Genomic DNA, 55,380 nt, shown 5'->3' with positions numbered 1-55,380 from the left:
GCGCGCCGAGGCGCCCGCTGGTCACCACCGTGACGCGGCAGCCCAGCGCCGCATGCGCCTGTGCCATCTCCAGCCCGATGGCGCCGCCGCCGAGGATCAGCAGATGCGCGGGCTTTTCCTTCATGCCGAACAGCGTGGCGTTGGTCAGGAACGGCACGTCCTCCAGCCCGGGGATGGCGGGCACCGCCGCGCGGCTGCCGGCGGCGACCACGAAGCGCCGCGCCGTGATGCGCCGGCCCGCCACCTCCACCGCATCGGGCGAAACGAAGCGCGCCTCGGCGCGGATCACCTCGGCGCCCAGCGCGCGGTAGCGGTCCTCGGAATCCTGCGGCGCGATGGCGGCGATGGCGCCCTGCACATGCGCGCGCACCGCCGCCCAGTCCACCTCCGGCTCCGGCAGGCGGATGCCGAGGCGCCCGGCGCGGCGGGCCTCCGTTGCCGCATGGGCGGCGGCCAGCAGCGCCTTGCTGGGCACGCAGCCGGTGTTCAGGCAGTCGCCGCCCATCCGCTCGCGCTCCACCAGCGCGACGCGCAGGCCCATGCGGGCCGCGACATGGGTGATGGACAGCCCCGCCGAGCCGGCGCCGATCACCACGAGGTCGTGCTCAGCCATGCTTGCGGTCCTTCCAGCGCCGCCAGGCGACCGGCAGCAGCGACAAGAGCGCCAGCCCGAGCAGCGGCAACAGCACGGCGGGGCGCAGGATGACGGACAGGTCCGGCTGCCGCCCTTCCGCCAGCACGGCACCGACGCCCGCGCCGACCGAGGCGAAGACAAAGGTGCCGGGGATGATGCCGAGCAGCGTGGCGCCGGCGAAGGTCGGCAGCGGCATGCGCACCAGGGCGGGCGCCAGGTTGACCAGCCAGAAGGGAAACAGCGGGATCAGCCGCAGCGCCAGCAGGTAGGAGAAGCCATCCCGCTCCAACCCCGGCCGGATGCGGCCGAGCAGCGGCCCGGCGCGGCCAGCCAGCCAGTCGCCCAGCGAATGACGCGCCGCCAGGAACAGCAGGATCGCCCCCGCCGTGGCCCCCAGCACCGCGGAGGCGCCGCCGAGCCAGGTGCCGAACAGCAGCCCGCCCGCCAGCGTGATGACCACCGCCCCGGGCAGGGACAGTGCCGCCGCCGCCGCATAGGCCGCCACATAGGCCAGTGGCGCCAGCAGCGGGTGGGCCGCGACCAGAGCGCGAAGCTGTTCCTGCCGCGCGCCCAGCGCCTCGAAGGACAGAACACGGTGCAGCCCGGCGGCATAGGCGGCGCCGAGCCCGAGCAGGACCAGCAGCAGCGGCCAGACCCGGCCCCAGTGTCGCGCCGTGCCCCCAGGGGGCGCCCGCACCGTCATTCCCGCCCCGCCCCGCTGCCCGATACCGATATTACGCCCGGCGGGGCCGATCGGATGCCACGGCCCGCGGTTCAGCCACGCAGCCCGGCCAGAAAGCGGCGGTCCAGCCAGTCCTTGCAGCGCAGCGCCAGCCGCCCCCGCCAGCGCAGCGGCCCGTAGGACGCGAGCCCCGTGCCGTCGCCCAGGTTCATGATCCAAAGGTAGCGCCGGCGCGGCCGGAAGCGGCGCGGCGTGGTGCCCTCGGCGGCGGCCAGCAGGTTGTGCCCCAGCACGGGGGCCTGCCGCACCGCGAAGACCCCGGCGCGCGGCAGCGCGCCGCCGGCAAAGGCGATGCAGTCCCCCGCGCCATGCACGCGCGGGTCGGCGGGGGAACGCAGAAAGCCATCCACCAGCAGCCCGCCATCGGCGCCCACCGGCAGGCCCAGCCGGCTCACCAGCGGCTCCGGCCGCAACCCGGTCGCCACGGCGAGGATGTCGTAGCCCAGCGGGCCGTGGGTGGTGTCCAGCCGCGTGGCTTCCACGGCCGTCACCTGGCCGGGCCGGTGCCGGATGCCACGCCGGCCGAGCCCATCGAGCAGTCGCGCGGCGGCGGCGCCGGGCAGTTGCCGCAAGGGCCGCCCCTGCCCCGACAGCAGGGTGACCTCGGCCACGCCGCCGCGCCGGGCGGCGAGCCCGGCGATGCTGGCCGCCAGTTCGCAGCCGGTGATGCCGGCGCCGGCGACCACGACGCGCACCGGCCGCCCCGTGGCGAAGCGCCGCTCCAGCGCCTGCCGCAACGCCCACAGCCCGGCGATCGGCTTCACCGGGAACACCCGGTCCGGCCAGTCCGCCGCCCCCGGCAGCGGCGCCGTGCGGCTGCCGAGCGCCAGCGACACGGCATCGAACGGCAAAAGGCGGCCATCGGCCAGCCGCACGGCGGCGGGGTCCAGGCCCACGGCCTCGCCCCGCACAAAGCAGGCGCCGGCGCGGGCGGCGAGCGCCGCGACGTCCACCTGGTCCTCGGCCGGCGCGCGCTCGCCGTTCAACATGCCGGTCGCCAGGCCGGAATACCAGAACGGCCCGGGCGCCACGACGGTGAGCCGGTGGCCGCGCCGGCGGAACGCTTGCGCGTGGCGCAGCACCAGCAGGTGCGCGTGCCCCGCGCCGAGCAGGAGGATGTCTGCGCCGATGATCCCGCTCCCCGCCCCCGTGCCTAAGGCGCTATAGGGGCCGGACGCCGCATTCCCAAGGGAGCCGATGCCGCCCACCGCCGCGCCGCCGCCGCTCCGCCTGTCCGTCATTGTCCCGCTCGGCCCCGGCGAGGCGGAGGAAGGCCCGTTGCTGGACGCGCTGCGGGCGCTGCCGCCGGACAGCGAGGTGCTGCTGGTGCGCGCGGCTGGTGAAGCGCGGCCGCTCCCGCCCGGCTGGCCGCCGTCGCTGCCGCTGCGGCAGTTCGAGGCCCCGCGCGGCCGGGCGCGGCAGATGAACCGGGGGGCCGCGGAAGCGCGGGGCGAATGGCTGTGGTTTCTGCACGCCGACACCCGCTTCGGCCCCGGCGTGCTGCCGGCGCTGGAACACTTCCTGGCGCGGGGGGAACCGGCGCTGGGCTGGTTCGACCTCGCTTTCCGCGACGACGGACCGCGCCTCGCATGGCTCAACGCCTGGGGGGCCAACCGGCGTTCCGCCTGGCTGGGCATCCCATTCGGCGACCAGGGTTTCGTGCTGCCGGCCGAGGCGTTCCGGCGGCTGGGCCGTTATGACGAAGCCGCGCCCTATGGCGAGGACCACCTGCTGGTCTGGGCCGCGCATGGCCAGGGCCTGCCGCTGCGCCGCCTGCGCGCGGGCTTGTGGACCTCGGCCCGCAAATATGCCCGGCTGGGCTGGGGCGCCACCACCTGGCTGCACTGGCGACTGACGGCGGTCCAGGGCTGGCAAGCCTGGCGGGGCAACCGCCGGCGCCGGACCGGGACGCGCTGAGCGGAGAGGCCGCCACCAACCTTGTGCCGGCCGGAGGACGTCGCCGCATTGAGCCGGGGCCGCGACCCGGGCATGCTGGCCGGCCGACAGGCCCGGCCGCCCGGTGGCACGGGCGTTTCCGGCCACCGCCTGGCCGCACAGCCATCCGGGCACGCCACGCGCCGGCCTCGTCACCATGCTTTCGCCCTGAAGGACCAACGCATGATCCATCGACGCTCCTTGATCGCCGGCGCGGCCACCGCCGCCGGCCTCGCCGTGGCCGCGCCGTCGCGCTTCGCCATCGCGCAGCCGGCCCGGCAAAGGGTGCTGAAACTGGTGCCGCAGGCCAACCTGACCAGCCTGGACCCGGTCTGGACCACCGCCAACATCACCCGCAACCACGCCTACATGATCCATGACACGCTGTACGGCATGGATGCGGGCTTCACCCCCCGGCCGCAGCTGGCGGAAGGCGCGCTGGAAGAGGATGACGGCCGCACCGTCACCATCACCCTGCGCGACGGCCCGCGCTTCCACGACGGCGAGAAGGTGCGGGCGCAGGACGCGGTGGCCAGCCTGGACCGCTGGATGAAGCGCAGCCCGATGGGCCAGAAGCTCGCCGCCTTCGTGGACGAGCTGTCGGCGGTGGACGACCGCCGCCTGCGCTTCCGCCTGAAGCGCCGCTTTCCGCTGCTGCTGAACGCCCTGGCGCAGGTCAGCAACAGCCCGCCCTTCATCATTCCGGAGCGGCTGGCGCGCACCGACGCCTTCACCCAGATCCGCGACACCACCGGCTGCGGCCCGTTCCGCTTCAAGGAAGACGAGTTCAACTCCGGCAGCCTGGTGGTCTACGAGCGCAACGCCGCCTACAGCCCGACGCCCGCCGGCACGCCCAGCCTGACTGCGGGGCCGAAGCTGCCGAAGTTCGAGCGCGTCGAGTGGCACATCATCACCGACGCCTCCACCGCCGCCGCCGCGCTGCAAACCGGCGAGATCGACTGGTTCGAGCAGCCGCCGCCGGAGATCCAGCTGCTGCTCCGCCGCAACCGGCAGATCGCGATCGAGGCGATCGACCCGCTGCCGCTGGTGGGCGTCCTGCGCTTCAACCACCTGCACGCGCCGTTCAACGACAAGCGCATCCGCCAGGCGCTGCTGCCCGCGATCAGCCAAACGGACTTCATGAGCGCGGTGGTGGGCCCCGAGCCCGACATCTACATGGACAACGTCGGCGTCTTCACCCCCGGCACGCCGCTGGCGACCGCCGCCGGGCTGGAACCGCTGGCCGGGCCGCGCGACGTAGAGCGCGCCAAGGCCCTGCTGCGCGAGGCCGGCTACACCGACCAGCCGATGCGGCTGATCGGCCCCACCGACATCCTGGCGCCCACCGCCATGACCCAGGTGGCGGCCGACCTGGTGCGCCGGCTGGGCTTCAACGCCGACATCGCGCTGGGCGACTGGGGCACGGTGGTGCAGCGCCGCACCTCGCGCGAGCCGGTGGACAAGGGCGGCTGGAGCATGCTGCTCACCTCCTTCTCGTCCTTCGACTTCGCCGATCCTTCGGCGCATTTCCCGTTGCGCGGCAACGGCGCCGCCGCCTGGGTCGGCTGGCCGGACATGCCGCGGCTGGAGCAGCTGCGCGACGAATGGTTCGTGGCGCCCGACGCCGCCGCGCAGAAGACCATCGCGGAGCAGATGCAGCGCATCGTGATGGATGAGCTGCCCTACATCCCGGTCGGCGCCTACAAGTCCATGACGGCGATCAACCGTAACCTGAAGGGCCGCGTGCCGGGCTTCGCGATCCTGTGGAACCTGGAGCGGACCTGACCGCCCCGGGCCGGGCGCGGAGGGAGCAGCCCTCCCTCCGCGCCGCGCCTAGCCGAGCTTGGCGTCGTACAGGCGGAACACCGCGTCCGGGTACTGCGTCCAGGACAGCCGCGCGGAGGAGGCCTGGATGATCGCGTCGAAATGCAGGAACAGCATGGGGCAGTTCTCCAGCAGCACCTGCTGCGCCTGCTTGTAGAGCGTGGCGCGTTCCGCCTGCCCGGCCACGGCGCGGGCCTGCTGCAGCAGCGTGGTCAGCCCGTCATCCGCGAAGCCCGCGAAGTTGTTGGGCCCGTCCTTGGTGAAGTAGTTGAACATGTTGCCGTCCGGGTCGTAGCGGCCGGACCAGGGCGCCATGCACAGGTCGAAATCGCGCTGGCGCAGCACCGTGATCAGGCTGGTCGCGTCGATCTGCCGCACTTCCACCTTGAAGCCCGCCGCCCCCGCCTGCGCCTGCAGGATCTGCGCGATGCGCACCATGGCGGGCGAGTTGGTCACCGTGATGGCCACCGGCACGGGCGTGGCAACGCCCGCCTGCTGCAGGAGCGCCTTGGCGTCCTCCGGCTTACCGCCGCGCGGCGCCACGCTGCTGTCGAAGGCCCAGGGCACGGCGGGCGACAGCGGGCCGGCGGCGGGGCGGCCGGTGTCGAAATACACCACGCGCTGGATCACCGCCGGGTCGACCGCGGCGGCAAAGGCCTGGCGCACCCGCTTGTCGTTGAACGGCGCGCGCGTGCAGTTGAAGGCAAAGGCGTTGAAGCCCAGGCTCGGGGTCTGCGACACGCGCAGCGCCGCTTCCCGCCCCAGCGCCGCCACGGCCTGCGGCGGCACGCTGTCGATCAGCTGCAGCGTGTTGCTGCGCAGGTTGGCCAGCCGCACCGTTTCATCCGGCAGCGGGCGGTACACCAGGCGGTCGAAGCCGTGCGCGGTGCCGCGCCAGTAGCCGTCGAACTTTTCCAGCACCAGCTCGGAATTCTTGGTCCAGCTCGCCAGCTTCCACGGCCCGCAGCCCACCGCGCGGGCGGCGAAGTCGGCGCCGAGCGCGCGCACGGCGGTGGGCGAGACCATCATGCCCGCGCGGTTGGTCAGCACCAGCGGCAGCGGAGCGTAGGGGGCGGACAGGCGGATCTCAAAGGTCAGGGGCCCGGTGACGGCGACCTCGCGCAGCGGCCCGAACTCGGTGCGGCGGATGGAGCCGACGGCGGGGTCGAGATACCGGTCGATGTTGGCCTTGGCGGCTGCGGCGTCCAGCACCGTGCCGTCATGGAAGGACAGGTTCTCCCGCAGCGTGAAGGCGTAGGTCTGCGTGTCCGGCTGCGTGACGCTGGCGAGGCCGGGGGAAACGCTGCCATCGGGCGCCGCGACCAAGAGCGTCTCGTGCAGGTTGTAGAGTACCTGGTTCTCGAAGAAGGAACCGGAAAACGCCGGGTCCAGCGTCACCGGGTCCGACACCACGCCGATGGACAGCGTGCGGGCGGCGCCCTGCGCCCGGGCGGGCAGCGCCAGCGCGGCGGGCAGGGCTGCGGCCCCCGCCAGCAGGCCGCGACGGCCGAGGGTCAGGCGGTCAGGAAGTTCGGGCATGCGGAGGCTCCGTCAGGCAGGGGTTGCGGGAAGCGTCAGTCGCGCGGGTCCAGCCGGTCGCGCACCCCGTCGCCGAGCAGGTTGAAGCCCAGCACGGTGAGAAAGATGGCGAGGCCGGGAAACCATGCGAGCCACGGCGCCTGGTCCAGGAAGCCGATGGCGTCGCGCAGCATGTTGCCCCAGCTCGGCGTCGGCGGCTGCACGCCGAGGCCGAGAAAGGACAAGTAGGATTCCGTGATGATGGAAGAAGCCAGCAGCACCGAGGCCTGCACCAGGATGGGCGACAGCGCGTTGGGCAGCACAGCGCGCCACAGGATGGTCATGGAGCCGAAGCCCAGCGCCTCTTGCGCCTTGACGTAGTCGAGCCCCCGCAGCGCCAGCGCCTGCCCGCGCGCCACGCGCGCCAGCACCGGCAGGTTGACCGCCGCGATGGCGATCACCGTGTTGCCGAGCGAGGCCCCCAGCGCCGCCGTGACGCCGAGCGCCAGGAGGATGCCGGGAAAGGCCAGCAGCACGTCCATGACGCGCATCACCAGCGTGTCCACCCAGCCGCCCAGGAACCCCGCCAAGAGCCCCAGCGTGCCGCCGATGACCAGCGCGGCGGCGACGCTGGCCAGCCCCACCAGCAGCGAGACGCGGGCGCCGGCCAGGATGCGCGACAGCGTGTCCCGCCCCAGGTCGTCGGTGCCCAGCGGATGGGCGCCGCCGGGGGGTGCCAGGGTGGCCAGGAAGTCCGGCGCTTCCGGCCCCGGCAACGGCAGCAGCGGCGCCAGGAGGGCACCCAGCAGCGCGAGCCCGATCAGCACCATGCCGGCCACCGCGCGCGGGTCACGCAACAGGCGGCGCCACACGGGGGCGCGGTCGTGCAGGCCAGCGCTCATCCGCGGCTCCTGAGGCGGGGGTCGAGCACGGTGTAGAGCAGGTCGGTCAGCAGGTTGATCAAGACGAACAGCGTGGCGGTGACCAGGATGGCGCCCTGCACCACCGGCACGTCGCGGGCGAAAATGGCATCCACCGTCAGCTTGCCGATGCCGGGCCAGGAGAACACGCTTTCCGTCACCACCACGCCGCCCAGCAACTGGCCGAGCTGCAGCCCCACCAGCGTCACCACCGGCATCAGCGCGTTGCGCAGCGCGTGCCGCCACACCACGCGGCGGCCGGGCAGACCCTTGGCGCGGGCGGTGCGGATGTAGTCGGCGGACAGGACCTCGATCATCGCGGCGCGGGTCATGCGCATGGTGGCGGCCGCCATGGCGGCGCCCAGCGTCAGCGCGGGCAGTGCTAGGTGGCGCAACGCTTCCACCGGGTCCGCCAACAGCGGCACATGGCCGGAGGAGGGCAGGATGGGCAGCGCGATGGAAAAGCCCATGATCAGCAGGATACCCAGCCAGAAAGAGGGCAGCGACAGCCCGCACAGCGCCACCAGCGTCGCCGCGAAGTCCGCCACGCCATTGCGCCGGGTAGCGGCCACCACGCCGGCGGGAATGGCGATGAGGAGCGACACCAGCAGCGCCGCCAGGGCGAGCTGCAGCGTCGGCACCAGCGCATCCCCAATCATCGCCAGCACGGGGCGCCCGGTCTGGATGGAGCGGCCGAGATCGCCCTGCAGCACCTGCCAGAACCAGGCCAGGAAGCGCAGCGGCAGCGGCTGGTCCAGCGCGTACTTCGCGCGCAGCGTGGCGATGGCGGCAGGGTCCGCCTCCAGCCCCAGCATCGCCGTCACCGGGTCCCCCGGCACGCTGGCCAACAGCGCGAAGGACAGCACGCAGATGCCGAACAGCACCGGCAGCAGCGCCAGCAGGCGCCCGGCGATCATCCTCATGCGGCGTCTCCGGCGTCAGCGCGGTTGCGCGCGGCGCGATAGGCGCCGATGCGGGCGGCGAGCGGTGTGGCGGCCGGCGGCGCCGCGTCCAGCAGGATGAAGGGCGGCAGGGCTTCCGCGAAGTGGCAGGCGGCCCGGTGGGTCGCGGCAATCTCGCGCAAGGGCGGCTGCGGCTCCTCTCGGCACACCGCCTGCGCCGCCGGGCAGCGGGCGGCGAAGCGGCAGCCGGGGGGCGGGGCGGCGGGGTTGGGCGGCTCGCCCGCCAGCGCGGCATGGGCGCGGGGGCCGGTGTCGGTGCGCGGGGCGGCTTCCAGCAGAGCACGGGTGTAGGGGTGGCGCGGGTCAGCGAAGAGGGTCTCGGCCGTCCCCGCCTCCACCACCCGCCCGGCATAGATCACCGCCACATGGTGGGCCAGGTGGCGCACCACCGCGAGGTCGTGGCTGATGAAGACCAGCGCCAGCCCGTCCTCGTGCTGCAGGTCCTGCAACAGGTTCACGACCTGCGCCTGCACCGAGACATCCAGCGCCGACACCGGCTCGTCGCAGACAATCAGCTCCGGCCCGACCGACAGCGCGCGGGCGATGGCGATGCGCTGCCGCTGCCCGCCGCTGAACTGGTGCGGCAACCGGTCGAGCTGCGCGGGCGACAGGCCGACGCGCTCCATCAGCGCGCCGGCGCGGCGCTCCGCCTCGGCACGGTCGCACAGCCGGTGCAGCAGCATGGGCCGCACCAGCGCGTCGCGGATACGCTCGCGCGGGTTCAGCGAGCCGTAGGGGTCCTGGAACACCACCTGCACGCGGCGGCGCATGTCGCGCAGCGCGGCGCCGCGCAGCCCGCGCAGGTCAGTGCCGTCCAGCAGGATGCGGCCCTCATCCGCTTCCTCCAGCCGCAACAACAGGCGGCCCAGCGTGCTCTTGCCGCAGCCGCTTTCGCCGACGATCGCCAGCGTTTCGCCGCGCCTGAGCGTCAGGTCGATGCCGTCCACCGCCCGCAGGCTGCGGCCGCCGGGCAGGGGGTAGGCGCGGTGGAGGTTCTCGGCGCGCAGCAGGGTCATGCCAGCGCCTCCACCGGCGCGCGCCAGCAGGCGACGTGGTGGCCCGGGCCAAGCTCGCGCAGCGGCGGCGTTTCGGCGCATTCGGGTGCCGCAAAGGGACAGCGGGTGGCGAAGCGGCAGCCCACCGGCATCTCGCCCGGCGCCGGCATGCGGCCGGGGATCGGCTCCAGCCGGTCGGCGGTGCCGGACAGCGCCGGCATCGCCGCTAGCAGCGCCAGCGTATAAGGGTGCTGCGCGTCGGCGAACAGGGCGGCGGCCGGCGCGCGCTCGACAATGCGGCCGGCATACATCACCGCCACCTCGTCCGCGATCTCGGCCACCACGCCAAGGTTGTGGGTGATGAACAGGATGCCAGTGCCGTGCTGTTCCCGCAGCGCCGCCAGCAGCGCCAGGATCTGCGCCTGGATGGTGACGTCCAGCGCCGTGGTCGGCTCGTCAGCGATCAGCAGTGCGGGCTCGCATGCCAGCGCCATGGCGATCATCACCCGCTGCCGCATGCCGCCCGAAAGCTGGTGCGGATAGCTGTCCAGCCGCTTCTCGGGCGCCGGGATCTGCACCTGCCGCAGCACCTCCAGCGCGCGGGTCCGCGCCTGCGCGCCCGACAGGCCGCGATGCACCCGCAGCGCCTCCCCCACCTGGTCGCCGATGGTAAACACCGGGTTCAGTGAGGTCATCGGCTCCTGGAACACCATGGCCATGCGGTTGCCGCGCAGCCGCGCCATGCCGCGCTCGTCCAGCCCGGCGATGTCGTCGCCCTCGAAGCGCAGCGTGTCCGCGCGGATGGCGTATTGCCCCGGCGCCAGCAGGCGCATCAGCGCCATGGCGGTGACACTCTTGCCCGAGCCGCTTTCCCCCACCACGCAGGTGATGCGCCCGGGATAGAGCGTGAGCGACACGTCCTCCACCACCCGCACGCGCCGCGACGCCGGCCCGAGGTCGACGCTGAAGCCCGCCATCTCCAGCACGGGCGCGGTCACGCGAGGATAGCCTTCAGCTCGGCCGCCGTGGGCAGGGACGCGAAGGCGCCGGGGCGGGACACCGTCACCGCCGCGGCACGCTGCGCCGCCGCGACCGCGTCGTCCATGGCGTGGCCTCGCAGCAGCCAGGCGGCCAGCACGCCGCAGAAGGTATCCCCGGCGCCCGCCGTATCCACCGCGCGCGCGGGCTGGGCGGGGTGCCGGCGCAACCCGCCGGGGCCCGCCATGGCGCAGCCGCCGGCGCCCAGCGTCACCACCGCGCAGCCCGCGCCCATGGCATGCAGCGCGGCCGCGGCCGCCCCGTCATGCAGTTCCGTGATGGCCGCCGCCTCGCCGTCGTTGGCCACCACCACGGCGCAGAGCGGCAACAGCGGCCGCATGTCCCAGCGCATCGGCGCGGTGTTGAGCATGACAGACGCGCCGCGCCCCCGCGCCGCCTGAACGGCGGCCAGCGTGGCGGGGGCGGACAGGTTGCCCTGCAGCAGCAGCATGTCGCCCTGTTGCAGCGGCTCCAGCGCCAGCAGCGCCGCCGCGGGGGACAGCGCATCGGCGGCGGCGCCCAGGGTCAGGATGCAGTTCTCCCCGTCCGGCGCGACCATCAGCAGCGACAGGTCGGTCGCCGCGTCCTGCGGCAGCAGCGAAACGCTGGCCAAGGGCTCGGCCCGCAGCGCCGCGCTCACCTCCGCCGCCGCGGCGTCCCGCCCCACGGGGGCGGCGAACAGCACGGCGGCCCCGGCGCGGGCCGCCACCACCGCCTGATTCAGCCCCTTGCCGCCGGGTGCGCGGCTTTGCCCGTCCGCCACCAGCGTTTCCCCCGCCCCCGGCAGGTGCGGCACCGGACACACGAGGTCGATGCCGGCATTGCCGAGGACGAGGAGGCGGCTCATGCGCGCGCGCGCTCCACCGCGGCCATGAAGGTGCGCAGCCGCTCGGGGTCCACCGGGTTCCACCACACGCCGTCGCGCTTCAGGTAGCTGGCGACGATCACCGCATCGGCCACCGTCAGGATGTCGCCCACATTGTCCGGCGTGACGCCGGAGCCGACGGCGACCGGCAGCGCGGTGCCGCCCGCGATGGTGGACAGCTCCTCCATGGTCGCGGAATCGCCGGTGCGCTGGCCGGTCGCGATGCAGACATCGGCATCAAAGAACTCGGCATCGCGTGCGAGCTCGGGGATCGAGCGGTCGGCGGTGATGGCATGCGCGCCGTGCTTGACATGCACGTCCGCGAAGATCTTCACGTCGCGCGCCCCCAGCCAGGCACGGTAGCGCGTGGCGGCGGCGGCGGGGCCCTCGATGAAGCCCTCGTTCGCCACGTAGGCATTGGCCCACTGATTGACGCGCACGAAGCTGGCGCCTGCGGCTTTCGCGACCGCCAGTGCCTGGATGGCGCCATTGGCCAGCACGTTGACGCCGACGGTCAGCCCGCTGGCGCGGCGCACCGCATCCGTCATCACCGCCATGCCGGCGGCGGTTTCCGGACCCAGGTGCTCAGGCTTGCTGAAGGGGATGTCGCCGTGGTTCTCGACGATCAACCCATCGACGCCGCCGTCGCGGTAGCGCCCGGCCTCGGCCACCGCGAAGTCGATGATCTCCTGCATCGGCCGCCCGTCGTAGCCGGGCGAGCCCGGCAGGGCGAGCGAGTGGATGACGCCGATGACGGCCTTGCGGCGGCCGAACAGCCCCTCGATGGCATTGGGGCGCGGCTGGAAGACGGGCTTGGCGGGCATCAGTTCCGGCCCGCCAGCCAGCCGAGCGTGTTGCGCCACAGCGTCTTGTAGCCGGGCCAGTCCACGAAGGGCTGCGGCAGCCAGTGCGGCCCGATGTCGGAGGTCCACGCCAGCGTGCGGCCCTCCCCATGCCGGCCGGTGACCAGTAGCGGGTGCCCGCCTTCTTCCGCCGGCAGGCGGGCCAGCACCTCGGCGCCCGGCTTGACCACCACCTCGTTGGCGCCGAGCAACAGCGGCATGGGCAGGTCGAGACCAGCGAAGATCGGATGGTTCCTGTGCGCTTCTGCGATCTCGGGCACGAAGCCGTCCGGCACCTCGATGCGGTCGTCACAGGGCAGGCATTCCACCGGCAGCGCCTCCTCCACCGGCGTGCGGCGCCAGCGGGCCTTGCCGTCGATGCCCTGGAAGGAGAAGTAGCCGCCAATCATGGCAAGCCCGCCGCCCTTGGCCGTCCAGTCGCGGATCAGCTTCAGGCGGTTGGGCACCGGCTTGCCGCGCAGCCACACCTCGGGCGGCAGCAGCAGCGTGTTCGCGCCGATGTCGGACAACAGGATCACGTCGTACTGCGCAAGCCCCTCGGCCGTGAAGGGAAAGCCCTCCGCCGCCTCGTGTGCCGGCATGTAGGTGAGCGCATAGGGGCTGTCGCGCAGCGCGGCCACCAGGGGCTCGGCGCCCAGGTGGAAGGTGACGCTGCCGAACTGGTCGAAGCCCTTGTAGTGGGTGGCCGACGTCGCCCAGCTTTCGCCGACGAGCAGCACCTTGGTTTCTGTCATGGGTGGATGGCTTTCCGTGTTGGGCGCGAGGACCGGGGGCGCCGCGCGGGCGGGGGTGCGACAGAATGCCGCACCACCAGTTCCACCGGCAGGCGGACCGGCGGGCCGACCGGCTCGCCGCGCAGCCGGCCGCGCAGCAGGGCCACGCCGCGCCGGCCAAAGGCCGCGACCGGCTGGCGGATGGCGGTGATGGGCGGGTTGAACAGGTGCAGCGGCCCGACATCGTCGAAGGCCACCAGCGACACGTCGGCCGGCACCGCGACGCCGGCCTCGCGCACCGCTTCCAGAAAGCCCGACAGCAGCGTGCCGGAGCCGATGAACAGCCCGGTCGGGCGCGCGTCCAGCGCCAGCCAGGCTGCGGCGGCGGCGCGGCCCTGTTCCGGGGTGTGGGGGCCGCTGATGCTCCAGTCCAGGCTGGCGCCCGGCGCCGCGTCGGCGGCGGCCTGTAGCCCGGCGCGGCGCTCGCTGCTGCTGAACAGCCCGTCCGGCCCGCCGACCAGCCCGAGGCGCCGGTGGCCGGCGGCCAGCAGGTGGTCGCCCGCCAGCCGGCCACCCTGGGCGTTGTCGCAGAACAGCTTGGGCACCTCGGTGCCGGCCACGTCCTCGTCGATCAGCACGATGCCCGGCAGGGCGGCGATGCGCTCGGCCAGCCGGCCGTCGTCGCCGTGGTTGGTCAGGAAGATCAGCCCGTCCACCTGGTGGCTCCGCAACCGCTCCAGGTAGTCCAGCTCGCGGTCCAGGCGGTTCAGCGTGGCGCACAGCAGCAGGCCCAGCCCTTCGGCCTCCGCCGCCTCCTCCACCGCCGCGGCGAGATGCGCGAAGAAAGGGTTGGCGATCTCGGGCACCACCAGGCCGATGGTGTCCGACCGCCCGAGGCTGAGGCTGCGCGCCAGGCGGTTGGGCCGGTAGTCGAGCTGCCGCACGGCGCGGTCGATCCGCCCGGCCGTGTCGGGTGGCAGGGTCAGCCCGGCATTCAGGTAGCGCGACACGGCGGTGACCGAGACCTCGGCCAATGCCGCCACATCCTTGACCGTTGCCCGCCGCATCAGGCCGCCTCGCCCCCGATCCGTTGTGAACCGCTTTAGTGAACCGATTTACAACGTGCAGGAGGCCGGAAAAGCCGTCAAGCCCGCGTTGCGCCGGCCGGCGGCCGTCTGGCACCGCCACTGGCCATCCAGATCGCGAGCACGGCACGGGGGCTGCGTCCGGCGGCAGGCGCTGTGGCCAGGAGCGGCCCCCGCGAGCCGTGGCGAGGGACCGCCCGCCCCCCCCCTTCAATCCTGCGCCGTCGGGCGGATTACGATGCTGCCCACCTCGACTTCGGGCGGCTGCCCGATCGCGAAGGCGATGCCGCGCGCGATGGCCTCGGGCGGGATCGCCACCTCGCCAACGCGTCGCCGCATCGCGTTCCGCACCTCCGGATCGGTCATCGAGTCGCTGAAGTCGGTGGCCACCATGCCCGGCGAAACCTCCGTGACGCGCAGCGAGGGCCCGGCCTCCTGCCGCAGCGCCTCGGTGATGGTGCGCACGGCGTTCTTGGTCGCGGCATAGACGCCCATGGTGGGCACGATGCGCAGGCCGGCGGTGGAGATCACGTTGACCACGTGCCCGCCACCCTGCCGGCGGAACACCGGCAGCGCCGCGGCGATGCCGTGCAGCACGCCCCGGATGTTGACGTCGATCATCGCGTCCCAGTCGTCGACGCACAGCGCATCGAAGCGCGAGATCGGGCCAATGCCAGCGTTATTGACGATCACGTCAAGCCGCCCGAACCGCTGCACCGCCAGATCCACCAGCGCCGCCACCCCGGCCCGGTCGCGCACGTCGGTGGCCCGCCACGCGGCGCGCCCGCCCGCTTCCAGGATGGCCCCGCCCACCGCCGCCAGCGGCGCTTCCCGCCGCGCGCCCAGCACCACGGCGGCACCCTGCCCGGCCAGCTCCCGCGCCGTCGCCGCGCCGATGCCGCTGCCAGCCCCCGTGATCACCACGACCTTGCCCCGCATGCCAGCCTCCCTGTCCAGCCCGCGATTTTAGGCGTCGGGACAGGACGTGCTATGCGCCAACCACCATGATTCTGTCGCATCCGTCCACGAAGGGCACCGACCCGCTGTCCGACGTCCTGGGAGTGCTGGGCGCGCGCAGCATCCGCCGCACCCGGCTGGAAGCGGCCGGGTCCTGGGGCCTCGCCTTCGCCGCGCAGGACCGGCTGAAATTCGTGGCGGTGGTGCGGGGCCATGCCTGGGCGATGCTGCCCGGCCGCGCGCCCCTGCGGCTGGCGGACGGCGACGTCTGCCTGCTGGGGCGGACCGCCTATGCCGTCGCCAGCCACCCCGGCGCCGCCCTGGCGGAAGGCGCGCCGCTGTTCCGGGCCGAGGCCAGCGAAGTTGTGCGACTGGGCGGCGCGGACACGGTGATGCTGGGCGGCGGCATCGCCTTCACGGAACACACGGCCGGCTTTCTGTTCGACGCCCTGCCACCGTTCCTGCTGCTTCCCGCATCGTCCGGCGCCGCCGCCACCACGGCATGGCTGCTGTCCATGCTGGAGCGCGAAGCCACCACGCCGCGCCCCGGCGGCGCGCTGGTGGCGGCCCGCCTGGCCGAGATCCTGTTGGTGGAGGCGATCCGCGCCGAGGCCGCCGCCCCGGCGACGACCCGGCCCGGATGGATCGCGGCACTGGCGGACCGCCAGGTGGGCGCCGCGCTGCGCCTGATGCACGGCGATGTCGCCTTTCCCTGGACGGTACAGCTTGTGGCCCGGCGGATCGGCATGTCGCGGTCCGCCTTCGCGGCACGGTTCCTGACCCAGGTCGGCCGGCCGCCGATGGATTACCTGTGCCATTGGCGCATGGTCCTTGCCCAGGCGGCGCTGCGCTCCGGGGAGGTGACCGCCGCCGCCGTGGCGGAACGGGTGGGCTATGCGTCGCAAAGCGCCTTTGCCCAGGCGTATCGCCGCTTCTTCGGCTACCCGCCCGGCCGCACCCGCCGGGACATCGCGCCCCCGCCGCCCGGCTGACCTCGCGGTTCCGGTTTGTGGGCTTCTCCCGCGCCGGGCCGGTCCCGGCAGGGCCTCACCGGCCGCCGCCGCCTTTTGCGCCGGGCCGCCGCAGCGGCGCCAGGGATGGCATGCCGGGCGGCGGCGGATCGCCGAAGAAGCGCAGTTCCGCCAGCAGAAAGTCGCTGGTGCTCTCGATCTCGTCGCGGATCGCGCAGCCGGCGCCCGCGCCGTCGCCGCGCCGCAATGCCGCGACCACGGATTTGTGCCGGTCGAACGGTGCATTCCAGCGCAGCAGCGCCGCCCGAGCGCCCCAGTACAGCGGCCCGCGCCGCAGCCACAGCGTTTCGATGAAGCCCAGCAGCATGGGGGCCCGCGCGTTGCGGAAGATGTCGAACATGAAGTGCTGGTTCTCCGTCAGCACCGCGGCCATGTCGCCCCGGGCCAGCGCCGCTTCCAGCAGGCCGACCCGGCGGTCCAGCCCGTCCAGCAGGGGCGCGTCGGCATGCGGCGCGGCAAGCCCGGCCGCCAGCGGTTCCAGCTGCAGCCGGATGGCGCGCAATTCCACGAAGGATGCCCGGGTGAGGCGCGGCACCACCGCCGTGCCGGAAGGCAGCACGTCCAGCACTTGCTCGGCCGCCAGGCGCTGCAGCGCGGCCCGCGCCGGCATCGGACTGGTGCCCAGCGCCGCCGCCACGCGGCGGATGGACAGCCGGTCGCCCGGCTGGAAGCTGCCGCCCATCAAGGCCAGCCGGATGGCGTCGTAGGCCTGATGCTCCAGCGTCAGGGGCGGCGGGCCGATGGGATTTGTCATTGCGTTGGCGGGCATTTTGTTATCACATTTCTGTAGCGACCGGTTAGCAGATCGCCGCTTCTGCCGCGACAGGGTTCTGCCGCCGGCAGCCGGCAAGGAGGGGACAGGCGTGGCCGAAAGCATCTTCTACGTGGTCGAGGTCGCCTTGCCCGAACACGAGCTTCCGGAATTCGCCGCTTGGTACGCGGCGGTGCATGCGCCGCACCTGTTCCAGGCGGGGTTCACCAACTGCACCTCCTACCTCGCCGTGTCCGGCGGCCTTTCGGTGGTCGACATCTACCAGGCCCCGGACTGGAGCATGTTCGAGGCGCCGGCCTTCGCGCGGTATCGCGGCCTCGTCTTCGAGGAGCCCTACCGGCCGGCGGCGCTGGCGGGAATCGCGAATATGCGCACGGTGTACCACCACCACGCGGCGACGCCCCTGCCGCCGCTGGACCCCGCAGCGTCCATGGATGCCGACTGGGTCCGCATCTGGCGGCTGCCCGGCGACACGGCGCTGGAGGACCGCATCGCCGCATGGCTGGCGGAAGACGGCGCCGCGGCGCTCGGCGCCACGCGGGTGCGGCTGCTGCACCGGGGGCCGGACGCACCGACCGGTGCCTCCGCCCGCCCGTCCCTGGCCCTGGTGACGGAATGGGCCGCCCGCCCCCCGGCCGGGGAAGCGCCGCTGCCCGAATGGATGCGCGAACACGTGGACCCTGCCCAGGGCTTCACCGGCTGCCGCCTGTACCCCTGGGCCAACGATCCGGCGCTGCAGGCCGAGGTGGCGCGCCGGGTCGCGGCGGCGGGGGCCTGAAGCATGGCGAGCCAGCTGTTTTCCCCGATCCGGCTGCGCGGCCTGACGCTGCCCAACCGCATCGTCATCGCCCCCATGTGCGAGTTCAGCGCCGAGGACGGCAAGGCCACCGACTGGCACCTGATCCACCTGGGGCACCTGGCCCTGTCCGGTGCCGGGCTGCTGATCATCGAGGCGACGGCGGTGGAGCCGCGCGGCCGCATCACCCGCGAATGCCTGGGCCTGTACAGCGACGAGACCGAGGCGGCGCTGGCACGCGTGCTGGCGGTGGTGCGCAAGTACAGCCGCATGCCGATCGGGCTGCAGCTCGGCCACGCCGGCCGCAAGGGCTCGCTGCGCAACCCGGCGGACGGCCAGGGGCGCGGCCACGCGACCGAGGCGGAAGGTGGCTGGCAGACGATCGGCCCGTCGCCCCTGCCCTTCGCCGCCGACTGGCCCGCCCCGCGGGAGATGGACCGCGCGGACATGGATGCCGTGGTGGCCGCCTTTGTCGCCACCACGGCGCGCTGCCTGCGGCTCGGCATCGACCTGCTGGAGATCCACGGCGCGCACGGCTACCTGCTCAGCAGCTTCCTGTCGCCGCTCGCCAACCGCCGGACGGACGCCTATGGCGGCAGCCTGGACAACCGCATGCGCTTTCCGCTGGAAGTGTTCGAGGCGGTGCGCGCCGCCTGGCCGGAGGACATGCCGCTCGGCGTGCGCTTCAACGGCACGGACTGGGACGAGCGCGGCATCACCACGGAGGAAGCCGTCCGCTTCGGCCAGGCGCTGGCGGCGCGCGGCTGCGACTATGCCGACATGTCCAGCGGCGGCAACGGCTTCGCCCGCATTCCCAGCGCGGCGGGCTATCAGGTGCCCTTCGCCACCCGGGTCCGGGACGAGGCGGCGATGCCCGCCATGGCCGTCGGCCTGATCCGCGAACCGGAGCATGCCGAGGCGATCATAGCCTCCGGCCAGGCCGACATGGTGGCGATCGGGCGCGGCTTCCTGAACGACCCGCGCTGGCCCTGGCATGCGGCCGAGGCGCTGGGCGTTTCCATCGAGGTGCCCTTTCCCTATTCGCGCGCTGCCACGCGCGCCGACATCCCTTCGTACGCCCGGTGAGCACCGCCATGGACTTCACGGCCCGCAAGCGCCTCGACCCCGCCCGGCGGCTGCAGCTGCTGGAGGACGCGGAGGAGATCCGCTGGATGAAGGCGTATTACGCCCAGGTCTGCGACGACAAGTTCGGCGCCGACCACCGGGCCAGGCCGCAGGCGGAAATCGATGCCGCCGTGCGCCCAATGGTGGAGCGCGTCTTCGCCGAGGACGCGGTCTGGGGCGGCGCGCCGGACGGCGCACCCCCGATCCAGGGGCGGGAAGCAATCTTCCAGCGGCTGCGCCTCAGCACCTGGACCTTCGCGATGCACTACTACGTCAACCCGGTGATCGAGATCGACGGCGACCGCGCCCATGCGCGCTGGATGCTGTGGGAGCCGTGCACGGCGGTGGACAGCAACACCGCCATGTGGATGTCGGCGGTCAGCGAGGACGACTACATCCGCACGCCGGATGGCTGGCGCCTGCGGAACTACGTGGTGCACTACAAGTTCCTGACGCCGTTCGACCGGCCCTGGACGGTTCGCGCATGATGGTTCCCACCCCCAGGCGAAAGGCCGCCGCATGAAGCGCCGGATGTTCCTCGCAGGCTTGTCGGCCACCGCCCTGCCAGCACCCCGCATCGCACAGGCGCAGGGCACCCGGGTGCTGCGCTTCATCCCGCAAACCGACCTCACCGTGCTGGACCCGGTCTGGACCACGGTCTACGCCACGCGTGACCATGCCAACATGGTGTTCGACACCCTGTACGGCACGGACCGCCAGTACCGGACTTCGCCACAGATGGTGGCGGGCCATGTGGTCGAGGATGACGGCCGGCTGTGGACGCTGTCGCTGCGCGACGGGCTGCTGTTCCACGACGGCACGCCCGTGCTGGCCCGCGACTGCGTGGCCAGCATCCGCCGCTGGGGCCAGCGCGACCCCTTCGGCCAGGCGCTGCTGGCGGCGACCGACGAGCTGTCCGCCCCCGATGACCGCACCATCCGCTTCCGGCTCAAGCGCCCGTTCCCGCTCCTGCCGGCGGCGCTGGGCAAGCTGCCATCCACCATTCCCGCCATGATGCCGGAGCGGCTGGCCAGGACCGACGCCTTCACGCAGGTGACGGAGATGGTGGGGTCCGGGCCGTTCCGCTTTCTGGCGGACGAGCGGGTGTCCGGCGCGCGCGTCGCCTACGCCAAGTTCGACCGCTACGTGCCGCGCCCCGACGGCGTGTCCGACTGGACCGCCGGCCCCAAGGTGGTGCACGTGGACCGGGTGGAATGGACCACCATCGCCGACCCCGCCACGGCGGCGGCGGCGCTGCAAAGCGGCGAGCAGGACTGGTGGAACTACGCGGCGTCGGACCTAGTGCCCCTATTGCGCCGCGCCGCCGGCCTGAAGGTGGAGGCGCTGGACCCGTCCGGCCTGTTCTGCCTGATGCGGCTGAACCACCTGCAGCCGCCGTTCAACAACCCGGCGATCCGCCGCGCCCTATTCGGCGCCATCAATCAGACCGACTTCATGACCGCGGTGGCCACCGACGACCCTTCCATGTTCCAGGTGCCGACGGGCTTCTTTCCGCACGGCACGCCGCTGGCCAGCGACGCCGGCATGGCCGCCATCCCGCGCGAGCCGGATTACGACAAGGTCCGGCGCGACCTCCGGGCCGCCGGGTACAAGGGCGAGAAGGTGGTGTTCCTGGCGGCCACCGACCCGGCCTTCGTCAAGTCGCTGGCCGATGTGGGCGCCGACATGCTGCAGCGCGCCGGCATGAACGTGGACTACCAGGTCAGCGACTTCGGCACCATGATCACCCGCCGCGTGACCCGCGCCCCGGTGGAGCAGGGCGGCTGGAGCGCCTTCATGACCGCGCTGGCCGGCATCGACATGCTGAACCCGGCGGTGCAGGCACAGCTGCGCGGCAACGGGGCCAATTCCTGGATCGGCTGGCCCGACAGCCCGCGCATCGAGCAGCTGCGCGACGAGTGGTTCCAGGCGCCGACGCCGGAAGCGCAGCATGCCGCCGCGCGCGCCATCCAGCTGCAGGCCTTCCAGGACGTGCCCTACCTGCCGGTGGGTCAGTTCTCGCAGCTCACCGCCTACAGCCGGCGCCTGAGCGACGTGCCACGGGGATATGCGTTGTTCTGGAACGTCCGCAAAAGCGGCTGAGGAAACCGGCCCCGACGCCGCCGCCGGCCAGGGCGGCGCCGGACCCCGCCCGTTCAGTGGAGCAGCACGGAGAACTCCTCCGCGCTCATGGGCTTGCCGAAGAAGTAGCCCTGCACCTCCTCGCAGCCTTCCGCGAGCAGCAGCGCCGCCTGGTCCTGCTCCTCCACCCCCTCCGCATTGGCCCGGACACCGAGCGCGCGGCTCATGCCCACCACCGCGCTGACGATCGCGCTCGCGTTGGGGTCGCGGCCCAGGTCCCGCACGAAGGAGCGATCGATCTTCAGCTTATCGAAGGGAAATTTCTGCAGGTAGCCGAGCGAGGAATAGCCGGTGCCGAAGTCGTCCATGGCGATCTTCACGCCCAGCCCGCGCAGCCGGCCGAGCATGGCCAGCGTATCCTCCGTGTCATTCAGCAGGACGCTCTCGGTGATCTCCAGCTCCAGACGCGCGGGCGACAGGCCACTGGCCTGCAATGCCGAGGTGACGCATTCGAACAGCCCCGCCTGCCGGAACTGCACGGGCGAGACGTTGACGGCGATATTCATGTGCGCCGGCCACAGCATCGCCTGCCGGCAGGCTTCGTTGATGGCCCAGGCGCCGATCGGGCCGATCAGCCCGGTTTCCTCGGCAACGCCAATGAACTGGTCGGGCGGCATGTTCCCATGGCCCGGGCGGTCCCAGCGCAGCAGGGCTTCCGCACCGATGATGCGCTTGTCTTCCAGGTTGATCTGCGGCTGGAATGCCAGCCTGAAGCCGCCGCTCGCCAGGGCCTGACGCAGGTCGGCTTCCAGCGCGCGCCGCTCCTGCAGCCGCTGGTTCATTTCGGTGGCAAAAAAACGATAGCCGCCGCGCCCCGCTTCCTTGGCCTGGTACAGGGCCAGGTCCGCATTCCGCATCAGCTGCGCTGGCTCGCAGGGCAAGCCCGGCTCCGACATACCGATGCCCACGCTCAACCCGATGCAGGCCTGACCGCCCGACAGCGCGAAGGGCTCCTCCAGCACCGCGATCAGCCGACGCGCCAGGAATGCCGATGTCTCCGGCTGCGTGGCGCCCAACTGGATCACCGCGAATTCGTCGCCGCCCAGCCGCGCCAGGGTGTCGTTTTCCCGCAGGCATCCGGACAGCCGCTTGGCCACGCCTTGCAGCAGTTCATCGCCCGCCGCGTGGCCCAGCGTATCGTTGACTTCCTTGAAGCGATCGAGATCGAGGCACAGCACGGCGGTCACGTCGCTGTCGCGCCGCCCGTGCTTGAGGGCCTGCGTCAGCCGGTCCGCGAACAAGCCGCGATTCGGCAATCCGGTCAGCAGGTCGTGCGCGGCCAGATAGCTGGCGCGGTGCAATGCCTCGTCCAGCAGCCGCAACGGCAACACGCGGAGCAGCGCGAAGATCACGGTCGCGAGCAAAGTGGAGCACGACGCCACCAGCAAGGTCATCAACAGCGGCTGCAACAGGCTGCGGGCCGCCTCCGTGCTGCCGATCGTCTTGCCGTCCACCAGCACTGCCTCGCTGTAGGTGGCCAAAGGCCAGGCCGGCTCCACCGCCGGGGCGGACTCCAGGATCAGGCGGCCCGATGCGTCGAACACCCGCCGCCGCTCGCCAGAGGCACGGCCCTGCTCCGGCGCGCGGACCCGCACGCCTTCGAACGCCCAGAACGCCGGGTTGGTGCGCGACAGCTCGGCGATTTCCAGCGCATGCAGCGTGGCGCTGGCTTCCAGTGCGCCGAGCACGCGAAAGCGCGCCGCCGCGAAGAAGGTGGCAGGCAGGGCCAGTGCGAACAGCAATGCAGCCAGCGCCGACAAACCCGTCATGGTCCGTGCCACGGCCCGGCGCGACGCGTCCGACGGTTGCGTCGGACCATGAACGCGAACCGGCGCCCGGACACGCCGCAGCAATGCCCAGGCCCCGTCGGGCGCGAATAAACCGGAGGTGGGGGTTTGCCAGGTCACCTGGCGTTCATGCACCCCTGGCGGCAAACAAATCCTAAACGGCGTGGTGCAAAAAATTTTCCTGCGGGCCAGCGAATTTGCGAATCCTTCAGTGCTGTCGCGCCATAAGCCGGCGGTGCGGCACGGCCGGACCAGCGATGTTCGAACGGCGCCGCGCGCGGCAGCAGGAGTTACCGGTTTGCGAAGCGAGGTTTTCGGGCATCTTCCGCCCGCCGGCGGCCACGGGCTGCAGCGCTGGTTCCGCCGGCTGCGTGGGGCCGCAGCGGCATTCCTGGTGCTGGCCCCGCTGCAACCGGCGAGTGCCGAGCCGCTGCCGCGCGAGCTGCTGCTTGTCGCCCAGGTGCTGGGCTTTCTGGAACAGCCGCCCGCGGGCGACATCGACGTCGGCATCCTGCATCTCGCCACCAACCGGCTGGAAGCGGAGCAGGTGGCGGCACAGTTCGGCGGGGGCGTCCGGGCGGGCGGCGTCGTGCTGCGCCCCCGGCTGCTGCCGCTCGACCAGCTGAACGCCTCCATGCCCCAGCTGCTGCTGCTGACGCGCGGCATGGTGCCGATGGCGGCCACCGTCGCCCGCGCCGTCGAGGGCCGCGGTGTGCTCACCGTCACCCCCGATCCGGCGCTGATCGATGGCAACCTGGCGGTGCTGGCGGTGCGGGCCTCGCCACGGGTCGAGATCATGGTCAGCCGTGCCGCCGCCCAATCCGCCGCGATCAGCTTCGCCGGCGCCTTTCGCATGATGATCCAGGAACGCTAAGGCCATGGCCGGCACCTCCCCCCTTTCGCTGGCGCCCGCCGCCGTGCTTATGACCGCGGCGATGGCCGCCATGGGTCCCGCGCCCCGCGCCCTGGCAGAGGATTTCGACCGCGGCGCCCTGGAAGCCCTGTTCGGCGAGCCGGTGACCACCAGTGCCACGGGCAAGCCGCAGCGCGCCTCGGACGTGCCGGCGGCCATGGACATCATCACGGCCGAGCAGATCGTGCGGTCCGGCGCGCGTGACATCCCGGAAGTGCTGGCGCGTTACACCGCGCTCGATGTGCAGCAGTACAACGTGGCGGACTACAACGTCACGGCGCGCGGCTACGCCGCTCCCAACACGCCGCGCATGCTGGTGCTGGTGAACGGGCGGCAGGTGTACCGCGACGACTACGGCCGGGTGTCCTGGCAAAACATCCCCGTGCAACTCAGCGAGATCCGGCAGATCGAAGTCGTCCGCGGCCCCAACAGCGCCTTGTTCGGGTTCAACGCCGGTGCCGGCGTGATCAACATCATCACCTTCGACGCGGTGCGCGACCGCATCAACAACGTCGTGCTGCGTGCCGGCCAGGGGCGCTACCAAGAGGTTTCGGGCATCATCTCCGCGCCGCTCGGCGCCGCGTCCGGGCTGCGCCTGTCCACCGGCCTGCGCGACCAGCGTGCCTGGCGCTCCGGCTACAGCAGCCTGGACGACCTGCTGGATTCCGATCGCGCCACCCGCCACGGCCAGTTCGCCGGGGAGGTCGCCTTCGGCGTGGCGGAAGGCGTGCGCGCCAGCATCGACGCCAGTTATTCCCGGTCGATCGACAGCGAATTGCAGCTGCCGGGTATCTTCATCCCCTGGGACCTGGAAAGCTGGAGCCTGCGTGGCCGCGTCACCGCCGACACGCGGGCCGGCATCGTCGAGGCATCGATTTATCACAACGCGCTGGATGCCAAGCTGGCCAGCGTGCCGACCAACCAGCAGGGCGTCACAGTCGTGCAGTTGAGCAACACGGTCAAGCTCAACGCCGCGCACACCCTGCGGCCATTCCTGGAATACCGCCACAACGAGATCACCGGCGCGGGCAGCAGCGGCATCCTGGCGGTGCCGTCCACCCGCACCAGCGTCGACGTGGCGGCCGGCGGCGTGATGTGGAACTGGGTGCTCCGCCCCGGGCTCGAATGGACCGCGGCGACGCGCTACGACCATCTGTGGTACGGCGCCAGCGGCTATGACCAGCTGGCGGCGAGCCCCTACGACGACGACGACTTCCGCCGGTCCTGGGAAACCCTGTCCTGGAACCTGGGGCTGGTTTGGAAGGCGACCGAAGCCGATACCATCCGGGCCGGGGCCGCGCGCGGCGTGGTGACGCCCAGCGACTACGACCTGAGCGCCATCAGCCCCGTGCCGCTGCTGGGCCTCAGCGTCCTGGGCAATCCCCGGCTGAAGCCGACCACGGTGGACAACTACGAGATCGAGTACCGCCGCCGGGTGGAAGCGATCAATGGCCGCTTCGGCGTCATCGGTTTCTTTCAGGTCAACCGGGGCATCAACACCTCCCTCGGTGCCTTGCCGACCTATTCGCCCGCCACGGGCACGGCGTTGCTGTCGCCCTACAGCATCGGCTCCTCGCATGCCCATGGGCTGGAGCTTTCGCTGCGTGGCGAATGGCAGGCCGGCTTCGACTGGGGCGCCGAGTACCGCCTGGCCATGGTGGAGGAAGCCGACGCGCCGAGCTACGCGGCCTTTTCCCGCGCCTCGCCCCGCCACCTGTTGTCCACCCGCCTCGGCTGGGGGCAGGATGCGTTGCGGGCGGACATCTTCGCGCGCTACAGCACCGAGATGCGCGGCTACCGCATCATGGAAAGCGGCATCCTGCCGGTCTCCGTCGGCGATTACGTTTCTGTGTCCAGCCGGGTGGGATACAAGATCAACCAGCAGCTCACGGTCGCGGTGGAAGGCTCCAGCCTGCTGCACCAGAGGCAGCGGCAAAGCATCGGCGCGGAAGCGGAGCGGCGCCTTTTCGTGTCGTTGCGCATGGATTTCTGAAGCGGTCCTGGCGCCCGCGGGAAGCGCACCGCAAACCCGGCGTTGCCGGGCGGTGCGGCGATCGCCTTCCTGGGGCCGGGGTCATCCCACCGGCCTTCACCGCGCTTTGGCCAAATGATCCGGCAGCGGCGCTAGGAAGCCTCCCCCGCGGATGCCGGGTGTCGGATGCCGGCGGCGCCATGCCCGCCCAGCGCCGTCCTCACCGCCGCCGCCAGCTGATCGGCGTTGTAGGGCTTGGCCAGCACAATGCTGCCGGTCAGCTCGCCCCGCAGCAGCGGCGCGGCGTCGCCGCTGGCGAACACCACCCCGATGTCCGGCCGCGCCGCGCGCGCATGCGCCACGAGTTCCGCGCCCGATGCGCCAGGCAGGTTGATGTCCGTGACCAGCACGTCCACCGCCCGCGTCCTCAGCGCCTCCGCCGCCGCTTCCGCGCTCGAGACATCCAGGACGCTGTAGCCCGCATCCTGCAGCATCTCGGCGGAATTGGCGCGGATCATGGCATCGTCCTCGACCAGCAGCACGGTGGCCGCCGCGGGCGCGGGCGCGGGCCGCTGGCCGCCGCGCAGGGCCGCCTGCCGGCGCTGCGTCTGGTTGGCCAGCACGTGGCGCAGCTTCCTCGCCAGGGCCTCGCGCGAATAAGGCTTCGACAGCAGTTCCACCCCGGCATCCAGCTTGCCGCCGTGCACGATGGAATTCTCGGTATAGCCCGATGTGAACAGCACGGCGATCTCCGGCAGCCGCAGCCGTGCCTTGCGCGCCAGCTCCGGGCTTTTCAGCGTGCCGGGCATCACCACGTCGGTGAACAACAGGTCCACCGGGATGCCGCTTTCGATCACGATCAGCGCGCTGGCCGCGTCCACCGCCTTGAGCACGCGGTAGCCGAGTTCCGACAGCATCTCCACCACCACGCCGCGCACCGCGGCATCGTCTTCCACGACCAGCACTGTTTCCGTGCCGCCCACCAGGGGGCCCGTGGCGGCCTGCACCAGCACGTCCTCCGCCTGCATGGCGCGGGGCAGGTAAAGCTTGATGGTGGTGCCGTGCCCGGGCTCGGAATACAGCTTGATGTGCCCACCGGACTGCTTGACGAAGCCGTACACCATGGAAAGCCCGAGGCCCGAGCCCTTGCCTTCCGCCTTGGTGGAAAAGAACGGTTCGAACACGCGGTCGATGATGTCGGGCGCCATGCCGCAGCCGGTGTCGGACACCGCCAGCATCACGTACTGGCCGGCCGTCACGTCGTCATGGCCGCGAACGTAGCTGTCGTCCAGCTGCGCGTTGGCCAGCTCGACCGTCAGCCTGCCGGTGCCGCCCATCGCGTCCCGCGCGTTGATGGCGAGGTTGAGCAGCGCGTTCTCGATCTGCGTCGGGTCGATAAGGGTGTTCCACAACCCGCCGCCCAGCACCGTCTGGACCTCGATGCCCTCGCCCAGCGCGCGGCGCAGCAAATCGTCCATGCCCTGCACGAGGCGCGTGACATTGACCACCTTGGGCTCCAGGGCCTGGCGGCGGCCAAAGGCCAGCAGCTGCGAGGCCAGCTTGGCGCCCCGCGCCACGCCCGCCATGGCATTGGCCACGTGCCGCTCCGCCCGCGCATTGCCGGCGATATCCTGCGACAGAAGCTGCAGGCTGCCGGACACCACCTGCAACAGGTTGTTGAAGTCGTGCGCCACGCCGCCCGTCAGCTTGCCCACCGTTTCCAGCTTCTGCGACTGGGCCAGCTTGGCTTCCGCCTGCCGGCGCTCGTCGATCTCCGCGATCACCCGTGCTTCCAGGGTCTCGTTCAGGGCCCGCAGCTGCTCCTCGGCCCGCTGCCGGTGCCGGATCTGGGACGCCAGATGGGCGGCCTGCCGTTGCAGCGATTCCTCGGCGGCGCGCTGCTCGGTGATGTCGGTGTGCACGCCGACCCATTCGCCGATCACCCCCGCCTCGTCCAGGATGGGCAGGGCACGCACCAGAAAGCTGCGCCAGGCGCCGCTGTGGTGCCGCACGCGGTGCTCGAACACGAACATGGACCGGGTGGCCACGGCGGCGTTCCACGCCTCCACGGTGGGCCGCGCGTCGTCCGGGTGCACGGCTTCGGCCCAGCCGTAGTTCTGGTAGGCTTCAAAGGACTGCCCGGTCAGCGCCGCCCAGCCCGGCTGCTCGCCCAGCATGCGGCCGTCGGCGCTGTTGGTCCACAGCACGCCGTGCACCGCGTCCATCGCGGTGCGGAAGCGCTGGTTGCTGTTGTCCAGCGCCTCCTGCTGCCGGACGCGCCGCTCCACGTCGACGCCCAGCACCAGCACGCCGTCCACCGCGCCCGCCGCGTCGCGGCTGGGCACATAGCTGATCTCGCAGCGCCGGCTGCTGCCGTCCCGGCGGGGGATGGCGGCCTCGATGGTCACGCGCTCGCCCGCCATGGCGCGCTCCAGGGCGGGGAGGCGCTGGGCAAAGAACGCCTCGCCGGTCACCTCCCGCATGGGGCGGCCGATCACCTCGCGCACCGGGACGCCGAACCAGTCCTCGTACAGGTCGTTGGCGAAGCGGTACACGTATTCGCGGTCCAGCTTGGACACCAGCATGGGCAGGGCGTCGGCCAGCGACCGCAGCTCGGCCTCCTGCGCCGCCACGGTCCGCTCGGCGGCGATGCGGTCGGTGTTGTCCAGCACCGTGCACATCACGCCGCCAACCTGCCCGTCCGCCTCGAAGACCGGCGTGTAGAACAGGTCGAAGAACAGCGCCTCGTCGCGCCCGTTGCGCCGCAGGGTCATCGGCTGGTCGCGGTAGGACACCACCTCGCCGCGGAAGCCGCGTTGCAGCACCGCGCGGTTCCAGTCCCAGATCTCCGGCCACACGTTCGGCACCGTGCCGCCCAGCGCCGCCGGATGGTTGCTGCCGGCGATCTCGCGGTAGCTGTCGTTGTACAGCATGACGTGGTCGTTGCCCCACATCAGCACCTTGGGCACCGGCGAGTTGACGATGTTGGACACCGTCGCCTGCAGGACCGGCGACCAACCCGCGATGTCCCCGAGCGACGTCCTGCTCCAGTCATGGTTCCGGATCAGCGCGCCGCAGGTGCCGCCGCCCGGCGGCCAGGCCGGCGTCGCCGCCGCCCCGTCCGGATGCTGCCGCAGCATCTTCAGCGCCGAGCGCACCACCTCGCTGGCATTTGCGTAGTCCCCGGACGACAGGCTGTCATGGATGAACCGTTCCAGTTCCGGGGTGAGCGATACGTTGCGGGTTGGGCGCTGGGGCATTCGTCCCGGAAATCACACCGCGCCGCCCCGTGTCAACAAGTGGCACGCACCAGGAACCTTCTCGCCGGCCGCCATTATTCGATACGCAACCGCTCGATCAACCGGCCGAACACGTCGCGGTCCTGATCGGCCAGCGCCCTGAAGGCCTCGCCATCGGCGTAGGCGAAGGTCAGGCTGGCGCGCGCCAGCGCCTCGCGGAACGCCGGGTCTTCCGCAGTCCGGCGCGCCGCGTCGGTCAGCACGGCCACCACCGGGGCGGGCGTGGCCCGGTGCACCGCCAGCCCGCGCCACACGCCCACCGACACGTCGAAGCCGCGCTCCTGCAGCGTCGGCACGTCGGGGAAGCCGGCGTCGCGCTGCCCGGCCATCACGGCCAGGAGGCGCATCCTGCCGCCCTGCACATAGGCCGAGGCCTCGCCCGGGCTGGTCGCCACGGCGTCCACGTGCCGGCCCATCAGCGCGGCGAGGCCCGGCGCCGAGCCGGTGAACGGCACGTGCAGGAACTCGGCGCCGACCTTGTCCTCCATGGCCGCCGCGGCCATGTGCCAGATGGAGCCGGGGCCGCTGTTGCCGAGCTTCACCGTGCCCGGCCGCCGCTTCGCCTCGGCGATCATGTCCTCGATGCTCGCCCAGGGGGAGTCGGCCGGCACCACCACCGCGCCCGGGTCGGCGTTCAGCAGCGCGATCATATGGAAATCGTCGGACGAGAAGCGCACCCGCTTCAGCCCCGGCAGGATCGCCAGGTCGGAATACACCAGCCCGACCTTGTAGCCGTCGGGGCGGGCGTTCAGAACCTCCTGCATGCCGATCGCGCCGCTGGCGCCCGGCCGGTTCAGCACCACCACCGGCTGCGGCAGGTACTTGCGGGCGACCTCGGCGAAGGCGCGCGCCACGATATCCGTGCCGCCACCCGGGGCCACCGGCACCACAACCTCGATCGTGCGGGACGGAAAGCTCTGGGCGGCGGCGCCCCGGGCAAGGGCGGCGCAGGCCGCCGCCGGGGCAAAAGCCAGCAGACGCCTGCGGCACATGGGTTTCATGGTGGACCATCCCCGTTGGTGTATTTTCCTGGCAGGCGTTGGAACCCGGCCGCAGGTCGCGGCCGGCGTTTCTAGAGCGAGGCCCGCAGCATCGCCCGGTAGTCTTCCGCGCTGGCTTCGCGCGGGTTGGTCCGGTGGCTGTGGTCCGCCAGGGCACCGGACACCACGCGGTCGAACACCTCTTCCCCGACGCCAAGCTCGGACAACCTCCCCGGCAGGCCGATGCGCGCGGTCATGCCGCGCACCGCCTCCTCCAGCGGATCGGACGGCGCGAGGCCCATGGCGGCGGCCAGCCGCGCGAACTTGTCTTCCCCGCGCGTGGTCGGGGCATCGCGGTTGAAGGCGATCACGGCCGGCATGAACACCGCGTTCAGCGTGCCGTGGTGCAGCTTCGGGTTGATGCCGCCCAACGCGTGGCTCAGGCTGTGCACGCAGCCCAGGCCCTTTTGAAAGGCCATGGCGCCCATGGTCGCGGCCATGGCCATGTCGGCGCGGGCGGCGCGGTTGTCCGGCTCCCGCGTGGCGACCGGCAGCGCCGCCCAGCCGCGCCGGAGGCCTTCCAGCGCGATGCCGTCGGCCGGCGGGTTGAAGGAGGGGGCCAGAAACGTCTCGATGCAGTGGGAGATCGCGTCCATGCCGGTGGCCGCCGTCAGCAGGGGCGGCAGGGTCAGCGTCAGCTCCGGGTCCACGATCGCGGCGCGCGGCACCAGGTGAGGCGACAGCAGCCCCAGCTTGCGGCCGTCATCCAGGATGATGATGGCACCGCGCCCCACCTCGCTGCCGGTGCCGGCGGTGGTGGGGATCGCGATGGTTGGAAAGGTCTTCGCGGTGATCCGCTCCACCCCGCCCTCGATCGCGGCAAAGCTCTTCAGCGCCCCGCCATGCGCGGCCAGGATGGCGACGCCCTTGGCGAGGTCCAGCGCCGAGCCGCCGCCGATGGCCACGATGCCGTCGGCGCCGGTGTCGTGGAACAGCGCCGTCGCCGCGCGCACCGCCGCCTCGTTGGGGTTGCCGGGGGTGTCGTCGAACACCCCGGCCGGCGCGACGCCCAGCGCCGCCTCCACCCGCTGCAGCAGGCCCAGCCCGCGCACGCCCTTGTCCGTCACCACCAGGGGCCTCGCGATGCCCGCGAGCCGCAGCTCCGCGCCAAGCTGCGACAATTCCCCGAAGCCGAAATGCACGCGCGTCACGTAGTTGATCAGGCCCACGCCGTCCTCCCCCTGTCCCCGCCCCGGCTCTTGGCGGCCCGGGCGGGCTGATCAGCGCAAGATGTGACAGCCGCGTAAATCCGCTATTTCCGGATAGCGCTATCACCAAAGGAGAATTGGCCCGTGCGCCCCACGCCCCTGGCCCGGTTGTCGTTGCGCCAGCTGCAGCTGATCGCGGCGATCGAGGACAACGGCTCGCTGAAGCGCGCCGCCGAGGCCGTGGCGATGAGCCAGCCCCGCGCGACCAAGGCCCTGCAGGAAGCCGAGGAGCTGATGCGGCACCGGCTGTTCCACCGCACCAACCGCGGCCTCAGCCCCACCGCGTCCGGTGCATGCGCGATCCGCAGCGCGCGGGCCATCCTGGCGCAGCTCGGCCGGCTGGAGCATGAGCTGGACGGCCTGTCCGCCGGCGGCTGGAGCCACCTGCGCATCGGCACCATCATGGGCGCGGTGCCCTTCGTGACCGAGGTCATCCAGCGGCACCTGCGGCGCTTCCCGCAAAGCTCCGTCGAGATCCTGGAAGACACCAGCGCCGAGCTGCTGCGCCAGCTCGACCGCGGGGCGCTGGACCTGGTGGTCGGGCGCAGCTCGGTCAGCGCCACGCCGCAGCTCTACGACGTGGCGGCCTTTCATGACGAACGGCTGGCGGTGGTGGCCAACGCGGCGCACCCGATGGCGGGGCGCCGGCGGGTGCGGCTGGAAGACCTCGTGGATTGCCGCTGGATCGTCTACACCGCTGGCATGCCGATGCGCCGCTCGCTGGAACAGGAGTTCCAGCACGCCGGCCTGGCCTTTCCACGCGCGCTGCTGGAAACCCGCTCGGCACTCACCACCCTGTCGCTGATCCAGGGCGATGCACGGACGGTCGCGCTGCTGTCCAGCGACGTGGCGGCGTTCTTCGCGGGCTTCGGCATGGCGCGGGTGCTGCCCATGCACCTGCAATCCAAGAGCGACCCCTACGAGGTGATCACCCGGCGCGGGCAGGACCTGCCGGAACACGCCGCGCGCTTCATCGCCGAGATGACGTCGGGTCTCGGCACCCCCGCCGGGGCGGGCTGACGGCGCCGCCGGCCCGCCCGCGCCCGCGTCAGCCCGGCTGCACGCCCCAGAACTTGCTGAAGCCGGTTTGCATTCCCTGCATCCCGCGCGTCGCGGTCTGCTGCTTGAACTGGCCCAGCGGGTAGTACGGCACCTCTTCCAGGCAGGCGAGCTGGATGTCCCGGCACACCGCCTGGCGGGCGGCGAGGTCCGGCGCGTCGAACCAGTTGTTGTAGAGCCCTTCCAGGCGGGCGCTTTCGTACCAGCCGGCATAGCCCGCGGCGCCGTTGCCGCGGATGCCCACGTGGGTGGCGGGATTCAGCAGGTCGGTGCCGGTCCAGCTGGTCGCGAACAGGCTCCAGCCGCCGGAGTCCACCGGGCCGCGGTTGTTGCGCCGCTGCAGCATGGACCCCCAGTCGGTGGCCACGTAGTCGACGTTCATGCCGATGCGCCGGAGCATGTCCGCCGCGACATCGCCCAGCGCCTTGATGGTCACGTAGTCGGTCGGCACCAGCAGCACCACCTTCTCGCCCTTGTAGCCGGCGGCGAGCACCTCGCGCTTGACCGCCTCGTCGTCGCGCGGCTTGCGCAGCGGGTCCAGCCCGACCTCGCTGGCCATGGGCGTGTCGGGGCAGAAAAAGCCGGTGGGCACGTGGTAGCTGGCGCGGTCGTCGCCGACGATGGCCTGCATGTAGGCCGCCTGGTCGATGGCGCCCATCACCGCGCGGCGGATCGCCGGATTGTTGAAGGGCGCCTGGGTGCTGTTCGGCCGCAGCATGCCGATGGTGCCCGCTTCCTCCTGCACCCGCAGCCGGATGTCGCGGCTGCGCGCCAGCATGGGCTTCAGGTCGTGGGCCACCTGCTCCCACCAGTCCTGCTCGCCGGTCATGATGGCGCCCGCGGCGGTGGAGGCATCCGGGATGGTGGTCCACACCACCCGGTCGTAATGCGCGACCTTGGGCCCCGCGGTGCCCAGCGCCGGCCCGCCCTCACGCGGGCGGTAGCGGTCGAAGCGCGCATAAACGTTGCGCGAGCCCTGCAGCCGCTCCTCCTGCACGTAGCGGAACGGACCGCTGCCGACGATCTCGGTGATCTGCGCCCCGGGGTCCGTGCGCGCGATGCGCTCCGGCATGATGGCCGGCATCATCGCGGTGGTCTTGGCCAGCGCATCCGCCAGCAGGGGAAAGGGCTTCTTCAGGCGGAAGACGATGGTGCGGTCGTCCGGCGCCGCGATCTCGTCGGTCGCGCGCATCAGCGCGCCGCCAAAGGAATCGCGCGCCCCCCAGCGGCGGATGCTGGCCACGCAGTCGCGCGCCAGCACGGGCGTCCCGTCATGGAACAGCAGCCCTTCGCGCAGGCGGATGGTCCAGCGCCGCCCGTCCTCCTCCACCACATGGCCTTCCGCCATCTGCGGGTGGGCCACGTCGTTCTGGTCCAGGCCGTAGAGCGTGTCGAACACCATGAAGCCGTGGTTGCGCGTCACGTTGGCCGTGGTCCAGTGCGGGTCCAGAAAGGCCAGGTCGATCTGCGGGATGAACCGCAGGGTGCGGGACTGGGCCTGCGCCAGGGCCGGGGCGGCAAAGGCGGCCGTGGACACGGCCATTCCCTGAAGCAGCGAACGACGACGCATGGAAAATCTCCTTCGCTGCGGGCCGCGCGCGGCCGCGCGGCCTGACGTGTGAACCCTCATGCTGCCGATTTGCGCCGGGCATGCAAGGGCCATGCGGGCCGGGGGCGGCGCTCACGCCGTGGCGCCACCCAGCCGGATCACCGCCCGGATGTCCTCCACCAGCGCAACCGCGGCGACCGGGGGCGAGCGGTCGCTGCGGCGAACCAGGCTGACCGTGCGGCGGATCGCCGGCGCGCCCACCGGCCGCACGGCAAGCTGCGGCACAAAGCCGATCTCGGCGGCCGAGGACGGCAGCAGCACGATGCCGAGGCCGGCGCGCGCCATGCTGACCAGCGTGCCCGTGTGCACCGCCTCCTGCGCCGGAGAAACGATGTGCCCGGCCTGCGCGAAGGCGTGATCCACCAGCCGGCGGATGGAGCTGTCGCGTTCCAGCAGCAGCAGACGCTCCCGCGCCAGGGCCGGCAACGGGATCTCCCGCAGCGCCGCCATGGCGTGGCCGGGCGGCAGCATGGCCATGATCCGGTCCTCGAACAGCGGCTGCAGCAGGAATTCCGGCCCCGGCTCCAGATCCGTGGCGATGCCGATATCCACCTGTCCGGACCGCACCAGCTCGTAGACCTGCCCGGTCACCGCCTCGCGCACCCGCACTTCCAGGTCGGGGTGCCGGGCGTGCAACCGCGCGATCGCGGCCGGCAACAGGCCGGAAGCGACCGAGGGCAGCACCGCCAGCCGCGCCACGCCGCGCCGCCGCGCCGCCAGGTCCTGCAACCCCGCGATGGTGACATCCAGCTCCTGCAGCAAAGGGTCCAGCGAGCGGGCGAGCTCGCGCCCCGCCGCCGTGGGCTCCGCGCCGCGCGGCGTGCGGTCCAGCAGGCGCAGCCCCAACCCTTCCTCCAGCTGGCGGATCTGCACGGTCAGGGCGGGCTGGGTGATGTGCAGCAGCCCCGCCGCCCGGGTGAAGCTGCCGGACCGCAGCACCGTGCTGAAGGCGCGCAGGCCCTTGAGGGTGATGGCCATAAAGGATCTTTATCGACCCAGTAATTCATTTCAATTGATTTATGGCGTCCGCGCGCCCGGAATTGCCCTCGGAAACCGTCCGACACAGGACGGGCCAGGGAGAGCGAACGATGTCCACGACGCAGCAGCGCCGATATTTCGTGCGGGCCGAGGATGTGCCCGGCTACAGCCCCGCCAACCACACCGGCACCGTCAACCGCCGGCTGATCGGGCCGGAAACGGTGGGGGCGGAGACCATGGAGGTGCTGCACGGCACCATCGCCCCGGGCCAGGGCGCGGCCCCCCACGCGCACCCGGGCATGGAGCAGGCCTGCTACATCCTGTCCGGCCGCGCCCGTGCCGAGGTGGGCGGGCAAAGCCGCGAGATCGGCGCCGGCGAGATGTGCTTCTTTCCGGCCGGCGAGGAACACATCTTCACAGTGGTGGGCGAGGAGCCGGTAACGCTGCTGGTGATCTACTCGCCCCCCTATGGCGAGGACCCGGCCAAGGTGCTGCGCCGCACCGGGGAGGCGCACGCGTGATCCGCCGCCGCAGCCTGCTCGGCGCCGCGGCGGCCCTGCCGCTGCTGCCCGCCGCCGCCCGTGCCCAGGCTGAATGGAAGCCTTCCCACGCCATCACGCTGGTGGTGCCCTTCGCCGGCGGCAGCGGCACCGACGCGGTGGCCCGCATCCTGGCCGACCTGCTGGGCGCGCGGCTCGGCGTGCCGGTGGTGGTGGACAACCGCGCCGGCGCCAACGGCACGCTGGGCGCCATGCAGGTGGTGCGCGCGGCGCCGGACGGCCACACGCTGTTCGTCACCACCAACACCACGCATTCGGCCAACCCCTCGCTGATGAAGCGCATCGAGTACGACCCGGTGGCCGACTTCACGCCGGTCGCCCGCGTCGGCAACCTGCCCTTCATGCTGGTGGTGGGCGAGGCCAGCCGCGCGCAAAGCCTGCGCGACCTGCTGGAGATGGCGCGCCGGGCGCCGGGCCAGGTCAGCTACGCCAGCGGCAACAGCACCGGCATCGTCGCCGGCGCGACCATGGCGCGGATGGCGGGCGCGGAGATGCTGCACGTCCCCTACCGCAGCACCCCGCCGGCGATGACGGACGTGATGGGCGGCCGCGTCAGCTGCATGTTCGTCGACATCGCGGCCGGCCTGTCCAACGTGCAGGGCGGCAAGCTGCGCGTGCTGGCGATGAGCACCCGGGACCGCTCGGCGCTGATGCCCGACACGCCTTCCATGGCCGAGGCCGGCCTCGCGGGCTTCGACATCACTTCCTGGAACGGCGTGTTCGGCCCGGCGCGGCTGCCGCCCGAGGCGGTGAGCACACTAAACTCCGCCATCCGCGAGGCGATTAGCCGGCCGGAGGTGAAGCAGCGCTTCGCGTCCATCGGCTTCGAGGCCTTTTCCGGCCCGCCCGCCGAGCTGGACGGCTTCGTGCGCACCGAGCTGGTGAAGTGGCGCGAGCTGATCGAGGCAGCCGGGATCGAAAAGGAATGACCGCGCTCCAGGGCGTTCGCGTGCTGGACGCCAGCACGGTGGTGATGGGCCCCTACGCCACCCGGCTGCTGGCCGACCTCGGCGCCGAGGTGCTGAAGGTGGAGCCGCCGGAGGGCGACGTGATGCGCCGCGCGGGCCAGGGCGGGGCGATGTTCGCGCATCTGAACCGCGGCAAGCGCAGCGTGGCGCTGGACCTCAAGGCACCGGAAGGCCAGCATGCCTTCCGCGCGCTGGCCGTCGGCGCCGACGTGCTGGTGCACAACATGCGGCCCGAGGCGGCGGCGCGGCTCAGCCTGCGGCAACAGGACCTGGCGGGGCTGAACCCAGGGCTGGTGGTGGCCTGCGCCTATGGCTACGGCAGCGGCGGGCCTTATTCGGCCCGCCCGGCCTATGACGACCTGATCCAGGCCGCCAGCGGGCTGGCCGACACCACGGGCCGCGCCGGCGGCGGCGACCCGCGCTACGTGCCGCTGACGCTGGCCGACCGGGTGGTGGGCGCGCACCTCGCCTTCGCCATCGCGGCCGCCATCGCCTGCCGCGAGCGCACGGGCGTGGCGCAGCAGGTGGAGGTGCCGATGTTCGAAACCATGGCCGACATGGTGGCGGGCGACCACCTCGGCGGCCTCAGCTTCGGCCCGCCCGGGGGGGGCGGCCCCTACTACGCGCGCCTGATGTCGCCACAGCGCCGCCCCTACCGCTCGCGCGACGGCTGGATCGCGGTGCTGCTGTACAACGATGCGCATTGGCGCCGCTTCTTCGCGCTGGTGGGGCAGGAAGCGCTGCTGGCCGACCCGCGCCTGGCCACGCACGCGGCGCGGCAGGCCGACATCGACCACGCCTACGCACAGGTGGCCGCGGCGCTGGCGCACCGCGACACGGCCGAATGGCTGCAACTGCTGTCGGAGGCCGACATCCCGGCCGCCCCGGTCAACGACATCGCGGCACTGCGCGACGACCCGCACCTGCGGGCCACCGGCTTCTGGCGAGACGTGCCGATGCCGGACGGACGCACCCTGCACACCACCGCGCCGTTCGGCCGCTGGTCCGCGACGCCGCCGGCGCCGCCCGGCCCACCGCCCGCCTGGCCCGCGCCCGCCACGGCCGCCTGGGAGACCCGCTGATGGACTTTTCCCTGTCTGCCGACCAGGAGGCGCTGCGCGAGGCCATCGCGCGCATCTGCGCCGGCTTCGGCGACGAATACTGGCTGGCCCGCGACAAGGACGGCGCCTTTCCGCGCGAATTCTGCGCGGCGCTCGCCCGCGACGGCTGGCTCGGCATCTGCATCCCGGAGGAATACGGCGGCGCCGGGCTCGGCATCACCGAGGCAGCGATCATGATGCAGGCGATCGCGCAGTCCGGCGCCGGCATGACGGGCGCCTCCGCCGTACACATGAACATCTTCGGCCTGAACCCCGTGGTGGTATTCGGCACGGAGGCGCAGAAGCGCCGCATGCTGCCGCCGCTGGTGGCTGGCGAGGAACGGGCCTGCTTCGCCGTGACCGAGCCGAACGCCGGGCTCGACACCACGCAGCTCACCACGCGTGCCGAGAAGCGCGGCGACCGCTATCTCGTCAGTGGCCAGAAGATCTGGATCTCCACCGCGCAGGTGGCCGAGAAGGTGCTGCTGCTGGCGCGCACCACGCCGCTGGATCAGGTGAAGCGCCGCACCGACGGGCTCAGCCTGTTCTATACCACGCTGGACCGCAGCTGCGCCGACGTGCGCGAGATCGAGAAGATGGGCCGCAAGGCCGTCGATTCCAACGAGATCTTCTTTGACGGCATGGAGGTGCCGGAGGAGGACCGCATCGGCGAGGAGGGCCGCGGCTTCGAGTACATCCTGCACGGGCTGAACCCCGAGCGCATCCTGATCGCGGCGGAAGCCGTGGGGCTGGGGCTGGTGGCGCTGGAGCGCGCGACGGAATACGCCAAGTCCCGCCGCGTGTTCGGCCGCGCCATCGGGCAGAACCAGGCGATCCAGCATCCGCTGGCCGCCAACTGGATGGAGCTGCAGGCGGCGCGGCTGATGATCCTGCAAGCCGCGTGGCGCTACGACCAGGGCATGTCCTGCGGCGCGGAAGCGAATGCCGCGAAGTACCTGGCCGCCGAGGCCGGCTTCAAGGCCTGCCAGCAGGCGGTGATGACGCATGGCGGCTTCGGCTACGCCCGCGAATACCATGTCGAGCGCTTTCTGCGCGAGGTGATGATCCCCCGCATCGCGCCGGTCAGCCCGCAGCTCATCCTCTGCTTCATCGCGGAGAAGGTGCTGGGCCTGCCGAAATCCTATTAGTGTCGCTGTAAAAAGGAGGACCGGCATGCCCGGCCTGTGGTTCGAGGAGATGACCGAGGGCAGCGTGATCGACGCCGAATGGCGCCGCACGCTGACGGAGGCCGACAACACGCTGTTCTGCGGCATGACCATGAACGTGGCGCGGCTGCACCTGGATGCCGAATACATGAAGGACAGCGAGTTCGGCCGGCCGCTAATGAACTCGCTGTTCACGCTGGGGCTGATGATCGGCATGAGCGTGCACAACACCACCAACGGCACCGCCGTCGCCAACCTCGGCATGACCGACGTGCGCTTTCCCGCGCCGGCCTTCGCGGGCGACACCATCGGGGTGCGCACCACGGTGCTTGCCACGCGCGCCAGCAAGTCCCGCGCCGATGCCGGCATCGTGACGCTGCTGCACGAGGCCTTCAACCAGCGGGATGAGGTGGTGGCGCGCTGCGAGCGCGCCGTGCTGGTGCACCGCCGCCCGGCGGCGGCCGCGTGATGCGGCTGCGCAACCTGTTGTTCGCGCCGGGGGACGATGCCCGCAAGCGCGACAAGGCCCTGGCCGGCCCCGCCGATGCCGTGGTGCTGGATTTGGAGGATGCGGTCGGCCCCGACCGCAAGGACGCCGCGCGCGCCGAAGTGGCGGCGCTGCTGCCCGGCCGGGCCCGGCGGGAGGTGGTGGTGCGCGTCAACGGCCGCACCACGCCCTGGTATCTCGCGGACCTTGCCGCCGTGGTGCCCGGCGCGCCGGCGGCGGTGATGCTGCCGAAATGCACCGGCATGGCCGACATGGTGGCGCTGGACCACCACCTGGAAGCGCTGGAAGTGGCGGCCGGCCTGCCCCCCGGCGGCATCGGCGTGCTGGCGCTGGTGACCGAAACGGCGGCCTCGTTGACTGGGCTGGATTATCGCGGCGCGCCGCCCCGCCTGCGGGCCCTGTGCTTCGGGGCGGAAGACCTGTCGTCCGATCTCGGCATCCTGCCGCGCGACGAAGCCGGGGCCTTTGCGGCGCCGGTGCGCCAGGCGCGCGCCGCCACTCTGCTCGCTGCCGCCGCCGCCGGGCTGCCGGCGCTCGACACCCCTTTCCCCGACCCGCGCAACCCGGCGGGGCTGCAGCGGGAAGCGGCGGCGGCGGCGCGCGACGGCTTCGCGGGCAAGCTGTGCATCCATCCCGGCCAGCTGGCGGCGGTGGCCGCCGCCTTCACGCCGGATGCCGGGCGCGTGGCCTGGGCCCGCCGGGTGGTGGCGGGTTTCGACGCGCGGCCGGATGCCGGCGTCATCTCGCTGGACGGGCAGATGGTGGAACGGATGCACCTGCGGCTGGCCCGGCGCGTGCTGGATGCCGTGGCAGACCCGCGCGGTTTGACACCGCCGATCGCCACATCCTAGCATCGCCCTGCGATGTATCCGTATCGTTGAGCGATACACACACACCGAAAACAGGGTTAGGTGCGGACAATGTCTTCCGACGGTTCAGGCCAGGCCTCCGCGTCCGAACGGGCGCGCATCGCGGCGGCGGTGGATGCGGTGTTCGACGATCAGGTCCAGACCACGCTGCGCTTTTCCGCCATCCCCAGCACGCGCGGCGCCGAAGGCCCGGCGCAGGACATGATGGCCGACCTGCTCCGCGCCCGCGGCTACGAGGTGGACGACTGGGCGGTGCGCATGGCCGACCTGGACGGCATGCCGGACCTCGGCGTCATCGAGCATGATTTTTCCCGCGCGCGCAGCGTGGTCGGCACGCTGCGGCCCCGGCAGGACAGTGGACGTTCGCTGATCCTGCAGGGGCATTGCGATGTGGTGCCGGCTGGGCCGCTGGACATGTGGCGCACCCCGCCCTTCCAGCCCGAGGTGCGGGACGGCTGGATCCATGGGCGCGGCGCGGGCGACATGAAGGCCGGCACCATCGCGGCGCTGTATGCGGTGGATGCGTTGCGCGCCGCCGGCTTGGCGCTGCGCGGGCGGCTGCATTTCCAGTCGGTGATCGAGGAGGAAAGCACCGGCGTCGGCGCGCTGTCCACCTTGCAGCGCGGCTACCGGGCCGACGCGGCGCTGCTGCCCGAACCCACGGGGCGCCGCTTCACCAATGTCTGCGTGGGCGTGCTGTGGTTCCGCCTGCGGGTGCGCGGCGAGCCGGCGCACGTGGCCAGGGCCAGCGAGGGCTTCAACGCCATCAAGGCCGCCTACACCGTGATCCGGGCGCTGGAGGAGATGGAAGCCGCGTGGAACCGCCGCGCGGCGTCCGACCCGTATTACGGCGGCATGGCCAACCCGGTGAACTTCAGCCCGGGCATCATCCAGGGCGGCGACTGGGCATCCTCCGTGCCGGCATGGTGCGACGTGGACTGCCGCATCGCCGTGCTGCCGGGCTGGGACGTGGCGGCCTGCCAAAAGGAGATCGAGGCCACGGTCGCCGGCGCGGCCGCGGCCGATCCCAACCTGGCCGCCAACCCGCCGCGCGTGGCATGGTCCGGCTTTCTGTCGCATGGCTACGTGATGCAGGGCGGCGAACAGGCGCGCGCCCTGCTGGCCGGGGCGCATTCGGCCTTCGGGGGCGGCAGCCTGGAAGACCGCTACGGCACCGGGCTCAACGACGCGCGCTTTTACGATCGCTGCTTCGGCATTCCCGCCTTCTGCTACGGTCCCCTGGCGGAGCAGGTGCACGGCTTCAACGAGCGCGTGGAGCTGCAATCCATCCGTGACACCACCAAGACCATCGCCGCGTTCATCGCCGACTGGTGCGGCGTCGAGCCGGCCTGACCTCCTGTTGGCGGCGGGGCCTATGGCACCGCCTGCCGCAGCGAGAACACCGCCGCATACAACGCCGGCTCCGCCGCCCCGCCATCCAGCGCGGCGATGGCGGGCTGGTGGCGCGCCAGGGCGCCGCGCAACGCATCGGCCCCCGTGGCCTCGACCAGCAGCAGGCCGGCAAAGGCCGCATCCCCGCCGCGCAGGGCCTTTTCACCCGTGGGCACGCCGGAACCCTGCTGGTCGACCTCCAGCAGCCGCACGGCGCAGATGCGGTCCTCCGCCGCCAGCGCGTCCAGCAGCGCCGGCGCGGCAGCGGGCATCCGGTCCAGGCGCAGCGGCATGACCCAGGCACCGCCGCCGGTGCCGCGAACGTCGCGCACCCGGCCGCCGCCGCGGGCGAAGTTGCGCAGCAGCGGCATGACGCGCCGCGACCAGGGCGTCGGCGCGTTCAGCCGCGCCAGATAGGCGGCGCTGGTCAACACCCCGGGCGATGCCAGCTCGTAGACGATCAGAAAGCGGCACACCCCGGGCAGCGCGGCGCGAAACACCCGCACCGCCTGGAAGCCGGGGATGCCGAGGCGCTCGGCCGTGTGTTCGCGCGTCAGCCAGTGCAGGTAGTCGGTTTCCTGTTCCGGCGTCACGTCGCTCCAGATGGCCAGCATCGCGGGCGCGGTCATGCGGCGGACCTATTCCATCTTGATGTCGCGGCGGCGGATCAGGTCGCCCCAGCGCCGCGCCTCATCGGCCTGATAGGCGGGGAAAGCCTCGGCGCTGCCTGCGTAGATGTCGATCGCCGCGGCATCCAGCCGCGCCTTCACGTCGGGCATCGCCAGCACGTCGCGCGCCGCGTCGGACAGCTGGCGCACGATGCCGGGCGGCGTGCCGGCCGGGGCGAAGAAGCCGAAGTCGTTGGTGGCGCGATAGCCCGCCAGCCCGCATTCGGCCAGCGTCGGCACCTGCGGCATCTGCGGGCTGCGCGCCGCGCTGGTGACGGCCAGGGCCCGCAGGTCGCCGGACTGGATAAAGGGAATGGCCGTGACGGTGTCGATGAAGCCGAGATTGGCTTCGCGCCCCAGCACCGCCTGCACCTGCAAACCGCCCGAGCGATAGGCGACGTGCAGCATCTGCGTGCCCGACATGTCGAGCATCAGCTCCGGCGCCAGATGCGCGATGGTGCCGGCCCCGGCCGAGGCATAGGTCAGCTTGCCCGGCTGCGCCTTGGCGGCGGCGATCAGCTCCGCGTAGCTTTTGATGTCGCTCGAGGCGTGCACGCACACGAACATCGCGTTGCCGGCCAGCAGGCTGATCGGGGCGAAGCCCTTGTCGCTGTCGTAGGGCAGCTTCTCGAACAGAAAGGGCGCCAGCGCGAAGGTGCCGGTGGGCGACACCCCCAGCGTATAGCCATCCGGCCGCGCGCGGGCCACGGCGCCATGGCCCAGCGTGCCGCTGCCGCCGGCGCGGTTCTCCACCACGAAGTTGCCGGACAGCCGCGCGGACAGATGCTGCGCCAGCAGCCGCGCCACGAAGTCGGTGGAGCCCCCCGGCGCGAAGGGCACGATGATGGTCACGGCCCGGGCCGGATAAGCCGGCGCCTGCGCGCGGGCGGCGGCGGTACCGGCCAGCGGCAGGGCGCCGAGCCCCGCCAGAAGCGCGCGGCGGCGCAGCGGCGGGGCGCCGGTGGGGTCATCCTGCATCGGTGTTCTCCCTGGTTCTGGTTTTTGTTGTTCTGGATGGTGGCGGTCGGGATCAGCCGGTCAGCTCGCGCATCGCGCGCATGGCCGTGGCGTAGCCGCGGGCGCCCAGCCCCGCGATCACCGCCGTGGCGACGGTGGACACCAGCGAACGGTGGTACAGCGCGTCCCGCCGGTGGATGTTGGTGATGTGCAGCTCGATGATCGGCCGGTCGAACATCTTCAGCGCATCCAGCACCGGGATGGAGTTGAAGGTCAGCCCTGCCGGGTTGATGACGATGCCGGCGGCGTCGCCATCCGTCGCCTCGTGGATCCAGTCCACCAGCTGGCCTTCCCAGTTGGTTTGACGGAACACCATGGCGGTGTCGCCCGCGGCTTCGCGGCACATCACCTCGATCTCCGCCAGGGTGGTGTGGCCGTAGATGTCCGGCTCGCGCTTGCCCAGGCGGTTCAGGTTGGGACCGTTCAGCACATGGATCGGCCCGCTCAATGCCACGCCTCCCCGAAACCCCGGCGGCGTGCCGTGCTGTTGGACATGTTCTGCTGCCTCCCCCGGCCGATGCCTTCGGCCATCGGTCGGATGGTAATCAATTCGACCAAGAAATCAATAATCATCTGATGATCCGCACAAACTCGGATGTTTTACGTGGTGGCCGGCATGCGTCATGCTGCCGGCGAGAAACGGCGAGCAGGCGTGGCCAGGAGCGGTGCGGTGGACAAGGAAGGCGTGACCATCGGCGAGGCGGCCTACCAGCGCATCCGCGCCGACATCGTGTTCGGCCGCCTGGCGCCGGGGCAGAAGCTCGGCCTGGACCGCATGCGGGAAACCTATGGCGCCGGCGTCAGCACGCTGCGCGAGCTGCTCAGCCGTCTCGCCTCGGAAGGGCTGATCCTGGCCGAGGGGCAAAAGGGCTTCGAGGTCGCGCCCGTGTCCGACGCCGACTTCCAGGAGGTCACGGCGCTGCGGCTGCTGCTGGAGGCGCATGCGATGGAACAGTCCTTCGCCGCCGGCGGGCTGGACTGGGAAGGCGGCGTGGTGGCCGCGCACCACAAGCTGGCCGCCCTGGAACGCCGCCTGCTGGCGAACGAGGCGGTCGATGTGGAAAGCTGGAAGCGCTACGACTGGGAGTTCCACCGCGCGCTGATCGCCGCCTGCGGCTCGCGGCTGCTGTTGCAGGCCCACGCGGCCATCTACGATCGTTTCCTGCGCTACCAGATGGTCGCCGTGGTGTTCCGTGGCCAGCCGGCGGCCGACGAGCACCGCCAGTTGCTGGACAGCGCGCTGAGCCGCGACAGCGCGGCCGCGCGGCAAGCGCTGGCGGCCCATCTGGGCAACTGCGTGCGGCATGTGCTGGGCAGCGGTGCCCTGGCACGGTTCGGCGGCGCCGCCGAACCCGTGGCGGCTGCCCCCTCCCCCGCGCAGCGCGGCGAGGGCGCCGTGCACAAGCCGTCCCGCCGGGGGCGGCCAACTGGTCGAACGTGATCTGGGGGAGAAAGGCCACCGAACGGCGGCGGGTGCCCTGGCCGGGCGGATCTTGGAGCGGGCGATGGGAATTGAACCCACGACATTCAGCTTGGGAAGCTGACGTTCTACCTCTGAACTACGCCCGCGCCGGAACACTCTTACCCCGGCCTTGTGCCCCTCGCAAGCCGGGCGTAAGGTCAGCCCGGTCCTCTTGCGAGGGCTGCTCGCGATTTGTCCGGCCAGCTTGCGGCGAGCCTAAATAACCGCGCTAAACGGCTGTTGCGGGGGCGGCGCGCGCGCGGTCCCGCACGACCGGGCCGGGTCCGACAGCCCCGAGAGTTGCCCGCCCCATGGCCAAGCCCCCCTCCGACCGTACGCTTCGTCCCGCGACCCAGCTGGTCCGCGGCGGGCTGATGCGCAGCAACCTCGATGAAACCTCCGAGGCGCTCTACCTCACCTCCGGCTTCGTCTACGACAGCGCGCAGCAGGCCGAGCAGACCTTCACCGGCGAGGTGGAGCACTGGCAGTATTCCCGCTTCGGCAACCCCACCATCGCCATGCTGGAAGCCCGCCTGGCCGCGCTGGAAGGCGCCGAGGCCTGCCGCGCCACGGCCACCGGCATGGCCGCCGTCAGCTCGGCCATGCTGGCGCACCTTAAGACCGGCGACCGCGTGGTGGCCAGCCGCGCCCTGTTCGGCTCCTGCCACTGGATCGTCTCCACCCTGCTGCCGCGCTATGGCATCGAGACCGAGTTCGTCGACGGCGGCGACCTGGAACAGTGGAAGGCCGCCTTCCGCCGCCCCTGCAACCTCGTGCTGCTGGAAACCCCGTCCAACCCGATGCTGGAGCTGGTGGACCTGGCCGCCGTGTGCGAGCTGGCGCACGAGGCCGGCGCCATCGTGGTGGTGGACAACGTCTTCGCGACGCCGCTGCTGCAGCGGCCCATGAAGTTCGGCGCCGACGTGGTGGTGTATTCCGCGACCAAGCACTTCGACGGCCAGGGCCGCGTGCTGGGCGGCGCCGTGCTCGGCAGCAAGAAGTGGATCGAGGAGGTTTTGCAGCCCTTCACCCGCAACACCGGCCCGGCGATCTCGGCCTTCAATGCCTGGGTGATCCTGAAGGGGCTGGAAACGCTGCACCTGCGCGTGCCCGCCATGTGCCGCAGCGCCGCCGCCATCGCGCAGATGCTGGAAGAGCGCGCGGAGGTGGAGCGCGTGCATTACCCCTATCTCGCCAGCCACCCGCAATACGCCCTGGCCAAGCAGCAGATGTCCGCCGGCGGCACGCTGGTGACCTTCGACATCAAGGGCGGCAAGGACGCGACGTTCCGGTTCCTGGACGCGCTGCGCGTGATCGACATCTCCAACAACCTTGGCGACAGCAAGAGCCTGGTTACCCACCCCGCCACCACCACCCACATGCGCGTGGCACCGGAGGAGCGGGCGAAGCTCGGCATCTCGGAGGGTTCGGTGCGGCTGTCGGTCGGGCTGGAGGACGTGGAGGACCTGATCGAGGACATCTCCATCGCGCTCGACGCCGCCGCCGGCAGCGCGGCCCCGCGCGGCAAGCCCGCGGCGCCGGCCGCCAAGCCCGCCGCCGCCCCCGCGAAGTCCCGCGCCAAGGGCCGCCCCGACCCCGCCGCGCCGGCGGAGCCGCCGGTCGCGCCGAAGCCGCCCAAGGCCCCTGCCAGCCAGAAGCCGGCCAAGCTTCCGGCGGCGAAGCCGGCCCCTGCCCCCGAAGGGGACCTGTTCCAGGAGCCGGTTGCTTCCAAGCGCCGCCGCAAGGAGTAGAAGGTCTGGGGGGAAGGAATTCCCCCCACCCTTTCTGGCGGAGCCGGAAGCCGGCTGTCCTGTTCAAAGACCGATGCCACGGCCACCCCGGGCAAACAGTTCAAAAGGGGGCTCGGGGGCGGTTCGCTCCCCCGGCCCTTCAATCCGCATATTGCCCCGCATCGGTGATGATCGGCCGCCAGCGCGCCACCTCCTCCGCCAGAAAGCGGCGGTGATAGGCGGGCGTCGCGCGCTCGGCGCTGGCGGGCTGCGTGACGAGCTCGCCGAAGCGCGCCAGCAGCCGTTCCTCCTTCAACGCGGCGCGGATGGCGGCGGACAGCCGCTCCTGCACCTCCGGCGGCGTGCCGGCGGGGGCGTAAAGGCCGTGCCAGGTGCTCATCGCCAGGGCCGGCACGCCGGCCTCCGCCGTGGTCGGCAGATCCAGGCCGGGCACGCGGGCCGGCAGCGTTTCGGCATAAGCCCTGACGCGGCCGTCGCGGATGAAGGGCGCGGTGTTGGTGGCCTGGTCGCAGAAGATGTCGATGCGGCCCGCCATCATGTCGGTGATGGCGGGCGCGCTGCCGCGGAACACCACGGTGGTCAGCGCTGTGCCCGCCGCGCGCTGCAGCAGCATGCCGCACAGCTGGTTGGCACCGCCCAGCCCGGAATGCGCCAGGGTCAGCCTGTCGCCCTGCTGGCGGATGGCGGCCATGACGCCGGCCAGGTCCGTGGCCGGGAAGTCCGGCCGCGCCACCACGGTCATCGCGGCATCGGACACCAGGCCGAGCGGCGCGAAGCTGCCTTCCACGTCATAGGGCAGCTTGCGGTACAGCGTGGCGGTGGTGGCATGGCCGATGTGGTGCATCAGCAGCGTGGTGCCATCCGGCCGGGCCTGCGCCACGCGCTGTGCCGCGATGGTGCCACCCGCGCCGGTGACGTTTTCCACCACCACGGGAACGCCGAGGTCGCGGCCCATGCCGTCGGCCATCAGGCGGCTGATGACGTCGGTGGGGCCGCCGGCTGCGAAGGGCACGGTGATGGTGATGGCGCGGCTGGGGAAGTCCTGGGCCAGGGCGGGCACCGCCAGCAGCGCCGCGCCGGCGGCCAGCCCCAGCTGCCGGAGCAGGGTGCGACGTGTCGTCATGGGCGTATCCTCCTGTGGGCGCGGCGGTTGATCCGCCGTCGCCAAGCTCAGACGTTGGCGCTGTGGATGGCGTCGCAGACGGCCTCCGTCACCTCGCGCGTGGTGGCGCGGCCGCCGAGGTCGGGCGTCAGCACGCCGGCGGCCGTCACGCGTTCCACCGCCGCCATCAGCCGCGTTGCCGCGTCCGGCTCGCCCAGGTGCTCCAGCATCTGCGCTGCGGTCCAGAAGGTGGCGACGGGGTTGGCGATGCCCTTGCCCGCGATGTCGAAGGCCGAGCCGTGGATCGGCTCGAACATCGAGGGGTAGCGACGCTCCGGGTCCACGTTGCCGGTGGGCGCCACGCCCAGGCTGCCGGCCAGCGCGGCGGCGAGGTCGGACAGGATGTCGGCGTGCAGGTTCGTGGCGACGATGGTGTCGAGGCTCTGCGGCTTCAGCACCATGCGCATGGTCATCGCGTCCACCAGCATCTTGTCCCAGGTGACGTCGGGGAATTCCTTGGCCACCTCGGCCGCGATCTCGTCCCACATCACCATGCCGAAGCGCTGGGCGTTGGACTTGGTGACGACGGTGAGGAACTTGCGCGGCCGCGCCTGGGCCAGGCGAAAGGCGTAGCGCATGATGCGCGTGACGCCGACGCGGGTGAAGATCGCGACCTCGGTCGCCACTTCCTCCGGCAGTCCCTTGTGGGCGCGGCCACCGTGGCCGGCATACTCGCCCTCGGAGTTTTCCCGCACGATCACCCAGTCCAGGTCCCCCGGCCCGACGCCGGCCAGCGGCGAGGTGACGCCGGGCAGGATCTTGGTGGGGCGGACGTTGGCATACTGGTCGAAGCCCTGGCAGATCGGCAGCCGCAGGCCCCAGAGCGTCACGTGGTCCGGCACGTCCGGCGCGCCGACGGCGCCGAAATAGATCGCGTCAAACGCCTTCAGCGTGTCCAGCCCGTCGGCCGGCATCATCACGCCGTGCTGCTTGTAGTAGTCCGACCCCCAGGGGAACTCTTGGACGCGAAGCCGGAACGTGCCCATCCGCCGCTCCAGCACGGACAGCGCCTGCAACCCGGCGGCGATCACCTCGGGCCCGATGCCGTCGGCGGGAATGGCGGCGATGTTGTATTCGCGCATGGGGTGGCGTTCCTCCTGTTTCGTTGTTGTCCACCCGCCGCGCCGCGCGCGGCCGGCGGTTCAGCCATCGCCGATGCTGGCAGCGATCTCCACCGCGGTCGGCAGCGCCTCGGCCAGCGCGTCCGGCAGCGCCGCGCCCACCGTGCGGTATTCCGCGACGCCGATCGGGCTGCCGATGCCGCGCAGCGCGTATTCCACCACCAGCCGGTTGTGTTCCCGGCACAGGATCAGCCCGATGCTCGGCGCGTCGCCCGGCTCGCGCTCGGTCTCGTCCAGCGCCGCGAGGTAGAAGTTCATCTTGCCGGCGTATTCCGGGCGGAACGCGCCGATCTTCAGGTCCACCGCCACCAGGCAGCGCAGCCGGCGGTGAAAGAACAGCAGGTCCACGAAGTATTCCTGGCCCCCCACCTCAAGCCGGTGCTGGCTGCCGCAGAAGGCGAAGCCCTTGCCCATCTCCAGCAGGAAGTCGCGCACCCGCTCCAGCAGCGCGGCTTCCAGCACCCGCTCGTTCGCATCCGGCGGCAGGGCCAGGAAGCCGAACTGGTAGGGGTCCTTCAGCACCTGCCGGGCGAGGTCGGATTGCGCCGGCGGCAGCGTCCGGTCGAAATTGGTCACCGCCTGCCCCTGCCGCCCGGCCAGCCCGCTGCCGATCTGCTGCGCCAGGACGGCCCGGCTCCAGCCCTGTTCCAGCGCCGCGCGGGCGTACCATTGCCGCGTTTCCGGGTCCTTCACGCGGGTGATCAGGTCGATGTTCTGGCCCCAGGGCAATCGTCCAACAAGCTGTTGGACGACCGCCTCGTCCGGCCAGGCCTCGGCGAAGGCGCGCATGTACAGGAGGTTGGCGCGGGAAAACCCCGTCAGTTCCGGAAACTCGCGCTTCAGGTCGGCGGCCAGCCGCTCCACCACCTTGGTGCCCCAGCCCTGCGCCGCCTGCCGCTCCAGGATGTCCCGCCCGATGCGCCAGTAGAGTGCGATCAGCTCCGCGTTCACCGCCATGGCCGCCCGCAGCCGCGCGGCGCGGATGCGGGCCTTCAGGCTGCCCAGCCAGCCCGCGTAATCCGCCGGCAGGCCCGGCTCAGACGTGCTGACCGCCATTGATGTGGATCTCGGCGCCATTGATATAGGAGGAGCGGGAGGAACACAGGAACAGGATGGTTTCCGCCACCTCGGCGGGGTCGCCCAGCCGGCGCAGCGGGATCTGCCGTTCGATGATGTCCTCCGTGCCGGGGGACAGGATGGCGGTGTCGATCTCGCCGGGGGCGATCGCGTTCACCCGGATGCCGTGGGCGCCGAACTCATGCGCCATCTCCCGCGTCAGCGCTGCCAGCGCCGCCTTGGAGCAGGCATAGGCGACCCCGGCGAAGGGGTGCACGCGGGAGCCGACGATGGAGGTGACGTTGACGATCGTCCCCTGCCCCGCCTTCAGCGCGTCGAACAACCCGCGCGCCAGCATGGCAGTGGAAAACAGGTTGACGTTGAACACCGTTTCCCAGGTCGCCGCCTCGGTTTGCAGCAGCCCCATGCGGCCGCCGCCGGCGACCTTGGGCGAGATCCCGGCGTTGTTGACCAGCGCGTGCAGCCGGCCGTCCGGCAGGCGCCGCCGCACCTCGGCCACCAGCGGCGCGATGGCGGCGGGGTCGGCCAGATCCGCCTGCAGGTGGCTGTCCCGCGCCTCGGGCCACAGGCATTCCTCCGCGAAGGGCTGCCGGGACACGGTCAGGATGCGCCAGCCTTCCGCCTTGAAGCGCTTGACGGTGGCATGGCCGATGCCGCGGCTGGCGCCGGTCAACAGCATGATGGGGCGGGCATCGGCGGCGCGCGTTTCGGGCAATGCACCCTCCCTCCGGTCTGGCATTAGCCTAGCGCAGACGGCGCCGGGCGTCGCCCCCTCCCTGCCCCGAGCATCCACGCAAACTCTGGGCCCCTTCGCGGCTTATGCCAGGGCATCAAGGAGGCTTCCCATGCAGTGCAGGCTGGACGGACAGGTGGCGGTTGTGACGGGCGGCAGCTCGGGCCTCGGGCGCGGCATCGCCCTGCTTTTCGCGGAGGCCGGCGCCAGCGTGGTGGTGAACTACCATTCCGGCGCCGAGGCGGCGGCCGAGGTGGTGCGGCAGATCGAGGCGGCGGGCGGCCGCGCCATCGCCGTGGGGGCCGACGTGTCGCAGCAGGCGGAGGTGGACGCCATGTTCGGCCGGGCGATCGAGGCCTTTGGCGGCGTGGACGTGGTGGTGGCCAATTCCGGCATCCAGAAGGACGCCGCCGTGGCCGACATGACGCTGGACCAGTGGCGGCAGGTGATCGACACCAACCTGACCGGGCAGTTCCTGTGCGCCCAGGCGGCGGTGCGCCAGTTCCGCCGGCAGGGCGAGCGGGGCGCGTCCCGCGCCCTGGGCAAGATCGTGCACATGAGCTCGGTCCACGAGGTCATCCCCTGGGCCGGCCACGTCAACTACGCCGCATCCAAGGGCGGCGTGATGATGCTGATGAAGACCCTGGCGCAGGAGGTGGCGCCCGAGCGCATCCGCGTCAATTCCATCGCCCCCGGCGCCATCCGCACCAACATCAACAAGGCGGCGACCGAGGGTGCGGCGGCGGAGCAGCTGCTCAAGCTGATCCCCTACAAGCGGATCGGCGCGGCGGAGGACGTGGCGCGCGCCGCGCTGTTCCTGGCCAGCGACATGGCCGACTACATCACCGGCGCCACCCTGTTCGTGGACGGCGGCATGACCCTGTACCCCGGCTTCGAAGACAATGGCTGACCGCCCCGGCGAGGCGATCCCCCGGCCGATCGAGGCACATGCCGCGATCGGCGACATGCGCAGCCTGGCGCTGGTGGCGACCGACGGCACCATCGACTTCCTGTGCTGGCCGCGTTTCGACAGCCCGAGCATCTTCGCCGCGCTGCTCGACCCGGCCAAGGGGGGCCACTTCGCCCTGGCGCCGGACATCGCGGATGCCCGCACCGTGCAGATGTACCTGCCCGACACCAACATCGTCCTGACCCGCTGGCTGGGCGAGGGTGGCAGCGCCGAGCTGATGGACTTCATGCCGGCGACGCCGGATGACTGCGCCGGCGGCCCGCGCATCATCCGCCGCATCCGCGCCACGCGCGGGCGCGTCACCTTCCGGCTGGATTGCCGGCCGCGCTTCGACTACGCCCGCGCCGCGCCGCAGGCCGAGCCCGGCAACGGCCGCGGCTGGCTGCGAGGCACGGACGGCACCACGCTGCGCCTGTCCGCGCCCGCCCGGCTGCGTGCCGAGGACGGCGCCCTGCTGTGCGAGATCACGCTGGACGAGGGCCAGCAGGCCGACATCGTGCTGGACAACGGCGAGGGCACGGCGCCCGACACCGCCGGCGTGAACGGGCTGCTGCAACGCACCGCCGGCTACTGGCATGCTTGGGCGCGGCATTCCACCTACAAGGGCCGCTGGCGCGAAACGGTGATGCGCTCCGCCCTGGTGCTGAAGCTGCTGACCTCGCGCGAGCATGGCTCGGTTCTGGCCGCGGCCACCTTCGGCCTGCCTGAGGCCCCGGGCGGCGAGCGCAACTGGGACTACCGCGCCACTTGGGTGCGCGACGCCTCCTTCACCGTCTACGCGCTGATGCGCCTCGGCTACCGCAAGGAAGCGGAAGCCTTCAACCGCTGGATCGACGGCCGCGTGCAGGACGCCGACACCGGCGGGCGCCTGCGCATCATGTACGGGCTGGACGGCAGCACCGATCTGAAGGAACAGAACCTCGACCACCTGTCCGGCTACGGCGGCGCGCGCCCCGTTCGCATCGGCAACGAGGCCTTCGAGCAGGATCAGCTCGACATCTACGGCGAGCTGCTGGATTCCGTGTATCTCAGCAACAAGTACGGCCACGCCATCTCGCACGACGACTGGAACGGCGTGCGCCACATTGTCGACCATGTCTGCGAAACCTGGGACAGCGAGGACGCGGGCATCTGGGAGGTGCGCGGCAACCCGCGCCACTACCTGCATTCGCGGGTCATGTGCTGGGTGGCGGTGGACCGCGCCATCCGCCTGGCCAGCAAACGTTCCCTCGCCGCGCCGTTCGAGCGCTGGATCGCCACGCGCAACGCCATCCACGACGACATCTGGGCGAACTTCTGGGATGACGAGCGCGGCCACTTCGTGCGCAGCAAGGGCGAGCGGGTGCTGGACGGCGCCATGCTGATGATGCCGCTGGTGCGCTTCGTCAGCGCGACCGACCCGCGCTGGCTGGCGACGCTGGATGCCATCTCCGCCACGCTGGGTGACGACGGCATGATCTACCGCTATCGCGTCGAGGACGGGCTGCCGGGCGAGGAAGGCTCTTTCGCCGCCTGTTCGTTCTGGTACGCCGAATGCCTGGCCCGTGCCGGCCGCACGGAGCAGGCCCGCTTCGTGTTCGAGAAGCTGATCGCCTACGGCAACCACGTCGGCCTGTACGCCGAGGAGTTCAGCAAGCGCGGCACCTTTCTCGGCAATTTCCCGCAGGCCTTCACGCATCTCGCGCTGATCAGCGCCGCCGTCTACCTGGACCGCGAGGTCAGCGGCCACCAGGACGCGGAGTGGCGGCCCTAGCCGCCCTTGCGCTTGGCGGGCGGCAGCAGTTCTGGCAGCCGGTCCACCAGGGCGTGCACCATGTCCTCGGGGATCGAGGTGGCGAAGCGGAACATCCACTGGCCGCCGTTGCGCGTCAGCGTGCCGATGCGCTGCCCGTCATGCACCACGTGGCGGCGCTCCGGCACGGCGCGCGCCGCGCCGCGCCGCAGGTCGCGCCCCTCGGCGGCCCGCATCATGGCGTCCACCTGGTCGTCCGGGTCCGGGTCGCTTTGCGCGTCCAGCGCGTCGGTAATGCGCCGCAGCGCCAGCGGGTCGGCTTCCAGCGCCTCCATCACTCGGCGCGCCCGCAGCATGGCCAGCCGGCGCGGGTCGCGCAGCCGTTCCATGATCTCCGCCGGAAAGCGGGCCAGGCGCAGGTAAAGGCTCAGCGTCGAGGGATCGAGGCCGAACTGCGCCGCGACCTCCTTGGCCTGCAGGTTCAGCCGCCCCTTCACCTCCGCGAACCAGCGGGCGCGTTCCAACGCCGAGATATCCTCGCGCCGCTCGTTCTCGGAGAACTGGATGCGCAGCATGGCCGCGTCGTCCAGCGGCCGCACGCGCGCCAGCACGCTGCGTTCCAGCACGCGGCAGGCTTCCAGGCGCCGGCGGCCGGCCGCGATCTCGAAGCGCCCTTCCCCGGCGCGGCGCAGCGTCACCGGGTCGTTCTGCCCGTTGGCGCGGATATCCTCCAGCAGCGCGGTGAACTCCGCGCCCGCGAAGGCAGAGCGCATGCGGTCGCGCGGCAACTGGTCGCCGATCAAGGCGGGCGACAGGAACAGGAATTCGTCCGCGTCCTCGCCCGCGCGCGCGGCGATGCTGCGGGCCTGGGCCAGCTGCTGGGCCAATCCGTCGCCGCGCTCCCCGGCCTGGGCGAGGTCGCGTTCCAGCCGCTGGATGCGCTCGCGCAGGCCTTCCGTCACCGCGCCCAGCGCGGCGGCGGGGCGGTGCTGCGCCGCCACGGGGGCCGCCGCCGGGGCCGGATCGCCGCCGCGCTCGCGTAGCGCCTGCGCCAGTTGGCCAAAGCGGGCTGAAGGGCTCTTGCTCATCGTGCGGTATCCTTGGCGCGCGGCTCGGCGGCGGGCAGGCGGCGGCCCCAGAACCGCAGCACCTCGCGCTCGATCAGCCGGTTCACGGCGTTGGTGCTGGCCAGGGCCCGTTGAAAGGCGGCGCGGTCGGACGATGGCTCGTATTCGTAGAGCGTTTCCTTGCCGAGGCCCGCGGTGCCGATGATGCGCGAATGCAGGAACGGCCGCCCCAGCACCATGTCGCCGAAGCGCTCCCGCGCCAGGGCGAGCAGCGCCTCCTGGCTGCGGTCCGTGGGGTCGAAGGCCGTGATCAGGATGCGCGCGAAGGCGAGCGGCAACGGCGTGCCGAAGGCCTGCGCGAACTCGGCGGCATAACCCGCGAGATGGGCGAAGTATTCGCCGGTGGAGGCGAGGTCGGTCATGCTGGCGCGGGTCGGCACCACGATGCCGCTGGCCGCGTGCAGCGCCGCCGTCATCAGCATGTTCACGTCGGGCCGCGTATCGACCACCACCACGTCGTAGCGATCCGGCACCTGCCGCAGAAAGGCGCTGAATTCCTCGAAATACAGGGGTTCCTCGGCTTGGCCGGCAGTGGCGCGGCGGGTCAGGCTTTCCTCGGCGGCGGCGAGGGCGGCACCGGCGGGCACGATGTCGATGGTTGGCCAATAGGTTCGCCGGCACAAGACTGCTGCATCGAATGTCGCCGACCGGCCTTCGTCGCGCGCGGTGGTCCAGGCCGCGAAGCAGGCGTCCGGCCCGGCTTCACGGGACGGATCGAAACCGAACTGCGCTGTGGCGCTGCCCTGGCTGTCGAGGTCCACCAGCAGCACCCGGTAGCCGGCCAGCGCCATGTACTGCGCGAAGTGCACGCTGCTGGTGGTCTTGGCCGAGCCACCCTTGAAGTTAGTGAACACCACCGTCGCCAACGCCTCGCGCCCCGGCTTGCGGCGCAGCGGCATGTCTGCGGACGGAAGGGTGCGGCTGCGCAGGCGTTCCAGTTGCGCGAAGCTGAAGCGCCCGCGGGGGCCGGCTGGCGCCTCCGCCAGGCGTTGCGCCGCGCGGGCCTTCAGCTCAGGCAAGGTCAGTCCCAGAAGCAGGGCACATTCGGCGGGCGTGAAGCCACGTAGCGTCTTGCGCAGCTCCGGCGCGTTCTCGACCTCGATCGCCACCTGCTGGGCGGCGCGCAGCACTTCGGCGACGTTGCGGAACGCCGCGACCTGATCCACCATCTCCACTCCCCAGGCAGCCCCCTCGCGGTGTGGCCCCTGTGGGTAA

Annotated in this window: 49 protein-coding genes, 1 tRNA gene, 1 pseudogene and 1 riboswitch (1 of these 52 only partly in view); of the genes and pseudogenes, 21 read left to right on the top strand and 30 right to left on the bottom strand. The window is 71.8% G+C overall.

From position 1 onward, the window contains the following. From IAI59_RS17920 to IAI59_RS17910, 3 genes are all read right to left on the bottom strand, one after another. Positions 1-613 carry the beginning of a dihydrolipoyl dehydrogenase family protein gene (locus IAI59_RS17920; RefSeq protein ID WP_207415744.1) on the bottom strand. It extends 806 nt beyond the left edge of the window, so 613 of the gene's 1,419 nt are visible here — the first part of the coding sequence; the start codon lies at positions 611-613; its stop codon lies beyond the left edge, outside the window. Beyond that, positions 606-1,337 carry a TVP38/TMEM64 family protein gene (locus IAI59_RS17915; protein WP_207415743.1) on the bottom strand — a complete coding sequence of 244 codons (732 nt, stop codon included), beginning with the start codon at positions 1,335-1,337 and terminating at the stop codon, positions 606-608. Before IAI59_RS17915 ends, IAI59_RS17920 begins: the two co-directional genes overlap by 8 nt. 71 nt (positions 1,338-1,408) lie before the next feature. After that, positions 1,409-2,617, bottom strand: a complete 1,209-nt coding sequence (locus IAI59_RS17910) for an NAD(P)/FAD-dependent oxidoreductase (RefSeq protein WP_207415742.1) — start codon at positions 2,615-2,617, stop codon at positions 1,409-1,411. Between IAI59_RS17910 and IAI59_RS17905 the strand changes: the two genes are divergently transcribed. Together IAI59_RS17905 and IAI59_RS17900 are read left to right on the top strand one after the other, a co-directional pair. Continuing rightward, on the top strand, positions 2,574-3,293 hold the full coding sequence (locus IAI59_RS17905) for a TIGR04283 family arsenosugar biosynthesis glycosyltransferase (RefSeq protein ID WP_207415741.1): 720 nt from the start codon (positions 2,574-2,576) through the stop codon (positions 3,291-3,293). The two genes, IAI59_RS17910 and IAI59_RS17905, sit on opposite strands and share 44 nt — an antisense overlap. Before the next feature lie 201 nt (positions 3,294-3,494). Next, positions 3,495-5,096 carry an ABC transporter substrate-binding protein gene (locus IAI59_RS17900; RefSeq protein ID WP_207415740.1) on the top strand — a complete coding sequence of 534 codons (1,602 nt, stop codon included), beginning with the start codon at positions 3,495-3,497 and terminating at the stop codon, positions 5,094-5,096. Between the two features lie 48 nt (positions 5,097-5,144). Here IAI59_RS17900 and IAI59_RS17895 read toward each other — a convergent pair whose 3' ends face one another. From IAI59_RS17895 to IAI59_RS17850, 10 genes are all read right to left on the bottom strand, one after another. Then, positions 5,145-6,674, bottom strand: a complete 1,530-nt coding sequence (locus IAI59_RS17895) for an ABC transporter substrate-binding protein (RefSeq protein ID WP_207415739.1) — start codon at positions 6,672-6,674, stop codon at positions 5,145-5,147. Positions 6,675-6,709: 35 nt separating this feature from the next. After that, positions 6,710-7,555 carry an ABC transporter permease gene (locus IAI59_RS17890; RefSeq protein WP_207415738.1) on the bottom strand — a complete coding sequence of 282 codons (846 nt, stop codon included), beginning with the start codon at positions 7,553-7,555 and terminating at the stop codon, positions 6,710-6,712. Further along, on the bottom strand, positions 7,552-8,496 hold the full coding sequence (locus IAI59_RS17885) for an ABC transporter permease (protein WP_207415737.1): 945 nt from the start codon (positions 8,494-8,496) through the stop codon (positions 7,552-7,554). Before IAI59_RS17885 ends, IAI59_RS17890 begins: the two co-directional genes overlap by 4 nt. Continuing rightward, positions 8,493-9,551, bottom strand: coding sequence for an ABC transporter ATP-binding protein (locus tag IAI59_RS17880; protein ID WP_207415736.1), 1,059 nt, complete (start codon positions 9,549-9,551; stop codon positions 8,493-8,495). The genes IAI59_RS17885 and IAI59_RS17880 overlap by 4 nt, the downstream gene beginning before the upstream one ends. After that, complete coding sequence (locus tag IAI59_RS17875; protein WP_207416081.1) at positions 9,548-10,507, bottom strand: ABC transporter ATP-binding protein; 960 nt, start codon at positions 10,505-10,507, stop codon at positions 9,548-9,550. The genes IAI59_RS17880 and IAI59_RS17875 overlap by 4 nt, the downstream gene beginning before the upstream one ends. A 17-nt stretch (positions 10,508-10,524) precedes the next feature. Further along, positions 10,525-11,415 (bottom strand): PfkB family carbohydrate kinase, encoded by an 891-nt coding sequence (locus IAI59_RS17870; RefSeq protein WP_207415735.1) that lies wholly within the window; start codon positions 11,413-11,415, stop codon positions 10,525-10,527. Then, positions 11,412-12,257, bottom strand: coding sequence for a BtpA family protein (locus IAI59_RS17865; protein WP_207415734.1), 846 nt, complete (start codon positions 12,255-12,257; stop codon positions 11,412-11,414). The genes IAI59_RS17870 and IAI59_RS17865 overlap by 4 nt, the downstream gene beginning before the upstream one ends. Continuing rightward, positions 12,257-13,030 carry a glutamine amidotransferase gene (locus tag IAI59_RS17860; RefSeq protein ID WP_207415733.1) on the bottom strand — a complete coding sequence of 258 codons (774 nt, stop codon included), beginning with the start codon at positions 13,028-13,030 and terminating at the stop codon, positions 12,257-12,259. Before IAI59_RS17860 ends, IAI59_RS17865 begins: the two co-directional genes overlap by 1 nt. Beyond that, on the bottom strand, positions 13,027-14,076 hold the full coding sequence (locus tag IAI59_RS17855) for a LacI family DNA-binding transcriptional regulator (protein WP_207415732.1): 1,050 nt from the start codon (positions 14,074-14,076) through the stop codon (positions 13,027-13,029). Before IAI59_RS17855 ends, IAI59_RS17860 begins: the two co-directional genes overlap by 4 nt. Before the next feature lie 228 nt (positions 14,077-14,304). After that, positions 14,305-15,033 carry an SDR family oxidoreductase gene (locus tag IAI59_RS17850; RefSeq protein WP_207415731.1) on the bottom strand — a complete coding sequence of 243 codons (729 nt, stop codon included), beginning with the start codon at positions 15,031-15,033 and terminating at the stop codon, positions 14,305-14,307. A 65-nt stretch (positions 15,034-15,098) separates the two neighbouring features. Here IAI59_RS17850 and IAI59_RS17845 point away from each other — a divergent pair, with 65 nt between their 5' ends. Beyond that, positions 15,099-16,043: an AraC family transcriptional regulator gene (locus IAI59_RS17845; protein ID WP_207415730.1), complete on the top strand. Its 945-nt coding sequence runs from the start codon at positions 15,099-15,101 to the stop codon at positions 16,041-16,043. Positions 16,044-16,098: 55 nt separating this feature from the next. Here the strand turns inward: IAI59_RS17845 and IAI59_RS17840 are convergent, their stop codons facing one another. Further along, entirely contained in the window at positions 16,099-16,836 is a 738-nt protein-coding gene (locus IAI59_RS17840) for a GntR family transcriptional regulator (protein WP_207415729.1), read from the bottom strand. A gap of 109 nt (positions 16,837-16,945) precedes the next feature. On the opposite strand from IAI59_RS17840, the gene IAI59_RS17835 reads away from it, so the two are divergent. From IAI59_RS17835 to IAI59_RS17820, 4 genes are read left to right on the top strand one after another with little or no spacing between them, the layout of a single operon-like run. Beyond that, positions 16,946-17,632, top strand: coding sequence for a hypothetical protein (locus tag IAI59_RS17835; protein WP_207415728.1), 687 nt, complete (start codon positions 16,946-16,948; stop codon positions 17,630-17,632). 3 nt (positions 17,633-17,635) lie between these two features. Then, positions 17,636-18,736 (top strand): NADH:flavin oxidoreductase/NADH oxidase, encoded by a 1,101-nt coding sequence (locus IAI59_RS17830; protein WP_207415727.1) that lies wholly within the window; start codon positions 17,636-17,638, stop codon positions 18,734-18,736. 8 nt (positions 18,737-18,744) lie between these two features. Beyond that, a complete protein-coding gene (locus tag IAI59_RS17825) occupies positions 18,745-19,263 on the top strand; it encodes a nuclear transport factor 2 family protein (RefSeq protein WP_207415726.1) in 519 nt (172 codons plus the stop codon). Positions 19,264-19,294: 31 nt separating this feature from the next. After that, positions 19,295-20,878 (top strand): ABC transporter substrate-binding protein, encoded by a 1,584-nt coding sequence (locus IAI59_RS17820; RefSeq protein ID WP_207415725.1) that lies wholly within the window; start codon positions 19,295-19,297, stop codon positions 20,876-20,878. A gap of 53 nt (positions 20,879-20,931) precedes the next feature. On the opposite strand, the gene IAI59_RS17815 is transcribed toward IAI59_RS17820, so the two are convergent. Next, the gene (locus IAI59_RS17815) at positions 20,932-22,686 is read right to left on the bottom strand and encodes a putative bifunctional diguanylate cyclase/phosphodiesterase (protein ID WP_207415724.1); all 1,755 of its coding nucleotides are present in this window, start codon (positions 22,684-22,686) and stop codon (positions 20,932-20,934) included. Between the two features lie 316 nt (positions 22,687-23,002). On the opposite strand from IAI59_RS17815, the gene IAI59_RS17810 reads away from it, so the two are divergent. Together IAI59_RS17810 and IAI59_RS17805 are read left to right on the top strand one after the other, a co-directional pair. Continuing rightward, positions 23,003-23,578, top strand: coding sequence for a hypothetical protein (locus tag IAI59_RS17810; RefSeq protein ID WP_207415723.1), 576 nt, complete (start codon positions 23,003-23,005; stop codon positions 23,576-23,578). A 4-nt stretch (positions 23,579-23,582) separates the two neighbouring features. Beyond that, positions 23,583-25,610: a TonB-dependent receptor plug domain-containing protein gene (locus tag IAI59_RS17805; protein ID WP_207415722.1), complete on the top strand. Its 2,028-nt coding sequence runs from the start codon at positions 23,583-23,585 to the stop codon at positions 25,608-25,610. A 131-nt stretch (positions 25,611-25,741) separates the two neighbouring features. Here the strand turns inward: IAI59_RS17805 and IAI59_RS17800 are convergent, their stop codons facing one another. The 3 genes from IAI59_RS17800 to IAI59_RS17790 form a co-directional block, all read right to left on the bottom strand. Then, complete coding sequence (locus IAI59_RS17800; protein ID WP_419556653.1) at positions 25,742-28,729, bottom strand: PAS domain-containing protein; 2,988 nt, start codon at positions 28,727-28,729, stop codon at positions 25,742-25,744. 194 nt (positions 28,730-28,923) lie between these two features. Then, a complete protein-coding gene (locus tag IAI59_RS17795; RefSeq protein WP_207415720.1) occupies positions 28,924-29,880 on the bottom strand; it encodes a tripartite tricarboxylate transporter substrate binding protein in 957 nt (318 codons plus the stop codon). A gap of 80 nt (positions 29,881-29,960) precedes the next feature. Beyond that, positions 29,961-31,097: an iron-containing alcohol dehydrogenase gene (locus IAI59_RS17790; RefSeq protein WP_207415719.1), complete on the bottom strand. Its 1,137-nt coding sequence runs from the start codon at positions 31,095-31,097 to the stop codon at positions 29,961-29,963. Between the two features lie 123 nt (positions 31,098-31,220). Here IAI59_RS17790 and IAI59_RS17785 point away from each other — a divergent pair, with 123 nt between their 5' ends. Further along, positions 31,221-32,156 carry a LysR family transcriptional regulator gene (locus IAI59_RS17785; RefSeq protein WP_207415718.1) on the top strand — a complete coding sequence of 312 codons (936 nt, stop codon included), beginning with the start codon at positions 31,221-31,223 and terminating at the stop codon, positions 32,154-32,156. A gap of 28 nt (positions 32,157-32,184) precedes the next feature. Here IAI59_RS17785 and IAI59_RS17780 read toward each other — a convergent pair whose 3' ends face one another. Together IAI59_RS17780 and IAI59_RS17775 are read right to left on the bottom strand one after the other, a co-directional pair. Continuing rightward, positions 32,185-33,765, bottom strand: coding sequence for an ABC transporter substrate-binding protein (locus IAI59_RS17780; RefSeq protein WP_207415717.1), 1,581 nt, complete (start codon positions 33,763-33,765; stop codon positions 32,185-32,187). 111 nt (positions 33,766-33,876) lie between these two features. Beyond that, the gene (locus IAI59_RS17775; RefSeq protein ID WP_207415716.1) at positions 33,877-34,782 is read right to left on the bottom strand and encodes a LysR family transcriptional regulator; all 906 of its coding nucleotides are present in this window, start codon (positions 34,780-34,782) and stop codon (positions 33,877-33,879) included. A 110-nt stretch (positions 34,783-34,892) separates the two neighbouring features. Here IAI59_RS17775 and IAI59_RS17770 point away from each other — a divergent pair, with 110 nt between their 5' ends. From IAI59_RS17770 to IAI59_RS17740, 7 genes are all read left to right on the top strand, one after another. Then, positions 34,893-35,303 carry a cupin domain-containing protein gene (locus tag IAI59_RS17770; protein WP_207415715.1) on the top strand — a complete coding sequence of 137 codons (411 nt, stop codon included), beginning with the start codon at positions 34,893-34,895 and terminating at the stop codon, positions 35,301-35,303. After that, positions 35,300-36,271, top strand: a complete 972-nt coding sequence (locus IAI59_RS17765) for a Bug family tripartite tricarboxylate transporter substrate binding protein (RefSeq protein WP_207415714.1) — start codon at positions 35,300-35,302, stop codon at positions 36,269-36,271. The genes IAI59_RS17770 and IAI59_RS17765 overlap by 4 nt, the downstream gene beginning before the upstream one ends. Then, positions 36,268-37,392 (top strand): CaiB/BaiF CoA transferase family protein, encoded by a 1,125-nt coding sequence (locus IAI59_RS17760; protein WP_207415713.1) that lies wholly within the window; start codon positions 36,268-36,270, stop codon positions 37,390-37,392. The genes IAI59_RS17765 and IAI59_RS17760 overlap by 4 nt, the downstream gene beginning before the upstream one ends. After that, a complete protein-coding gene (locus IAI59_RS17755) occupies positions 37,392-38,558 on the top strand; it encodes an acyl-CoA dehydrogenase family protein (RefSeq protein WP_207415712.1) in 1,167 nt (388 codons plus the stop codon). The genes IAI59_RS17760 and IAI59_RS17755 overlap by 1 nt, the downstream gene beginning before the upstream one ends. A gap of 25 nt (positions 38,559-38,583) precedes the next feature. Continuing rightward, positions 38,584-39,045, top strand: coding sequence for a MaoC family dehydratase (locus IAI59_RS17750; protein WP_207415711.1), 462 nt, complete (start codon positions 38,584-38,586; stop codon positions 39,043-39,045). Then, entirely contained in the window at positions 39,045-39,935 is an 891-nt protein-coding gene (locus tag IAI59_RS17745) for an HpcH/HpaI aldolase/citrate lyase family protein (RefSeq protein ID WP_207415710.1), read from the top strand. Before IAI59_RS17750 ends, IAI59_RS17745 begins: the two co-directional genes overlap by 1 nt. Positions 39,936-40,004: 69 nt before the next feature. Then, the gene (locus IAI59_RS17740) at positions 40,005-41,306 is read left to right on the top strand and encodes an ArgE/DapE family deacylase (protein WP_207415709.1); all 1,302 of its coding nucleotides are present in this window, start codon (positions 40,005-40,007) and stop codon (positions 41,304-41,306) included. A 20-nt stretch (positions 41,307-41,326) separates the two neighbouring features. Here the strand turns inward: IAI59_RS17740 and IAI59_RS17735 are convergent, their stop codons facing one another. The 3 genes from IAI59_RS17735 to IAI59_RS17725 are packed head-to-tail and all read right to left on the bottom strand — an operon-like array spanning position 41,327 to position 43,478. Then, entirely contained in the window at positions 41,327-41,974 is a 648-nt protein-coding gene (locus IAI59_RS17735; protein ID WP_207415708.1) for a DUF4286 family protein, read from the bottom strand. 9 nt (positions 41,975-41,983) lie between these two features. Then, a complete protein-coding gene (locus IAI59_RS17730; protein ID WP_207415707.1) occupies positions 41,984-42,991 on the bottom strand; it encodes a Bug family tripartite tricarboxylate transporter substrate binding protein in 1,008 nt (335 codons plus the stop codon). 52 nt (positions 42,992-43,043) lie between these two features. Next, complete coding sequence (locus IAI59_RS17725) at positions 43,044-43,478, bottom strand: type II 3-dehydroquinate dehydratase (RefSeq protein ID WP_207415706.1); 435 nt, start codon at positions 43,476-43,478, stop codon at positions 43,044-43,046. A 222-nt stretch (positions 43,479-43,700) separates the two neighbouring features. On the opposite strand from IAI59_RS17725, the gene IAI59_RS17720 reads away from it, so the two are divergent. After that, a complete protein-coding gene (locus tag IAI59_RS17720; protein WP_237181231.1) occupies positions 43,701-44,471 on the top strand; it encodes a GntR family transcriptional regulator in 771 nt (256 codons plus the stop codon). Between the two features lie 53 nt (positions 44,472-44,524). Here IAI59_RS17720 and IAI59_RS17715 read toward each other — a convergent pair. Further along, positions 44,525-44,599: transfer RNA gene (locus IAI59_RS17715), tRNA-Gly, on the bottom strand. A 67-nt stretch (positions 44,600-44,666) separates the two neighbouring features. Next, positions 44,667-44,745: riboswitch (SAM riboswitch) on the top strand. 58 nt (positions 44,746-44,803) lie between these two features. On the opposite strand from IAI59_RS17715, the pseudogene metZ reads away from it, so the two are divergent. Beyond that, positions 44,804-45,991, top strand: a pseudogene (gene metZ / locus IAI59_RS17710) (O-succinylhomoserine sulfhydrylase); the annotation flags it as partial. A gap of 391 nt (positions 45,992-46,382) precedes the next feature. On the opposite strand, the gene IAI59_RS17705 reads toward metZ, so the two are convergent. Genes IAI59_RS17705 through IAI59_RS17690 form a run of 4 tightly spaced genes read right to left on the bottom strand, consistent with a single transcriptional unit; the run spans position 46,383 to position 50,342 of the window. Next, positions 46,383-47,366, bottom strand: coding sequence for a tripartite tricarboxylate transporter substrate-binding protein (locus IAI59_RS17705; protein ID WP_207415703.1), 984 nt, complete (start codon positions 47,364-47,366; stop codon positions 46,383-46,385). A gap of 47 nt (positions 47,367-47,413) precedes the next feature. Then, a complete protein-coding gene (locus IAI59_RS17700; protein WP_207415702.1) occupies positions 47,414-48,487 on the bottom strand; it encodes a tartrate dehydrogenase in 1,074 nt (357 codons plus the stop codon). Between the two features lie 60 nt (positions 48,488-48,547). Beyond that, positions 48,548-49,582, bottom strand: coding sequence for a PDDEXK nuclease domain-containing protein (locus tag IAI59_RS17695; RefSeq protein ID WP_207415701.1), 1,035 nt, complete (start codon positions 49,580-49,582; stop codon positions 48,548-48,550). Then, positions 49,563-50,342 carry an SDR family NAD(P)-dependent oxidoreductase gene (locus tag IAI59_RS17690; protein ID WP_207415700.1) on the bottom strand — a complete coding sequence of 260 codons (780 nt, stop codon included), beginning with the start codon at positions 50,340-50,342 and terminating at the stop codon, positions 49,563-49,565. Before IAI59_RS17690 ends, IAI59_RS17695 begins: the two co-directional genes overlap by 20 nt. Before the next feature lie 106 nt (positions 50,343-50,448). Here IAI59_RS17690 and IAI59_RS17685 point away from each other — a divergent pair, with 106 nt between their 5' ends. After that, positions 50,449-51,246, top strand: a complete 798-nt coding sequence (locus IAI59_RS17685; protein ID WP_207415699.1) for an SDR family oxidoreductase — start codon at positions 50,449-50,451, stop codon at positions 51,244-51,246. Next, complete coding sequence (locus IAI59_RS17680) at positions 51,239-53,059, top strand: glycoside hydrolase family 15 protein (protein ID WP_207415698.1); 1,821 nt, start codon at positions 51,239-51,241, stop codon at positions 53,057-53,059. Before IAI59_RS17685 ends, IAI59_RS17680 begins: the two co-directional genes overlap by 8 nt. On the opposite strand, the gene IAI59_RS17675 is transcribed toward IAI59_RS17680, so the two are convergent. Together IAI59_RS17675 and IAI59_RS17670 are read right to left on the bottom strand one after the other, a co-directional pair. Beyond that, positions 53,056-54,126 (bottom strand): ParB/RepB/Spo0J family partition protein, encoded by a 1,071-nt coding sequence (locus IAI59_RS17675; RefSeq protein WP_237180484.1) that lies wholly within the window; start codon positions 54,124-54,126, stop codon positions 53,056-53,058. The genes IAI59_RS17680 and IAI59_RS17675 overlap by 4 nt on opposite strands. Beyond that, positions 54,123-55,380, bottom strand: a 1,258-nt coding sequence (locus IAI59_RS17670; RefSeq protein ID WP_237181230.1) for an AAA family ATPase, incomplete at its 5' end; no start/stop codon positions are given. The genes IAI59_RS17675 and IAI59_RS17670, both read right to left, overlap by 4 nt.

Origin of the sequence: Roseomonas haemaphysalidis (assembly GCF_017355405.1) — a bacterium.
Taxonomy (GTDB): Bacteria; Pseudomonadota; Alphaproteobacteria; order Acetobacterales; family Acetobacteraceae; genus Pseudoroseomonas; species Pseudoroseomonas haemaphysalidis.
The sequence above is the reverse complement of the archived record's forward strand: the minus strand, read 5'-3'. Positions and strand labels throughout refer to the sequence as shown.

Excerpts from the sequence above, each read along its gene's own strand:
- IAI59_RS17915 (WP_207415743.1), bottom strand. The coding sequence starts at position 1,337 with ATGACGGTGCGGGCGCCCCCTGGGGGCACGGCGCGACACTGGGGCCGG.
- IAI59_RS17905 (WP_207415741.1), top strand. The coding sequence starts at position 2,574 with ATGCCGCCCACCGCCGCGCCGCCGCCGCTCCGCCTGTCCGTCATTGTC.
- IAI59_RS17910 (WP_207415742.1), bottom strand. The coding sequence starts at position 2,617 with ATGACGGACAGGCGGAGCGGCGGCGGCGCGGCGGTGGGCGGCATCGGC.
- IAI59_RS17900 (WP_207415740.1), top strand. The coding sequence starts at position 3,495 with ATGATCCATCGACGCTCCTTGATCGCCGGCGCGGCCACCGCCGCCGGC.
- IAI59_RS17895 (WP_207415739.1), bottom strand. The coding sequence starts at position 6,674 with ATGCCCGAACTTCCTGACCGCCTGACCCTCGGCCGTCGCGGCCTGCTG.
- IAI59_RS17890 (WP_207415738.1), bottom strand. The coding sequence starts at position 7,555 with ATGAGCGCTGGCCTGCACGACCGCGCCCCCGTGTGGCGCCGCCTGTTG.
- IAI59_RS17885 (WP_207415737.1), bottom strand. The coding sequence starts at position 8,496 with ATGAGGATGATCGCCGGGCGCCTGCTGGCGCTGCTGCCGGTGCTGTTC.
- IAI59_RS17880 (WP_207415736.1), bottom strand. The coding sequence starts at position 9,551 with ATGACCCTGCTGCGCGCCGAGAACCTCCACCGCGCCTACCCCCTGCCC.
- IAI59_RS17875 (WP_207416081.1), bottom strand. The coding sequence starts at position 10,507 with ATGGCGGGCTTCAGCGTCGACCTCGGGCCGGCGTCGCGGCGCGTGCGG.
- IAI59_RS17870 (WP_207415735.1), bottom strand. The coding sequence starts at position 11,415 with ATGAGCCGCCTCCTCGTCCTCGGCAATGCCGGCATCGACCTCGTGTGT.
- IAI59_RS17865 (WP_207415734.1), bottom strand. The coding sequence starts at position 12,257 with ATGCCCGCCAAGCCCGTCTTCCAGCCGCGCCCCAATGCCATCGAGGGG.
- IAI59_RS17860 (WP_207415733.1), bottom strand. The coding sequence starts at position 13,030 with ATGACAGAAACCAAGGTGCTGCTCGTCGGCGAAAGCTGGGCGACGTCG.
- IAI59_RS17855 (WP_207415732.1), bottom strand. The coding sequence starts at position 14,076 with ATGCGGCGGGCAACGGTCAAGGATGTGGCGGCATTGGCCGAGGTCTCG.
- IAI59_RS17850 (WP_207415731.1), bottom strand. The coding sequence starts at position 15,033 with ATGCGGGGCAAGGTCGTGGTGATCACGGGGGCTGGCAGCGGCATCGGC.
- IAI59_RS17845 (WP_207415730.1), top strand. The coding sequence starts at position 15,099 with ATGATTCTGTCGCATCCGTCCACGAAGGGCACCGACCCGCTGTCCGAC.
- IAI59_RS17840 (WP_207415729.1), bottom strand. The coding sequence starts at position 16,836 with ATGACAAATCCCATCGGCCCGCCGCCCCTGACGCTGGAGCATCAGGCC.
- IAI59_RS17830 (WP_207415727.1), top strand. The coding sequence starts at position 17,636 with ATGGCGAGCCAGCTGTTTTCCCCGATCCGGCTGCGCGGCCTGACGCTG.
- IAI59_RS17825 (WP_207415726.1), top strand. The coding sequence starts at position 18,745 with ATGGACTTCACGGCCCGCAAGCGCCTCGACCCCGCCCGGCGGCTGCAG.
- IAI59_RS17820 (WP_207415725.1), top strand. The coding sequence starts at position 19,295 with ATGAAGCGCCGGATGTTCCTCGCAGGCTTGTCGGCCACCGCCCTGCCA.
- IAI59_RS17815 (WP_207415724.1), bottom strand. The coding sequence starts at position 22,686 with ATGACGGGTTTGTCGGCGCTGGCTGCATTGCTGTTCGCACTGGCCCTG.
- IAI59_RS17805 (WP_207415722.1), top strand. The coding sequence starts at position 23,583 with ATGGCCGGCACCTCCCCCCTTTCGCTGGCGCCCGCCGCCGTGCTTATG.
- IAI59_RS17800 (WP_419556653.1), bottom strand. The coding sequence starts at position 28,729 with ATGCTGCGGCAGCATCCGGACGGGGCGGCGGCGACGCCGGCCTGGCCG.
- IAI59_RS17795 (WP_207415720.1), bottom strand. The coding sequence starts at position 29,880 with ATGTGCCGCAGGCGTCTGCTGGCTTTTGCCCCGGCGGCGGCCTGCGCC.
- IAI59_RS17780 (WP_207415717.1), bottom strand. The coding sequence starts at position 33,765 with ATGCGTCGTCGTTCGCTGCTTCAGGGAATGGCCGTGTCCACGGCCGCC.
- IAI59_RS17775 (WP_207415716.1), bottom strand. The coding sequence starts at position 34,782 with ATGGCCATCACCCTCAAGGGCCTGCGCGCCTTCAGCACGGTGCTGCGG.
- IAI59_RS17770 (WP_207415715.1), top strand. The coding sequence starts at position 34,893 with ATGTCCACGACGCAGCAGCGCCGATATTTCGTGCGGGCCGAGGATGTG.
- IAI59_RS17760 (WP_207415713.1), top strand. The coding sequence starts at position 36,268 with ATGACCGCGCTCCAGGGCGTTCGCGTGCTGGACGCCAGCACGGTGGTG.
- IAI59_RS17755 (WP_207415712.1), top strand. The coding sequence starts at position 37,392 with ATGGACTTTTCCCTGTCTGCCGACCAGGAGGCGCTGCGCGAGGCCATC.
- IAI59_RS17750 (WP_207415711.1), top strand. The coding sequence starts at position 38,584 with ATGCCCGGCCTGTGGTTCGAGGAGATGACCGAGGGCAGCGTGATCGAC.
- IAI59_RS17745 (WP_207415710.1), top strand. The coding sequence starts at position 39,045 with ATGCGGCTGCGCAACCTGTTGTTCGCGCCGGGGGACGATGCCCGCAAG.
- IAI59_RS17740 (WP_207415709.1), top strand. The coding sequence starts at position 40,005 with ATGTCTTCCGACGGTTCAGGCCAGGCCTCCGCGTCCGAACGGGCGCGC.
- IAI59_RS17735 (WP_207415708.1), bottom strand. The coding sequence starts at position 41,974 with ATGACCGCGCCCGCGATGCTGGCCATCTGGAGCGACGTGACGCCGGAA.
- IAI59_RS17730 (WP_207415707.1), bottom strand. The coding sequence starts at position 42,991 with ATGCAGGATGACCCCACCGGCGCCCCGCCGCTGCGCCGCCGCGCGCTT.
- IAI59_RS17705 (WP_207415703.1), bottom strand. The coding sequence starts at position 47,366 with ATGACGACACGTCGCACCCTGCTCCGGCAGCTGGGGCTGGCCGCCGGC.
- IAI59_RS17700 (WP_207415702.1), bottom strand. The coding sequence starts at position 48,487 with ATGCGCGAATACAACATCGCCGCCATTCCCGCCGACGGCATCGGGCCC.
- IAI59_RS17695 (WP_207415701.1), bottom strand. The coding sequence starts at position 49,582 with ATGGCGGTCAGCACGTCTGAGCCGGGCCTGCCGGCGGATTACGCGGGC.
- IAI59_RS17690 (WP_207415700.1), bottom strand. The coding sequence starts at position 50,342 with ATGCCAGACCGGAGGGAGGGTGCATTGCCCGAAACGCGCGCCGCCGAT.
- IAI59_RS17685 (WP_207415699.1), top strand. The coding sequence starts at position 50,449 with ATGCAGTGCAGGCTGGACGGACAGGTGGCGGTTGTGACGGGCGGCAGC.
- IAI59_RS17680 (WP_207415698.1), top strand. The coding sequence starts at position 51,239 with ATGGCTGACCGCCCCGGCGAGGCGATCCCCCGGCCGATCGAGGCACAT.
- IAI59_RS17675 (WP_237180484.1), bottom strand. The coding sequence starts at position 54,126 with ATGAGCAAGAGCCCTTCAGCCCGCTTTGGCCAACTGGCGCAGGCGCTA.